Raw genomic sequence first — 49,336 nt, 5'->3', positions numbered from 1 at the left:
GTTGTTCTTGCCCTTGCGGAAGGTGGTGCCGATGGGGTGGATCGGGGGCAGGTAGACCACGTCGAAGCCCATCGCCGCGATCGCCGGGAGCCGGCGGGCGGCGGTGCGGAAGGTGCCGTGGGGCTGTTGCCGGGTGCCCTCGGAGCGGGGGAAGAACTCGTACCAGGAGCCGTACAGGGCCCGCTCGCGCTCGACGAGGAGGGGCAGCGGCTCGGAGGTGGTGACCAGGTCCCGCAGCGGATGCCGGGCCAGCACCTCGTCCACCTGAGGCGTCAGCGCCGCCGCCAGCCGCGCCGCCGGGGGCAGCGAGTCGTCGCGCAGCGCCTGGGCGGCGTCGAGCAGCACGCCGCGGCCGGCTTCCCTGGGAACGCCGGCCGCGGCCCGCTCGTAGAGATCGGCGCCCTCCTCGAGGACCAGGCCGGGGTCGATGCCGGCCGGAATCTTTATGCCCGCCGTGTGGCGCCAGGTGGCCACCGGATCGCTCCAGGCCTCCACCCGGTACGTCCAGCGGCCGACGGCGTCCGCGGTGACCTCCGCACCCCAGCGGTCGCTGCCCGGGGCCAGCTCCCGCATCGGCGTCCACGGACCGGGGCGGCCCTCGGGATCCTTCAGGACGACATTGGCGGCGACCGCGTCGTGCCCCTCCCGGAACACGGTGGCGGTGACCTCGAACGTCTCTCCCACGACCGCCTTGGCCGGCCGGTTGCCGCACTCCACGGCCGGGCGGACGTCCCGTACCGGGATACGGCCGATGGCCCGGGTCCTACTCATGGTCCTCACCTCCACCGTGCTCGGAAGCCGGGCCACGGGCCCGGTTCGGGGGACAAGATGTGCGGGGCGGCTACCGTCCCGCGGGGGAGCGCCGCTCCGCCGCCGGTGGTCTTCGCCGGACCGCGGCGGCCGGACGGGGCCGTTCGTGCTGTTCCTGGAGACAGGTGACCTGCTGTTCCTGCAGATAGGTGACCTGGTTCGTGCGCAGATACCGCTCGGCCGCGTCCGCCGCCTCCCGCGCGCAGCGCTTGCCCATCAGCACGCAGAGCGTGTAGCCCGAGTCCTCGAACGTGGCCCGCACCGTGCGGTCGTTCGGTGCCGCGAGCATCACGCGTTCCCAGGCCCGGTAACGCCGCAACTGCCGGGCGACTTCGGCTTTGGCGGGTAGCAGCATGGCGCCGATCACCTTTCGGGCTCGAGGGACACGGTCTCCCGACGGTCGGACGGCGGCCGTGCCCAAGCGGCACGGACCCGTGACGGCGATCGAGTTCTTCACACATGGTGCACGCGTGACGACGCAGCGTCTTGTTGGAGGCTCAACCAATGGCGGCTCGGTTGAGCCGTTGAGACCATCCGGCGCGCTCACTTGGGTGTTCAAGCGCCTCAACTGTGCGCTCCTGTTGCACGAACGGACTAGCACCCTCAGGCTGAGGGTGACTCAGAAGCGATACGCGCTCACGTTCCGCGTTCGGGGCTCGTCCCGCAGGACCGCGGGAGCGAGGAGGAGCTGAGCTTCGCGGTGAGGAGCCGACCGATGAAGACCGCAGTGCCCTGCTACTACCACCTCGACGTGGAAGTCAGCCCGGAACGGGTGGGACAGGTCAGCCGCATTCTGGCCGCTCACCTGAGGTTCTGGGACCTGGACAACCTGGTCCAGCCCGTCTGCGGCGGCGCCGAGATGCTGCTCAAGGCCATCGACGAACACGCCACGGACAAGAACACGTCGATCGAGATGTGGTGGAACGGCCAGCATCTGATCACCGCCATCGGGGACAACGACCGCGCCCTGCGCCCGGACCAGGAGCTGCGTGGCTGCCTGGAGCACATCGCGGCGATGAGCGACGGCTGGGGCTGCTGCGCCACCGAGACCGGCAGCAAGGTCATCTGGTTCTCGCAGCGCGCCCGCGCCGGCGAACGCGTCCCGCTGGTGCCGACCGCGCCCGCCCCGCAGGAGCGTGAGGGCCTCGAGGTGCCCCGCGAGGTGCGGATCGCCCAGCTGGCCGGCCCGGCCAGTACCCCGGACGAGGTCCTGGAGGAGGCCCGGTGACCCGCCGGCAGACACGGACAGGGGTGTCCGCGTGGAGCGGACGCCCCTACCCGCTGGGCGCCGAGTACGACGGGGAGGGCACCAACTTCGCACTCTTCAGCGAAGTGGCCGAACGCGTCGAACTGGTCCTCGTCGACGACGACGGCACCCACACCCAGGTGCCGCTGACCGAGGTCGACGGCTTCGTCTGGCACGGCTACCTCCCCGGCGTCGGCCCCGGCCAGCGCTACGGCTACCGCGTGCACGGGCCGTGGGCGCCCACCCTCGGTCACCGCTGCAACCCGGCGAAGCTGCTCCTCGACCCCTACGCACGCGCGGTCGACGGGCAGATCGACAACCACCCCTCGCTCTACGAACGGAACCCGGACGGCCCCGACCCGGCCGACAGCGCCGGGCACACCATGCTCGGCGTGGTGACCGACCCGGCCTTCGACTGGGGCGACGACGCCCGGCCCGGCCGGCCCTACGCCGACACGGTGATCTACGAGGCACACGTCAAAGGCCTGACCCGCACCCACCCCGACATCCCCGCCGAACTCCGCGGCACCTACGCCGGACTCGCACACCCCGCGGCCGTCGAGCACCTCACCTCGCTGGGCGTCACCGCGGTGGAGCTGATGCCGGTGCACCAGTTCGTCCACGACGGAGTGCTGCACGACCGCGGCCTGGCCAACTACTGGGGCTACAACACGATCGGCTTCTTCGCGCCGCACAACGGCTACGCCGCCCACGGCACCCGCGGCCAGCAGGTCGCCGAGTTCAAGTCGATGGTGAAGACCCTGCACGCGGCCGGGCTCGAGGTGATCCTCGACGTGGTCTACAACCACACCGCCGAGGGCAACGAGAAGGGCCCCACCCTGTCCTTCCGCGGCATCGACAACTCCTCGTACTACCGCCTGGTCGACGGCGACTGGGAGCACTACTACGACACCACCGGCACCGGCAACAGCCTGCTGATGCGCCATCCCTACGTGCTCCAGCTGATCATGGACTCGCTGCGGTACTGGGTCACCGAGATGCACGTCGACGGCTTCCGCTTCGACCTCGCGGCCACCCTGGCCCGGCAGTTCCACGAGGTGGACCGGCTGTCGGCGTTCTTCGACCTGATCCAGCAGGACCCGGTGATCAGCCGCGTGAAGCTGATCGCGGAGCCGTGGGACGTCGGCGAGGGCGGCTACCAGGTGGGCAACTTCCCGCCGCTGTGGTCGGAGTGGAACGGCATGTACCGCGACGCGGTGCGCGACTTCTGGCGTGGTGAGGACCACACCCTCGGCGAGTTCGCCTCCCGGCTGACCGGGTCCTCCGACCTGTACCAGCACAGCCGGCGCCGCCCCCGCGCCAGCGTCAACTTCGTCACCGCGCACGACGGATTCACGCTGCGCGACCTCGTCTCCTACAACGACAAGCACAACGACGCCAACGGCGAGGACAACCAGGACGGCGAGAGCACCAACCGGTCCTGGAACTGCGGCGCCGAGGGCGCCACCCGCGACCCGGCCGTGCTGGAACTGCGCGCCCGCCAGCAGCGCAACCTCCTCGCCACGCTGCTGCTCTCCCAGGGCATCCCGATGCTCTGCCACGGCGACGAACTCGGGCGCACCCAGCGCGGCAACAACAACGCCTACTGCCAGGACAACGAGATCTCCTGGGTCGACTGGCGGCTCACCGAGGAACAGCGCGACCTGCTGGAGTTCACCCGGTACGTCATCCGGCTGCGCACCGGTCACCCCGTGCTGCGCCGGCGCCGCTTCTTCCTCGGCGAGACCCTGACCCGCGCGGACCAGCCGCTGCCCGACCTGGTGTGGCTGGCGCCGGACGCCCAGGAGATGACCGACGACGACTGGCAGCGGGGCGACGCGCACTGCGTCGGCGTCTTCCTCAACGGCGACGCCATCGCCGAGCCCGACCCGCGCGGCCGCCCCGTGGTCGACGACTCGTTCCTCCTGCTGTTCAACAGCCACTGGGAGCCGGTCGCCTTCCGCCTCCCGGACGCCACCTACGGCGAACGCTGGACGGCCCTGATCGACACCGCCGACCCGGAGGGCACCCCCGACGAATCGGAACACAAGGCGGGCACGGCCCTGACGGTCGGGCCCCGCAGCATGGTCCTGCTGTCCCGGCCGTCCCGGCGTGCCCGCGACGAGGCGGAGTGACCGGGGATGGCGGACCCGGTCATGGACGCCGGCGCGCGAGTCACCGCTCCCGGCGGGCCGTCACCGTGAACTGTGCGCCGTCGTGGTCGCGCAGCACGGCCTCGTCGCTGCCCTTGGACAGCACGCTGCCGCCGTGCAGTTCCGCGGCCCGGGTACAGGCCTCGACGTCGTCGACGGTGAAGTGGACCTGCCAGTGCGGCCGGATCGTCGGGTCGGGGGCCGCCCCCAGCGCCCCTGACTCGATCCGCGCCACCACGTCGCCGCGGCTGCGCAGCACGACCTCCCCGCCCTCGTAGTGGACCTCGCAGCAACCGGGACTCCCCGACGCCCAGTCGAGGACCTCGCCGTAGAAGATGGCGGCGTCGAAGGCGTCACGGGTGTGCAGCGTGATGAAGGCCGGCTGCGCGTTGCGCCAGGTCTCCCAGTCGGTGAACAGGTCGCCCTCCCAGATCCCGAAGGTCGCCCCGTCCCGGTCGGCCAGCAGGGCCGCCCGCCCCGGCGGCAGCGAGATCGGCCCGACCGCGACCGTGCCCATGCGCTCCTGCACCCGCGCCACCGCGTCGTCCGCGCTGCGCACGGCGAAGTACGGCGTCCACGCCACCGCCATCTGCCACATGGTGGCCACTCCCGCGATCCCGGCCACCGGCGAGCCGTCCGCCAGCGCGATCCGGAACCGGTCGCCGAGCTTGGCCGGCCGCCATTGCCAGCCCAGCACGGCCCCGTAGAACTCCTCGGTCGCCTTGACGTCCCGGCTGGTCAGACTCACCCAGCAGGGCGCGCCGAATACGGAGTGTGATGAGACGACGTCCTTGGTGCCGGAGGGGGTGGGCATGTCGTGGTTCATGGCAGTCGCGTCCTGATCTCGTCGGCCTGGCAGCCACCGGAGGAATGACACCAGTGTCCAACCGGAACCGCTGTGGGCGCCTGCCGAGTACCCCGGCGACGGCACCAAAACGGTGTGGTGGACCGGCCTGGACCGCCCCGGTGGCAGCGGGCGGACCAAGTGGCGACGATGGAGGCGTCGGACACTGCGTCAAGGCACTCAAGCACCACACGAGGCCATGGGGACAGCGGCGCACCGGACCCGGAGGTGACCATGCCCACGGACGGGGGCTCGGAGCGGATCTTCGAGTTGCAGGAAGAGGTCCGGCAGCTGAAGGAGGCGGTCGTCTCCCACGCGGTCGTGGACCAGGCGATCGGGATGGTCGTCGTGCTCGGCCGGATCTCGCCCGACCAGGGCTGGGCCGTGCTGAAGGAGGTCTCCCAGCACACCAACATCAAGCTGCGCAACGTCGCGGAACTGATCCTCGTCTGGGGACGCACCGGTGTGATGCCCCGGGAGATACGGGCCGAACTGGAGGACGCCCTCGACCGTGCCGGACCGACCCAGATCCCCGAAGCGCCGCCGGAGCAGTGATCCGCCCGGCGGCGCCGACGTGGGGTTCCGCGTTCACCTGGCCTCGGTCAGCAGCTCCTCACGCAGATGCGCGAAGCAGCTGCTGAGCAGCCGGGAGACGTGCATCTGCGAGATCCCGAGCTGTTCCGCGATGCGGCTCTGCGTCATGCCCTTGAAGAACCGCAGGTAGAGGATGATCCGCTCGCGTTCCGGCAGCGCCTCCAGGCAGGGCCTGACGGCCACGCGGTTGACGACGGTGTCGAAGGCCGGGTCCGGCCCGCCGATCGCGTCCCCGAGGGCGTAGCCGTCCGTGCCGGGCATCTCCGCTTCCAGCGACAGGGCGGAGAAGCACTCCAGGGCCTCCATGCCGGTGCGCACCTCGCCCTCGGAGAGGTGGGCGTACTCGGCGATCTCGGCGACCGTGGGGGAGCGGCCGGGGGTGGTCTGCGACAGCTCCTTGGCAGCGTGCCGCACCCGGTTGCGCAGGTCCTGGACCCGACGGGGGACGTGCAGCGTCCACATGTGGTCACGGAAGTGGCGCTTGATCTCGCCGGTGACCGTCGGCACGGCGTAGGCCTCGAAGGCGTTGCCGCGCGCCGGGTCGTAGTGGTCGACGGCCTTGACGAGACCGAGGGCCGCCACCTGGTAGAGGTCCTCCAGGGCCTCGCCACGGCCCCGGAAGCGGACGGCGATCCGCTCGGCCATGGGCAGCCAGGCCTCGACCAGCTCGTCGCGCAGGGCCTTGCGCTCGGGCCCCTCGGGCAGCCGCACGAGACGTTCGAACGCCTCGGCGGTGTCGGGGGCGTCGTCATGGGGGTGCGGTCTGGTGCTGCCGGCGATACGCATGGTGCGCACCTCCCTGAGCAGGTGCCGAAAGGACAGACACCGTGGGAAGCACGGACTCGGACCCCACGGAGGGCACCGCGGGCCCGGGCGGCTCCCACGGACGTGCCTCCTGTCCGAAGCACTTCATCGCCCATTCCCGGGCGGGGAGACTACGAAACAATTCCGACAATACGCTCATGTGTGACCCCAGGCGTCCCTGAGGGCGGCTGCCGTTTCGAGGACATCCCTTGACCCCGCCTTGGGCCGATTACCTCTGTTGCAGAGCTAATCTCGCCCCATGGAGCCGGAGACCTTCCCCGAAGAGCTGGCCGACGCGCTCGTCGGGGTCCAGCGGCTGATCCGGCGGCGCCTGCGCCGCGAGATGCCCGACCCCCGGCTGCGCGGCGCCGAGGTGGAGCTGCTGCGCCTGGTCGTGACGCGGCCCGGCACCGGCATCTCGGACGCGGCCAAGGACCTCGGGCTGGCGGCCAACTCGGTGTCGACCCTAGTCAACCAGCTGGTGAAGGCGGGCTATCTGGTCCGCGAGACCGACCCGGCCGACCGGCGGGCCGCCCGGCTGCTGCCCACGCCCGCCGCCGGGACCCGGCTGCGCGAGTGGCGCCGCCGCCGCGCCGACCTCGTACGACGCCATGTGTCACGGCTCGACGAGACGGACCGCCAGGCACTGCACGCGGCGATCCCGGCCCTGCGCAAGCTGGCCGGCACCCTGCACGAGGAGGCCGAGGAATCATGACCCCGGACACCGACCGACCACAGGCCGACGCCGTCGCCTGCACCGGGCTCGTCCACGCCTTCGGCGAGACCCGGGCCGTGGACGGGCTCGATCTCACCGTCCGGCAGGGCGAGGTCTTCGGGCTGCTCGGCCCCAACGGCGCCGGCAAGACCACGGCCATCCGCTGCCTCACCACCCTGCTGCCGGTGCCGCCCGGGACGGTCCGCGTCTTCGGCCACGACGCCGCCGGCGACCGCATGGCCGTACGCCGCCTGCTCGGATACGTGCCGCAGCAACTGTCCGCGGACGCCGGTCTCACCGGGCGGGAGAACGTCGCCCTGTTCGCCCGCGTCTTCGACGTGCCCCGCCGGGAACGCGCCGAGCGCGTCGCCCAGGCCCTGGCCGCGGTCGRCCTCGCCGACGCCGCCGACCGGCTCGCCGCCACCTGCTCCGGCGGCATGGTCCGCCGGCTCGAACTCGCCCAGGCCCTGGTCAGCGCCCCGCGGCTGCTGATCCTCGACGAGCCCACGATCGGTCTGGACCCGATCGCCCGCACCGGCGTCTGGGAGCACATCGGCGCGGTCCGCGCGGCCACCGGCATGACCGTGCTCGTGACCACCCATTACATGGACGAGGCCGACCAGTACTGCGACCGGGTCGCCCTGATGCACCGCGGCCGGATCCGGGCCCTCGGCACCCCGGCCGAGCTCAGGGAAGGACTCGGCGCCCGCCGCCGCGCCGCGGGCGCGGCCACGGACACGCTGCCCACGCTGGAGGACGTCTTCCGCGACGTGGCAGGCAGCGGTCTCGACGACGAGGCAGGAGATTTCCGCGATGTCCGAAGCACCCGCCGCACCGCGCGCCGTGTCGGCTGACCCCGCCCGCGCCCACGGCATCGATCTGCTGCTCAAACCCCCGCGGCCCCGCGCCGGCTGGCGGCTCCTGCCCGCCCGCGTCGGCGCGATGTGCGCGGTCGAACTCCAGAAGCTGCGCCACGACCGCACCGAGCTCTACACCCGGGCGGTCCAGCCGGCCCTCTGGCTGCTGATCTTCGGTCAGACCTTCACCCGCATCCGGGCGATCCCCACCGGCGGCATCCCCTACGTCGACTACCTGGCGCCCGGGATCATCGCCCAGTCGGCGATGTTCATCGCCATCTTCTACGGCATCCGGATCATCTGGGAGCGCGACGCGGGCATCCTCAACAAGCTCCTCGTCACCCCGACCCCGCGCTCGGCGCTGATCACCGGCAAGGCGTTCGCGGCGGGTGTGAAGTCGCTCGTCCAGGCGGTCGTGGTCCTCCTCATCGCCGCCCTGCTCGGCGTGGCACTGACCTGGAACCCGCTCAAGCTGCTCGCCGTCGCCGCGATCGTCGTCCTCGGCTCGGCCTTCTTCTCCTGCCTGTCGATGACCATCGCCGGCATCGTCCTCAGCCGCGACCGCCTCATGGGCTTCGGACAGGCGATCACCATGCCGCTGTTCTTCGGCTCCAACGCCCTGTACCCGGTGTCCGTGATGCCGGGCTGGCTCCAGGCGGTCAGCAAGGCCAACCCGCTCAGCTACGAGGTGGACGCCCTGCGCGGGCTCCTGCTCGGCACGCCCCACCACCTGGCCTCCGACTTCGCGGTGCTGCTCGTGGCCGCCGCCCTCGGCGTCGCCGCCGCCTCGGCCCTGCTCGGCCGTCTGGCCCGTTGATCTTCACTCCTGGAAGTGATGTGCGGCACGCCGGGGCAAGCGCTTTCACGAACTGTTTCCGGATAACCGCTGGGCACGGCTTGATCACCGATCAAATGGGATGAACTGCCTGGCCACAGCGCATTCTGCTCATTTGACAGTGCGCTGAGACCACAGATAGGAAGCAGCTTCCAGAGGTCGAGAGGTGCAGCGTGTACGAGCCGAACGTGGTCGGGGACTGGCAGGAGTACGACGAGCATGCCGGTCTGCGCGTCCGCGTCCACCGTCTGGAACTGGCCGAGCCGCCCCGCGGCCGCGACGACGCCGCAGAGGGGCTGACGTACTTCAGCCTCCGCGTGACCGTCGAGAACCGCGGCAGCCGGCACCTCGGCATCCACCTCGAGGACGGCCAGATCGACGTGCGGATCGGCCCGGAAGGGGAGAGCGCCTTCCTCGACTGGCGCAACTCGCAGTTCATCGAGGGCTTCGACGTCTACCCGCTGCGCCGGGCCACCGCCGTACTCTACGCGGCCGGCGCCGAGGCCTCCCTGAGCCTCGTGGACGTCCAGGTCCAGCTGCGCGTCGAGGAGGAGTGGGCCGACCGCCGGTTGTGGTCGGGCGGCATCGGCGCGCACGAGGGACCCGCCGGGGGCCAGCAGGGCGCGGTGCGCGACAGCCTCGCCCACCAGGTGAGCGTCTTCCTCCAGGACCAGGCGGGGGAAGGCACCGCCTGATCCCGCGTCAGGGCGTCCCGTCGGTCAGTGCGGGATGCCGTCGATGATCTCGCGGGCGCCCTGACGCAGCAGCGCCACGGCCACCGACGTGCCGAGCGTGGCCGGGTCGAGCCGGCCCGCCCACTCGTGGGCGTTCAGCCGGGTCTTGCCGTCCGGGGTGAACACACAGGCCCGCAGGGACAGTTCACCACCGCGGTCCACGCGCGCGAACCCGGCGATCGGGCTGTTGCAGTGCCCCTGGAGCACATGCAGGAACATGCGCTCGGCGGTGGTCTCCCGGTGAGTGTCCGGGTCGCCGAGGCCGCTCACCGCGTCGATCAGGTCGGCGTCGTCCTGGCGGCACTGGAGCGCCAGCACGCCCGCGCCGATGGGCGGCATCATCGTCTCGGTGGAGAGGATCTCGCTGATCACGTCCTGGCGGCCGATGCGCTCCAGGCCGGAGACCGCGAGCAGCAGGGCGTCGGCCTCACCGGCGGCCAGCTTCGCCAGGCGCCGGTTGGCGTTGCCCCGGAACGGCACGCACTCCAGATGCGGGTGTGTGGCGGCCAGTTGGGCGACCCGGCGCACCGAGGAGGTGCCGATCCGCGTCCCGGCCGGCAGCTCGTCCAGGGTGAGCCCGCCCGGGTGGATCAGGGCGTCCCGGATGTCGTCCCGCTTGAGGAACGCGGCGAACACCGTCCCCGCCGGGAGCGGCCGGTCGGCGGGCACGTCCTTCACGCAGTGCACGGCGAGATCGGCCTCACCGGCCAGCAGCGCCGCGTCGACCTCCTTGGTGAACGCGCCCTTGCCCTCGACCTGGGACAGATCGCCCATCCACTTGTCGCCGGTGGTCTTCACCGGTACGACCTCGGTGCGCACTGCGGGATGGGCGGCGGCCAGCTCGGCCCGGACTCGCTCCACCTGGGCGAGCGCCATGGGCGAATCGCGGGAGACGATACGGATCAGTTCGGGGACGGACATGCCGACACGATAGACCCTCCCGGGGGCCCGTCGGTCCCGTACCTCCCCCCGACCGCCTCTCGGCGTACGTCAGTTCGGGACGAGAGGCTCGCTGAGTTCGACCGCGCGCAGGGCCGCGGCCAGGGCCCGCTCGTCGCTGACGTCGAGGGCGGTGTCGGTGAGCTTGATGACGTGTTCGTCGCCGTGGGCGAGGGCTCGTTCCAGCACTTCCTGCGCCGTGCGGCCGGGCGCGGGGACGTGGGCGACGGGCTCGGCGGGGGCGTACATGGCGGTGACCGCCGCGGACGCGGTCCACGCCGCGCGCAGGCTCGGCACCCACAACTCGCGCGGCAGACAACCGAGGGTGCGCAGCACGGCGTTGGGGGCCGTCGCCGCGTGCACCAGCATGGTCGCCTCCCCGTGACCGTGGGTGGCGTACCGGTGGGTCGCGGCCCGGACCAGCTCGGTCAGGCGTGCCCGTGCCGTGTCCGGGTCGGTAACGTCGCCCGGCCACAGCGGCAACCGCCGTACGGCCGCCAGCCGGTCGGGAAAACCCCCTCGGGGCTCGGTGATCGGCGGCACGGCGTCCAGGGAGCGCGCCGCGCTCGGCGCGGCGGGCAGTACGGCGATGCCGGACACGGGGCGGTGCCGGGCGGCCCAGTAGCCCAGCCCGTGCGCGAGTTCGGCGAGCCGCGGCGCGCTCTCGCCGGCTTCCAGAGCCCGTACGGCGTGGCCGACGCGGATGACGGGGTGAGTGGAGCCGCCGTACATCCCGGGCAGCAGCCGGGGCCACCAGGCCGCGAGGACGTCGCGCCACGGTTGTCCGGCGAGTTCCCGGCCGAAGTACCCGATCCAGTCGGCGGCCCGGCGCGGATCTCCCAGCGCCTCACGCCAGTTGGCGTCGGTCACGGGTGCCACGGGCGTGGGGAAGTCCTCCAGCTTGGGCCGGTACAGATCGAGCCAGCGGTGCACGGCGCCCGCCTGCCCGTGCGCCGCGAGCGCCTCCACGACCATGGGGGCGTGGTTGGTGAGCCGGCCGAGCCGCTCCGGCCCCGAGGCGTGGAGCCGTTCGAGGGCTTCTTCGAGTGTCCCTGTCGTGTCGTGCGCGTCCATGAGGGGACGCTATGCGGCCGCCCCGCGCCGACGGATCGGACGTGGGGCGGAAACCGGACCCGGCCGGGGACCTAAGCCCCCGGCAGGAGTGAGCCAGGATCAGGCATAGGGATCGAACGCGATGCCGGAAGGCTTGGCCGACGCGAGGTGGTTGGCGAAATTGCCGTCCTTCAGGCCGAAGTTGGCGCTGCCGAAGTTGTAGGACGTGAGCTTGTCGCGCACCCCGGCGGGGTAGCCGTTCCAGCCGACCAGCGGCGGGTACTGCCAGGTGCGCTCGTGGTTCTCCGGCGGCTCGTCGTTCGAGTTCGCGAGACGGAAGCAGTGGGTGCTGGCACCGTCCTTGTGGTAGACGATCTTCGGATGCGTGCCGTCGAAGCGGACCTGCGACGCCGCATGGACGCTGAACGAGCCGTGGGCGGACGTCGACACGTACTTGACCTGGTTGTCCTGTACGAACACCGCGACGTGCTCGAAGTCGTGCCGGTGGCCGCCGATGCCGCTGCCGGCCACCGCCTGGTCCTTCTCGAAGTAGAGGGCGTACAGGATGGCGCACCAGCCGTTGTTGCACTTGTAGCGCGCGTAGCCGTTGGTGTTGTCCAGGTCCGAGGCGTCGCGGCAGTCGCCGTTGAGCGCGCCGGTCGGGTTGAGCCCGCCGTTGACGGTGCCGTCCGCGCCGATGGCGGGCGTGGAGTAACAGCCGTCGGTGTCGTAGTCGTAGGCGGGCTGGAAGGTCTTCTCCAGCGACTCCGCGTTGGCGGGCAGTGCCCGCGGCGGGGCGGCGAAGGCCGTGGCGGGGAAGGCGAGGACGAGGGCGGCGGCACCGGCCAGTCCGGTGAGCCATCTTCTGCGGGGTGCGAACGTGCGTGACGACACTGCGTCCTCCTCTTGGGCGCAGCCCAACGGCTGTGGGGGGAAAGGGAGGTTCAGCTTCCAGGCTGAACGCGTCCATGCCAAGAGGAAGGTGTGATCTCAGAGGTGAATCGCACCCCAACAACCGGAGTCCGGGCGCCGTTTCAGACCATGTCGTCCGGGATGTCGGCCGCCGCCTCCTCGGGCGCGAGATCCGGCCGGAGCCGCAGCCACGACGGCTGCCGCAGCAGGCCCTCCCGGGTGCGGGTGCTGTAGCGGACCTCGCCGACCAGCCGGGGGACGACCCAGTGTGCGCCCGGCGCGCGCGGGGCGGGGTCGAAGGGGCAGACGTCGGTCGCGGCGGCGCGCAGCAGCCCGGCGAGTTCCGTCCGTTCGGCCTCGCTCCAGCCGGTGCCCACACTTCCGACGTAGCGCAGCCGTCCCGCGGCGCGCTGCCCGACCAGCACCGCGCCGGGCAGGCCGGTGAGCCGTCCCTTGCCGGGCTGCCAGCCGCCGACCAGGACGTCCTCGGTGCGCATGTTGCGGATCTTGATCCAGGCCCGGGAGCGCACCCCCGGTTCGTACACCGAGTCCAGCCGTTTGCAGACCAGGCCCTCCAGTCCGTGCTCGCGCGTGGCGGCCAGGGCCTCGGCGCCGTGGCCGACGATCGCGGCCGGTGTCGACCAGGAGGGCCCGGCGGGGCCGAGGTCCTCCAGTGTCGCGCGACGTCGTGCGTAGGAGAGCCGGATCAGCGACCGACCCTCCAGATGCATCAGGTCGAACAGCACGAGGTGGACCGGTACCTCCGCCGCCCGCCGCGCCGCCCTCGCGGGCGCGTGTGCCAGACCCATGCGGGACTGGAGCAACTGGAAGCTCGCCCGGCCCTGTTCGTCCAGGGCCAGGATCTCCCCGTCCAGCACCGCGGGCGTGGGGCCGAGTGCGGCGCCCAGCGGCCGCAGTTCGGGGTACGCGGCCGTGATGTCCTCCCCGGACCGGGCGCGCAGCAGCACGCTGCCGTCCCCGGGGAGGTAGACCACCACGCGCTGGCCGTCCTGCTTGGTCTCGTAGGCCCAGCGCGCGTCCTGCGCGGCAGGCGGCAGCGTGCCGGGGGTGGCGAGCATGGGCGGGATCAGGGGCAGGTCCACGGGTGAGTTGTGGACGTCCCCGTGCCCGGCCACGCGCGTTTTCCGGGTCTTTCCCCTGAACGGCGTCGGCTGAACGGCGTCGGCGCTTTATTACTTGAGTTAGGCAACGAGATGGTAAAGTGGCTCGTATGTCCACACCGCCGCTCCCCGGCGTCCCCTCCCCGGAAGTCATCGAGATCGAGCGTGCGCTCACCCGCATCACCTACCTGAGCACACGCGCCCGCCGGCACGAACGGCTGATGGCCCTGGCGGGCGTGCCGCTCGACCGTGCCGCCGTCGCGCTGCTGCGGCAGATCGCCGACTCCGAGCCGTTGCGGCCGGGGGAGCTCGCCGCCCGGCTGGGAGTGGAGGCCTCGCACGTCACGCGCACGGTGCAGCAGTTGCAGAAGGCCGGTTACGTCACCCGCGTCCCCGACCCCGACGACCGGCGCGCCCAGCGCATCGAGCTCACCGACGCCGGCCGGCAGGCCACCACCAAGATCCGCGAGGCCGGAGTCCGCGGCATGCAGGTGGCTCTGTCCGACTGGTCCCCCGAGGAGCTGCGGCAGCTCGCCACGCTCTTCCACCGCATGGTCGACGACTTCCTCGCCCACTCCGTCGACGAGGTGCCCGAGCCCCAGTCCGCGCCGGCCGGCAGCGCCTGATCCCCGGGCCCGGGCCGGCCGSCGGGGGCGGTCCCACGGGCCGGATCCCTCACCGTGCGGCCGGGTCACGCGGCCCCGCCCGCCCGGCGACCGCCGCTCCCGGCGGTGCGGGCTCGCGCAGCCCGCACAGCAGCAGCCGGCCCATCGCGGGCAGGGCGACGAGCGGCAGCAGGGCCGTCCGCAGGGACGTGGCGTCGGCCAGCGCCCCGAGCAGGGGAGCGGCGAGGCCGCCGACGCTCACCGCCAGCCCCAGCGTGACCCCGCTCGCGGTGCCCACCCGCCGGGGCAGACAGTCCTGGCCCAGCGTGATGTGCAGCGAGAACGGCACATACAGGCCCGCCGACGTCAACGCGACGAACACGTACACCGGCGGCCCGGGCACCAGGACCAGACCGGCCACCGCGAGCACCGTCAGGGCGTACGACCGGCGCACCACCGCCAGCCGCCCGTACCGCTCGGCCAGCCGCCCCCCGGCCAGCGTGCCCACCGCACCACCGGCGTAGAGCACGAACAGCGCCGCCGTACCGGCCACCTCGCCGCCGCCGGTCCGCTCCCGCACGTACAGCGAGACGAACACGCTCAGGCCGACGAACACGACCGAGCGGCAGACCACGGCCCCGGACAGCCGCAGAAAGGACGCCCAGTCGTCCCGGCCCGCGGTGACGGGCGCACCGGCCCCCGCCGCGCCGGACGCGGCCGCGCGTACCGCCGCCGCACACAGCGCCGCTCCCGCGACCGCCGGGACGGCCAGCAGGGGAGAGGCGCGCAGCCCGCCCGTCGCCACCACGGCGAAGACCAGCAGCGGTGCCAGGGCGAAACCGGCGTTGCCGCCGAAGGAGAACCAGCCCATCGCCGCGTGCCGGCCGTGCGCGACGGCCCGCGCCACCCGGGCGGCCTCCGGATGGTAGGCGGCCACCCCGACCCCCGACACGGCGACCACCGCCAGTGTCGACGCGTAGGAGCCGGTCACCCCGCTCAGGGCGACGCCCGCCCCGGCCGTCAGCGCGCTGAGCGGCAGCAGCCACGGCATCCCCCACCGGTCGGTGAGCACCCCGAACAGCGGCTGCACCTAGCGACGACAGCAGGGAGGCGGCCAGCACGACACCGGAGGCGGCGGCGTAGGAGTAGGCGCGCTCGGCGACGAAGTACGGCACCAGAGCGGCCACGGCACCCTGATACACGTCCACGCAGGCGTGTCCCAGGGACATCAGAGCGACGGGCCGGTTGCGGCGGGAAGCGGTCACCCGGCGATCGTCGCCGCCGGGATGCCTGGCCCGCTTCCGATAATCTGCCGCGCTGTGCCGAACATCCGCCACACCCCGACAGCCCCGACCCGCGCCCAGCGGCTGACCGCCGGCGACCGCATCGACGCGCACCGGCACGACGACCACCAGATCGTCTACGCCGGCTCCGGCGTCGTCGCCGTCACCACCGACGCCGGCACCTGGTTCGCGCCCGGCACCCGCGCCATCTGGGTCCCCGCCGGCACCGTGCACGCCCACCGCGCCCACGGCCGGCTCGACCTGCACCTGGTCGGTCTGCCCAAGGGCGACAACCCGCTGGGCCTGGACCACCCGGCCGTCCTCGCCGTCAGCCCGCTGCTGCGCGAGCTGATCCTCGCCTACACCCGCGATCCCGGCGACGACAGCCATGAGCGCCGCCGGCTGCGCGCCGTCCTGTGCGACCAGCTGCGCCTCTCGCCGCAGCAGCCGCTGCGCCTGCCCACGCCCGCCGACCCGCGCCTGGCCGCCGTCTGCGCGCTCGTGCACGCCGACCCCGCCGACGCGCGCACCCTCGCCGCCCTCGGTGCCGCGACCGGGGTGGGGGAGCGCACCCTCAGCCGGCTCTTCCGTAGCGAGTTCGGCATGACGTTCCCGCAGTGGCGCACCCAGTCGCGGCTCTACCACGCCCTGCGGATGTTGGCCGACGGCCTGCCCGTCACGACCGTCGCCCACCGCTGCGGCTGGTCCTCCGCCAGCGCCTTCATCGACGTCTTYCGCCGCTCGTTCGGCTACACCCCGGGCACGCACAACCGCCGCGCCTGACCCGTCGAAACCCCCGCCGCACCCACCCCTTTACCGTCCAGTAATATCGCGCGGCAGGCCATCAGAGGAGAAAACCGTGTCCCGGTCCGAACGCTCGCCCCTGCTGCTCGCCGGCCTGCTGGCCGCCGCGGGGGTCGCCCACTTCGCCGCCCCACGCCCGTTCGAAGCGACCATCCCGCGCGGCCTGCCGGGCACGCCCAGGACCTGGACCTACGCCAGCGGCGCCGCCGAGCTCGCGCTGGCCGCGGGCCTGGCGCTGCCGCGTACCCGCAAGGCGGCCGCGCTGGCCACGGCGGCCTTCTTCGTCGGGGTGTTCCCGGCCAACGTCAAGATGGCGGCCGACTGGCGCCATCGCCCCGCGCCGCAGAAGGCGGCGGCCTTCGGGCGCCTGCCGCTCCAGCTGCCCCTCGTGCTCTGGGCCCGCGGCGTCGCACGGAACGCCGAGGGCCGGTCGTGACCGCGCGCGTGGAGGCCGGGGACAAGGTCGAGGACTTCGCCCTGCCCGACGAGACCGGCACCGTCCGCAGCCTGTCCGGACTGCTCGCCGAGGGACCGGTCGTGCTCTTCTTCTACCCGGCCGCCCTGACCCCCGGCTGCACCGCACAGGCCTGCCACTTCCGCGATCTCGCCGCCGAGTTCGCCGCCGTCGGCGTACATCCCGTCGGCATCAGCGGGGACACCGTCGAGCGGCAGCAGGAGTTCGCCGGACAGCACTCCCTCGGCATGCCCCTGCTGTCCGACGCCGACGGCACGGTCCGCGAGCGGTTCGGCGTGAAGCGCGGCTTCTCCCTGGCACCGACCAAGCGCACCACGTTCGTCATAGCGCAGGACCACACCGTCCTCGACGTCGTCCGCAGCGAACTGCGCATGAACGCACACGCCGACCGGGCGCTCGCCGCCCTGCGCGCTCACCGGGCCTGACACCGTCACGAATGCTCCGTCGCGGTTGATACAGGGCGGCAAAGGGATAATCCTGGACGATATGGAGGACGCCTCCGCTGCTGCGATCATCGACGCCCGCGGCACCGTGACGGGGTGGAGCGAGGGTGCCCGGCGACTGACCGGCTACCCGGCCGAGGAGGCCGTGGGCCGGTCCGTACGGGAGCTGCTGGCCGAGGACGTGCCGCCCGAGGCGGTGTCCGCCCGGTCGGGCACCGTCATGGTGCGGCACCACGAGGGCTATCTGGTCGGGCTCCGCGTCAGAGCCTGCGTCGTGACCGGCCGGGACGGGGAACCCGACGGCTACGTGATCACCGCCGAGTCGCCCGGCAGTGCCGAGACCTCCCTCGCCGGACAGGCCTTCCAGCAGGCGTCCATGTCGATGTCCGTGTTCGACACCGGCCAGCGCTACCTGCGGCTCAACGACGCCGCCTGCCATGTGATGGGCGTGCCCGAGGCGACTCTGCTGGGGCGGCACTTCCCGGAGACCGTCGAGGAGGCCGAACACAGCCGCGGCTTCAACTGGCACCTGCGTCACGTCGTCGAGACCGGCCGCCCGCTCCGCTACGAGAGCTACACGGGCGCCCCGGCCCTGAACCGGGAGCACGCCTGGGTCACCGAGATGTGGCCGGTCCGCGACCCCTCCGGCGAGCTCCTGGGCACCGCCCTAGCCGCGTTCGACAGCACCGAGCAGTACTGGGCCCGGCAGCGGCTGGCCCTGCTCAACGAGGCCGCGGCGGCCATCGGCACCACCCTGGACGTGGTGCGCACGGCCGAGGAGCTGATGGAGGTCGTGGTACCCCGGTTCGCCGACTTCGCGAGCGTGGACCTGTTCGACTGGGTCCTCGGCGCGGAGGAGTCGCCGACCGTGCCCACCGAGGAGATCGTGTTGCGCCGCGTCGCCCACGGCTCCATCACCGAGGGCACCCCCGAAGCGGCCGTCCACCTCGGAGACGTGGACGTCTACCCCGCGTTCTCCCCCATCGCGCGGGCGATGCGGGAGGGCCGGGCGATCATCAGCCAGGCGGGGGAGCCGTCCTTCATGCGCTGGGTCGCGGAGCGCAACACGCGCGCCCCACAGGGCCGCCCCTACCGCCAGGGCGTGCACTCGATGATGGCGGTGCCGCTGCGGGCCCGCGGCACCACCCTCGGCGTCGCCGTGGCCGTGCGCATCCGGCAGGTGGACGACTACGCCGCCGACGACGCCGTGTTCGCCGAGGAACTCGCCAGCCGCGCCGCGGTCTGCGTCGACAACGCCCGCCGCTTCGCCCGCGAACGCACCACCGCACTGGCCCTCCAGCACAGCCTGCTGCCGAGAGGACTGCCCGGCCAGGCCGCCGTCCAGGTCGCCCACCGCTATCTGCCCTCCGGCTCGGCGGCCGGCATCGGCGGCGACTGGTTCGACGTGATCCCGCTGTCCGGCAGCCGGGTCGCGCTCGTCGTCGGTGACGTCGTGGGCCACGGCATCCCCTCCACGGCGACCATGGGCCGGCTGGTCACGGCCGTACGCACCCTCGCCGACGTGGACCTGCCACCGGATGAACTCCTCACCCACCTCGACGACCTGGTCACCCATCTCGCGTCGGACGACGACGGTGACGAGGTCGCCGAACTCGGCGCGACCTGTCTGTACGCCGTCTACGACCCCGTCACGCGCCGGCTGAACCTGGCCGCCGCCGGGCACCCCGCCCCCGCCCTGGTGCTGCCCGACGGGTCCGCGCGGCTGATCCCCATGAGCGCGGGGCCCCCGCTGGGCGTCGGGGGACTGCCGTTCGAGGCGACGGAGCTCCAGCTGCCCGAGGGCTCCGTCGTCGCCCTCTACACCGACGGACTCGTCGAGGACCGCGACCGCGACGTCGACCACGCCACCGACGAGCTGTGCCGCGCGCTGACCGTGCCCGCCGAATCGCTCGACGCCCAGTGCGACATCGTGCTGAAGGCCGTACTGCCGGAGGAACCGAGCGACGACGTGGCCCTGCTGCTGGCCCGGACCCGGGCGCTGGGCGCGGACCAGGTCGCCACCTGGGACGTCACCCCTGACCCCGCGCAGGTGGCCGCCACCCGCCAGGCCGCGACCGAACAGCTCACCGCGTGGGGGCTGGACGAGACGGCCTTCGTCACCGAACTCGTCGTCAGCGAACTGGTCACCAACGCCATCCGGTACGGTGCCGCGCCCATCCAGCTCCGGCTGATCCGCGACCAGACCCTCATCTGCGAGGTGTCCGACGGCAGTTCGACCTCCCCGCACCTGCGGCGGGCCCACCAGGACGACGAGGGTGGCCGCGGACTGCTGCTGGTCGCCCAGCTCACGCAGCGCTGGGGCAGCCGGCAGACCACCCGGGGCAAGACCATCTGGTGCGAACAGCCGCTCACGCCGCTGTTCTGACCGCACCGCTCATACCTGGCCTTTTATCCGTCGCCGTCGGTCAGGTCAGCCTCCTCATGGTAATTGACAGGGTACCCGCGTACCTCCTAACGTACCCGCATCATCCGCGGCAACGCCGTCAGCTCAATGAGGAGCGCCGATGCAGCACGTATACGACATAGATGTCCGGGTTCCGATGCGTGACGGCGTGGCCCTGGCCGCCAACGTGTGGCATCCGGCCGAAGGGTCCGCTCCGACGCTGCTCGTGCGCCTGCCGTACGGCAAGGACGCGATGGTCATCACCTCGGGTGGGGTCATACCCGACCTCCCTGCCTTGCTGGAGGCGGGCTACGCGGTGGTGGTGGAGGACTGCCGGGGCACCCACCGCTCGGAAGGCGAGTTCGTTCCGCACATGGCCGACCGGGCCGACGGCGAGGACACCGTCGCCTGGATCGCCGAACAGCCGTGGTCGGACGGCACGGTGGGCATGTACGGGCCGTCGTACCTGGGGATGGTCCAGTGGGAGTCCGCCGTGAGCGGTGCCCCTGCCCTCAAGGCGATCGCGCCGGCCTTCACGTCGATCGACAACTACGAGGCGCCTTGGTACGGCGCGGGCGGTGCGCTGTCACTGAGCCTGGTCACGTGGTGGAACGCCATGATGTACACGGCGGACGCGCAGCGGTCCCTGGCGGCCGGCGAGGGCACCGTGTCCCAGGTGCAGCAGCTCGGTCAGGCGTTCCTGTTTCCCGAGTCTCTCAATGATGTGCTGCCGACGGCGGAGGTTCCGGTCCTGGCGGCGTACGGGAAGTGGTGGGACGACTGGATGGCCCACCCCTCCCACGACGGGTACTGGGACGCCATGGAGCTCACGCCCGAGCTCAAGAACGTCACCGTTCCGGCGCTCAACATCGGCGGCTGGTACGACCTCTACATCGGGCAGACCGTGCGCGCCTACACCACTGCCCGCCGGGAGGCAGGCGGTGCGCAGGCGCGTGAGGGGCAGCGGCTGATCATCGGTCCGTGGGATCACATGTCATCGACCGGCGTCTATCCCGACCGCTCCTTCGGTCCGTTGGCCAGTGCGCAGATGCTGGGCCTGACCGGCCTGCATGTGAAGTTCTTCGACCGCTGGCTCCGGGGCGACACCCGTGCTCTGGACGACGTGGCGCCCGTGAAAATCTTCGTCATGGGCATCGACCAGTGGCGCGACGAGCAGGAATGGCCGCTGCCCGACACCAGGTGGACCGACTTCCACCTCACCAGCGCCGGCCACGCCAACACAGCGGACGGCGACGGCGTGCTGACGACCGAGCCGCCGACCAGCGCGGAGCGCGACACCTACCTCTACGACCCGCGCCGCCCGGTTCCCTCGGCCGGCGGGGCGTCCATGCCGGTGACATTCGGGTTCGGCGGCCCGGTCGACCAGCGGACCGTCGCCGGCCGCGAGGACGTCCTGTGCTTCACCGGCCCCGTGCTGGAGGAGCCTGTCGAGGTCACCGGTCCGGTCAGCCTCACCCTGTTCGTCTCCTCGTCAGCGGTGGACACCGACTTCACCGCCAAGCTCGTCGACGTCTTCCCCGACGGCAAAGCCATCAACCTGTGCGACGGGATCCTGCGCACCCGCTACCGGGGCGGCCTCGCCACGGAAGAACTGATGGAGCCCGGCACGATCTATGAGATCACCGTCGACATGACCGCCACCTCCAACGTGTTCCTTCCCGGCCACCGCATTCGCGTGGACGTCTCCAGCAGCAACTTCCCCCGCTACGACCGCAACACCAACACCGGCGGCGTCATCGCCCGCGAGAGCGAGGAGCAGATGATCCCCGCGGTCAACCACATCCACCACGGCCCGAACCACCCCAGCCGTCTGATCCTGCCGGTCATCGACCGCAAGGACCAGCGATGAGCGCCGCCGACCGGGTCACCGAACTGACCGCGACATTCACGGCTCCCTCCCTCAACGCGGCCTGGCTGCTGTGCGACCAACACCCCTCCGACAGCCTCGCGTTCACTGTCGTCGACGGCACCGGTGAGCCTTCCACGCTGTCCTACGGAGAGCTCGCCGCGCGCTCCCACCGCTGTGCGCGGGCGCTGCAGGGGCTGGGCGTCGGTCCGGGGGACAGGGTGGCGACCCTGATGGGCAAGAGCACCGATCTGGTCACCGTCATCCTGGCGATCTGGCGGCTCGGTGCGGTCTACGTCCCGCTGTTCACCGCGTTCGCGCCCCAGGCCATCGCCCTGCGCCTGGAAGGCGCAGGTGCGCACGTCGTGGTCGTCGACCCGGACCAGCGCCACAAACTCGCCCCGGGCCCCGACTTGCCGGACGACCCTCAACGCCGCGTCGTCGTCACCGGAACCCGCGCACAGCAAGGTGACGTGTCGCTCGCCGACCTCGTCGCGGCCGCGTCGCCGGAGCCGGTGCCGGCCGTCACCACGAGCGGGGACGGCCCCCTGGTGCACATGTTCACCTCCGGCACCACCGGCAAGCCCAAGGGAGTCATCCACCCCGTCTCCTACATCGTCGGATGGCAGGTCTACCTGGAGTACGGCCTGGGAGTCACTCGGGACAGCAGTTACTGGTGCGCCGCCGACCCCGGCTGGGCCTACGGTCTGTACGCGGCCATCGTCGCTCCGATGGCCGCCGGCATCCCCAGCCTGCTGCTGTCCGGCGGGTTCTCCGCCGAGACGACCTGGCGCACCCTCGTCGACCACCAGGTCACCGACTTCACTGCCGCCCCGACGGTGTACCGGGGACTGCGCTCCTCGTCGGTGCCGGTGCCGCAGGGGCTGCGCCTGCAACGGGCGTCCAGCGCGGGCGAACCACTGACCCCCGAGGTCAACGAGTGGACCGGCTCCGCACTCGGCCTGGCCGTGCACGATCACTTCGGCCAGACCGAGGTCGGCATGCCCTTGGCCAACCACCACCATCCCGACCTCGCACGTCCCCTCAAAGCCGGATCGATGGGCCGGCCGCTGCCCGGCTGGAGCCTCACCGTCCTGGCAGACGACAAGGACGAGCCCGCCGGACCAGGCGTGCTCGGCCGGGTCGCGATCGATGTCGCGGCGAGCCCGCTGATGACGTTCCGCGGCTACCAGATACCAGGGCACAGCGATGCCAAATTCACCGCCGACGGCCGCTTTTACCTCACGGGCGACGCCGGGCGGGTCGACGCCGACGGGGACTTCTTCTTCTCCTCCCGTGACGACGACGTCATCATCATGGCCGGCTACCGGATCGGGCCGTTCGAGATCGAGAGCGTCCTCGTCCAGCACCCCGCTGTCGCCGAGTGCAGCGTCATCGGCGCACCCGACGACGTCCGCGGCGAGGTCATCGAGGCGTACGTCGTCCTCCGCGACGGAGGCGAGGGCTCGCCGGAACTGGCCACCGAACTCCAGCAGTTGGTCAAGACCCGCTACGCCGCCCACGCCTACCCGCGCACGATCCACTTCATCGACGCCCTGCCCAAGACACCCAGCGGCAAGACCCAGCGCTACCTGCTGCGCAGCCGCCGACGCGCCGAACTCGGAACTCCGGAGCCACGTTGACCGACACCGAACCTCTGCTCGTCGAGCAACGCGGCACCGTCCGGTGGTTGCTGCTCAACCGCCCGGAGAGGCGCAACGCCCTGGACGTCACCCTGATAGAGGCCCTGGACAAGCAGATCACCAGCGCCGAGGCCGACCCCGGCACAGCGGTCATCGCCGTGGCAGGCAGGGGACCGAGCTTCTGCGCAGGGGGTGACTTCCACCAGTTCCTCGAACTGCACGAGCGGGGCGACAACCCGGTCGACTTCCTGACCGACGTATCGGCCTGCTTCAGCCGCATTGCGGCCAGCCCGAAACCCTGGGTCGCCGTCCTGCACGGTCACGCCGTCGCCGGGGGCCTCGAACTCGCCCTGGCCTGCGATGTCGTCGTCGCCGCCGAGACCACGCTCATCGGCGACGGCCACCTCAACCGGCGGCTGGTACCGGCCGCCGGGTCGAGCGTGCGGCTTCCCGGTGCGGTCGGCCGCGGACTGTCGCGCTGGCTCCTGCTCACCGGCGAACTGCTGCCCGCGACCGCTTTCGCGGACACCGGCTGGATCCGGGCGATCGTGCCCGAGGCCGACCTCGACGCCGCCGCCACCCGCATCTGCCGGCAACTGGCCGACCGCGGCAGCCCCGCCCAGCAACGGCTCAAGACGCTCCTGCACCGCATCGACGGCGTCGCCCCCGAGCAGGCCCTGCGCGAGGAACTGGCCACCTTCGCCGACAACTGGTCGGCGAGCTCGGTGCCCGACGCCCTGCGGGCCTTCCTCGCTCCCCGGACCACGAAAGCAGACACCAAGTGAACCGCTACCACGGACGCGTCGTCGCCATCACCGGCGCCGCACAAGGTCTCGGCCTCGCCATGGCGACCCGGTTCGCCGCGGAGGGCGCCGCCGTCGCGCTGGCCGACGTCAACGAACAGGCCCTCACCGACGCCGCCGGAACGATCGCCACCGCCCACGACGCGACACTCCGCACCGACGTGGTGGACGTGACCGACTCCGCCCGGGTCAATGACTGGATCACCGGCGTCACCGCCGATCTCGGCCGCCTCGACGTGCTGGTCAACAACGCCGGCATCATCCGCGACAACCGCGTCGAGGACATCACCGACGACGACTGGCACGCGGTCGTCGACGTCAGCCTCACCGGCGGCTTCCACTGCGCCCGTGCCGCGTTCGGCCCCATGAAACGCCAGGGCTACGGACGCATCGTCAGCTTCTCCTCCATGTCATGGCGCGGGAACTTCGGCCAGACCAACTACGTGGCCGCCAAGGCGGGCATCGTCGGCATGACCCGCACCCTCGCACTCGAAGGCGCCCGCCACGGCATCACCGCCAACGCCATCGCCCCCGGCCTCATCGACACCCCCATGCTCGCCTCCATGAACGGCCCCGCTCGCGACAAGCTCACCGACAAGATCCCGATGCGCCACACCGGCAGGCCCGAGGACATCGCCGAAGCCGCAGCCTTCCTCGCCGGCGAAGCCGCCGGCTACATCACCGGCATCGTCCTCGACGTGGACGGCGGCATCTCCATCGGATCCTCGATCCGGTAACCGCGAACCCCGCGGGCGAGCAGGTGCCGCCGACCCGGTTCGCAGCTGTGCAAGCACGTCGTCCTTACAGGACTCCCGTGGGTACGTTATGCGGTACGGTCGTACCCAGGTGCAAGGGTCGGTCTTCCGGCCCGTACGACCACCCGCCGCTTCCGGCGGGGAGCTCATGGGAGAGTGCTGCGGTGACGGCCGAAACCGACTCGCGTGACCGACGCCCGCGCCGAACGGCGCGCAGGCGGGTCGTCGACACTCGTCGGCGGGACGAACTGCTGCGCCAGGCCGAGGCGATCATCCTGGCCGAAGGCTTCACCGCGGTCACCATGGACGAGCTCGCCCAGCGATTGGGATGCTCCAAGGCGACGCTGTACAGCCTCGCCTCCACGAAGGAACAGCTGGTGCTGGCGGTCACCCGCGCCTTCTTCCGGGATGCGACAGCCGAGATCGAGCAGGCAGTCCAGGCCGAGCCCGACCCCAGGCAGCGCATCCGGGTCTACCTCACCGGCGTCGGCACGGCCATGCGCCGGCATTCCCACGCCTTCTACGACGACATGGTGGGCTACGAACCGACCGCACAGATCTACCGCCAGAACTCCGCCGCCGCGGCGCGCCGGGTCCACGAACTGATCGAGGAGGGCGTGCGGTCCGGCGTTTTCCGCGCGCTCAACGGGCATTTCGCGGCCCAGGTCGTGGCGGTCACCATCGACGCGGTCCAGTCGGGGGTCCTCCTGGAAAGTACCGGCCTGACGGCCGGCGACGCCTTCTCCGAGCTCGGGGACCTCCTGCTGGACGGGCTCAGTTCGGGGCAGGGCGCATCCGAGCCTCCTTCCACAGCTGTCCGCTCGCCGGGGGATCAGGTCTCGGCGCCCAGGTAGAGCCCGGCGGGGCGCCCCGGGGCGTCAGGCGCAGTCGGCGTTCGTGTAGGGCGTTACGCGGCCGACGCTCTCTTTGAGGACGAGGTCGAGCAGTCCGGGGAACCGCTGGTCCAGTTCTTCCTTGCGCAGGGTGTTGATACGGCGTGTGCCTTCGTCGTGCTGCCGGATGACACCGGCCTCGCGCAGGACGCGGAAGTGGCGGGTGAGTACGGACGGGGTCACGTCCCTGGTGAAGCCGTTGCACGCCAGACCAGGAGAGGCGGCGAGAGTGACGACGATGGTGAGCCGCGTCTCGTCGGTCAGCGCGCCCATGATCTTGAAGAGATCGAGGTCATCCATGTCGGGGTGGATGAGCGGGGACGCGGTGCGGCTGGCCATGAGGGAAGGATAACGCCAAGCTTATGTTCGCGTTGGCGCGTACATGGGCTACAGTGCAGGAACGGGCTCGGCCGGAAGAAGGCAGCCGGGCGCGCAACCCCCGCTAGGAGAACCACGGCATGACCACTGTTGCTGCGTACGCCGCACCCGCCGCCAACGCTCCGCTGGAGCGCACCACCATCGAACGTCGTGCGGTGCGCGAGTTCGACGTGCTGATCGACATCAAGTTCGCCGGTATCTGTCACACCGACATCCACCTGGTCCGCGAGGGCTGGGGCGAGGCGATCTTCCCGATGGTCCCGGGCCACGAGATCGCGGGCGTCGTCTCCGAGGTCGGCCCCGGCGTCACCAAGTACAAGGTCGGCGACCGTGTCGGCGTCGGCTGCCTGGTCGACTCCTGCCGCGAGTGCGACAACTGCAAGGCCGGCCAGGAACACCACTGTGTACGGGGGGCCGTCCAGACGTACAACGCCATCGGCCGTGACGGCGAGATCACCTACGGCGGCTACGCCACGCACGTCGTCGTCGACGAGAACTTCGTCGTCCGTATCCCCGACGGGCTGTCCCTGGACGTCGCCGCGCCGCTGCTGTGCGCGGGCATCACCACGTACGCGCCGCTCAAGCAGTGGGGTGCGGGACCCGGCAAGAAGGTCGCCGTGGTCGGGCTGGGCGGTCTCGGCCACGTGGGCGTCAAGATCGCGCACGCGCTGGGCGCGGAGGTCACGGTCCTCTCCCAGTCGCTGCGCAAGAAGGACGACGGCCTGAAGCTGGGCGCCGACCACTATTACGCGACCAGCGACCCGAAGACGTTCGAGGAACTCGCCGGTTCCTTCGACCTCATCGTCTCCACGGTGTCCGCGCCCCTGGACCTCAGCGCCTACCTCGGCCTGCTGAAGACGGGCGGCGCCCTGGTGAACGTGGGCGTCCCGGAGGAGCCCATCGCCTTCCACCCGTTCTCCCTCATCGGTGGCAACAAGATCCTCGCCGGTTCGATGATCGGCGGCATCCCCGAGACCCAGGAGATGCTGGACTTCTGCGCCGAGCACGGGATCGGCGCGGAGATCGAGCGGATCGCCGCCTCCGAGATCAACCAGGCGTACGAGCGGGTGCTGGCGAGCGATGTGCGGTACCGGTTCGTGATCGACAACGCGACCATCTGAGACCCGTCGCACGAGCGGGGGCCCGGCGGATGATCCGCCGGGCCCCCGCAACTGTCGCAGGTGGTCGCGCTTGAACGATCGACACCGAGCCCGACGGAGACTACGGTGCGATCCCCTCCGTCGCCCCGCGCCGGCCGGAGAGCGAGTTCGAGGGCCGGCAGATGGGATGCGGTTGCGCCGGAGCTGACGCAAGCGGGGTCGGGGTCCCCTGGTTGAAGGGGCCCCGACCCCGTTTCCGCCGTGGACAACAGACAAGCCCAAACCCCGCCCATGACTTCCGCCCGGACACCCGCTCCTCGTCCGCGTCCGAGGAGTCCCGCCGGTCGCTCAGCGTGGCGCGCATCGGGCGCGCGGCCGGTTCCGCCCCCGACGTGCCAGGCCCAGTCGCCGCCGCTGTCCGTCGGGCAGCGCATCGGGGAGACCGGCCATCGCGGTTCACTCCCCGGCCGCGTCCGAGGCGACCTGGGCGAGGGTGCGGCCGGACATGGCCGAGCGCGCCCGGCGCGGATCGGGAGCTCCGTGCGTCCGGGCCCGGTCCCCGGCCCGCTTCACCAGCAGCCAGGCCTCCTCGCCGTCACCGTCCTGACCGCTGCGGAACCGGGTCAGGGCGTACTCGCCGCGCAGTTTCGCCCCGCTCAGCCGGAACGTGGCGTGCCCGCGCTCCAGTGACTCCGCGAAGTCGACGGGCCGTCCCTTGCGGTCGTGGCTCAGCGGCTCGTACGTGCCGTGGTCCCAGACGATCACCGTGCCGCCGCCGTACTCGCCGCGGGGGATCACGCCCTCGAACTCCTCGTACTCCAGCGGATGGTCCTCCGTGGGCACGGCCAGCCGCTTGTCCTTCGGGTCGGCCGAAGGACCCTTGGGGATCGACCAGGACTTCAGGACGTCGTCCACCTGCAACCGGAAGTCGAAGTGCATGGTGCTCGCGTCATGGATCTGCACCACGAACCGGGGCCGGTCCCCGGCCGGCTCCCCGCTGCCCCGGGGCTCGCCGGTTCGGTCGAAGTCGCGCTTGCCGCGGTAGTCCCGCAGCCGGTCCCGCTCAGCCACCTGCGGCTCCTTCCTGCCTCGCGGACCCCGGGTACCCGTCAGAACTCCTCGTGCACCTCGGGGTCCCCGCCGACGCGCCGGTGCGTCCGGTCCGCGACGGCGGTCATCTCGGCCTCGCTCAGCTCGAAGCCGAAGACGTCGAGGTTCGCGCGCTGCCGCTCGGGATTCGCCGACTTCGGGATGGGCACCGCGCCGAGCTGCGTGTGCCAGCGCAGCACGACCTGCCCGGCCGTCACCCCGTGCGCCTCGGCGATCCGCGCCACGGCGGGGTCCTGAAGCAGCGATGTGCCCCGGCCCAGCGGGCTCCAGCTCTCGGTCAGGACGCCCTTGCCCGCGTGGAAGGCGCGCAGGTCCTCCTGGGTCAGGAAGGGGTGCAGCTCGATCTGGTTGACGGAGGGCAGCACCCCGGTCTCCTTCTCCAGCCGCTCGATGTGCCCGGCCGTGAAGTTGGAGACGCCGATCGACCGGACGAGCCCGTCCTCGCACAGCTTGATCATGGCCTTCCACGAGTCGACGTACCGGTCCACCCGCGGCAGCGGCCAGTGGATCAGGTACAGGTCCACGTACTCCAGGCCCAGACGGGCCCGGGACTCCTCGAAGGAGGCGAGGGTCTCCTCGTAGCCGTGGTGCCGACCCGGGAGCTTCGTCGTCACGACGATCTCCTCGCGCGGCACCACGCCGGAGGCCACGGCCCGGCCGACCCCCGTCTCGTTGCGGTAGTTCACCGCCGTGTCGATCAGGCGGTAGCCCGCCTCCAGGGCCGAGAGCACCGCCTGCTGTGCCTCGTCGTCGCCGAGCGGCCAGGTGCCCAGGCCCAGGGCGGGGAGCGTCGTACCGTCGTTGAGCGTGTGCGTCGGGATGCTGATCACCGTCGGACCTTCCCGTTGGCTGTGTCGTCTGTCTGTGTCGTCCCTCCAGCGTCACGGATAGGGTGAGCAATGATCAACCGGACGGACGGGTGGGGGATGAAGGCGGCGGACGGCATGGGCAGCGCCGAGGGAAAGCGGGCCACCGGATCGGGGCGTCCCACCTCGCGGGACGTCGCCCGGCTCGCCGGCGTGTCGCACACCGCGGTGTCCTTCGTGTTCAACGGCCGCGCCGAGGGCAACCTCTCGCCAGCCACCCAGGAGCGCATCCGGCAGGCCGCGGTCCAGCTCGGCTACCGGCCCGACCCCGTCGCCCGCGGCCTGCGCCGCAGCCGTACGGCCGTGATCGGCCTGGTCACCGACGAGATCGCCTCCTCGCCGTTCGCCGGGCGGCTGCTGCGCGGCGCCATGGACACCGCCTGGGCCGGCGAGCACCTGGTCCTCACCGTCGACTCCGGCGGCGACCCGGCCAAGGAGGACGCGGCGGTTGCCGAACTCCTCGACCGGCGCGTCGACGGCATCATCTACGCGGCCATGTCCCTGCGCCGCGTCCGCATCCCCGAGGGACTGCACCGCACCCACTCCGTGCTGGCCAACTGCCTGCCCGAGGACGACTCGCTGCCCGCCGTCATCCCCGCCGAGCGCGCCGGCGGCCGTACGGCGGCCCGGCTGCTGCTGGAGCAGGGGCACCGGCGGGTCGCGCTCGTCGGCGGGCAGGACGACATCGCCTCGGCGGAGCGGCTGCGCGGCTTCCGCGACGCACTGCGCGCCGAGGGCATCACCGTGCCCAGGGACCGGGTCGTACGGACCGGAGGCGAGATCTCCGGCGGCTACCAGGGCGCCGTCCGCCTCCTCGACGGCACCCCGGCCGACCTCCGGCCCACCGGGATCTTCGCCTACAACGACCGGGTCGCGGCGGGCGTCCTGCACGCCGCGACCCGGCTTGGGATCGCCGTACCCGGCGACCTGTCGGTGGTGGGCTACGACGACCAGGAGCACATGGCCGCGTACCTCACGCCGCCCCTCACCACCGTCGCGCTGCCCCACCGGGAGATGGGCGAGGCCGCCGCCCGGCTCCTCCTCGACTCCATCGCCACCGGCCGGACCCCGCCCGCCACCGTGCGGCGCCTGGCCTGCCCGGTGATCAGCCGTGCGTCGGTGGGACCAGCTCCCATCCGGTGACGGACGCGCCGGACGACACCCTCAACTCCCGTACGTCATCGGGCCGGTGGTAGACGCGCTCGGTGATCGAGGCGCGGTCGTCGACGAACAGTTCGTACAGCGAGCCGTCGACGAGGGCGCGTACGGTGAGCTCCTCGTCAGGCGGCACATGGACGACGATCGGCGCACCGGCCTCTTCACGGGGCCAGTCGCCCCGATCCAGGGTCACGGTGCCCTCCGCCGGGTCCAGCCGGACCGTCAGCTCGGCGCCCGAGGAGGACCGCAGAAGACTCACGGTGGTGCGACCGCGGGCGCCGACCGTCAGGTCGTAGGCCGCCGGCAGCGCGGCCCGGCCCGGGGCGGTGACGAACGGTTCGGCGGCGTGGAGGCGGTGCAGCTCCGGGGCCGGGACCACCCGCAGCGCCCCGTCCGGGTGGACGTCGACGACCCGGGGAGCGGTCAGGACGCCGGCCCAGTCGGCCTCGCCCTGCTCGCGGGCCTCCCACGACCAGCCCCACATCAGGGCCCGGTCCGGCTCCTGGAGCACGGCGGGCGCGTAGAAGTCGCGGCCGTGGTCGAGCAGGCCGCCCGCCCGGGCCGAGAAGCGCAGCTCCCTGTCCAGCCGTCCCGTCAGATAGCCGGTGGTCCACGGGTCGCCGTCCCACAGGGACACGACCAGCACCCACTCGCCGCTCCGCGTCGCGTACAGCTGCGGGCACTCCCAGCCGGTCGCCCGGTCGCCGAACGCCGCCGCGGCGGCCGGGTCCCGGCCGTCCAGGAGCACACCCGCGAAGCGCCAGTCGGTCAGGTCGTCGCAGTCGTACAGCAGGACCGACGGCGTACCGTCGGCGTGCCCCGCGCCGACCAGCGCCCACCGCCGGCCGTCGTGCCGGAAAACGAACGGGTCGCGGAACATCACCACGTCCAGACCCTCGGGCGGGCCCGGCACCACCGGCGTGGGCAGGGGAGTCCAGTCGGTCAGCGCGGGGTCGTCCGGATCCGCCGCCCGGGCCAGACAGATCGTGCCGAGCCCGCTGTGGTCACGGTCGACCCCGGTGTAGGCGGCCGTCGGCACGCCCCCGTCGTCGACCACGCACCCGGACCAGCAGCCCGCCTCGTCCGGGCCGCCCGGGGTCGGGGTGAGGGCGATCGGGTGGTGCTCCCAGTGGGCGAGGTCGGGGCTGGAGGCGTGGCCCCAGTGGACGTTGGCGTGCACCGGGGCGTCGGGGTTGTGCTGGTAGAAGAGGTGGTAGCGGCCGCGCCAGCGGAACGGGCCGTTGGGGTCGTTCATCCAGTTGGCGGGCGGGCGCACCCGGAAGCGCGGGGCGTGCGGATCCTGCGGGGGAGCGGCGAGGTTCAACGGTTGACTCCTGCGGACGTGATGCCCTCCCGCAGAGGGCGCTGGCCGACGACGAACACGGCGACTGCGGGGATCATGGAGAGGACGACACCGGCGAGCACCACGGAGACGGAGCCGGTGCCGAGGTTGCCCTGCAGGGAGACCAGACCCAGCGGCAACGTGTAGTTCTGGCCGGACGTTTCGAGGATCAGCGGCCGGAAGAACTCGTTCCAGTGGTAGTTGAAGGCCAGGACGCCGACGATCGCGAGGCCCGGCGCGGCCAGCGGGGCGTACACCGACCGGAACGTCCGCCACGGCCCGGCACCGTCCAGCATCGCCGCCTCCCCCAGATCCTTCGGCATGCCCAGGAAGTACTGCCGCATCAGGAACGTGCCGAACGCCGTCGGGAAGGCCGGGATGATCAGCCCGAGCAGGGTGTCGGTCAGGCTCATCGACTTCAGGACCAGGAACACCGGCACGATCGTGACCTGCAAGGGCACCATCATCGTCGCCAGGACCAGGGCGAACAGCGGCTTCTTGAAACGGAACTCCAGGCGGGCGAAGGCGTATCCCGCCAGCCCCGCCGTGATCATCTGGCCGACCGCGATCAGACCCGTGACCAGCGTGGAGTTGAGGGCGAGCAGCCACACGTCGATCTGGCCGAACACCCCCCGGTACGCCTCGGTCGACGGATCGGACGGGATGAGCTGCGGCGGCAGGTCGAACGCCTCGGCGGGTGTGCGCAGCGAGGTGGACACCGTCCACACCACCGGGCCGAGCGTGAGCAGGGCGCACACGGTCAGCCCGGCGATCCGCGCCCACGGCGCCAGCCCGTGGCGCGCACGGCTGAAGGGCAGGGTTGCTTGGCTCAAGGGACTCACCCGGCTCACTGGTAGTGGACGAAACGCCGGCTGAGCCGGAACTGGAGGGCCGTGACCGCCATGATCAGCACGAACAGCAGCACACCCACCGCGGACGCCTCACCGAAGCGGAGCTGCTCGAACGCGGTCTCGTAGATCACCATCACGACCGTGCGGGTCGAGTCGCCGGGACCGCCGTTGGTCAGGACGTACGGCTGCTCGAAGACCTGGAGCGCGTTGATGATGCCGACCACCGAGGCGACCAGCAGCGTCGGCGACAGCAGCGGCAGGGTGACGGAGAGGTGCTTGCGCAGGCCGGTCGCGCCGTCCAGGGCGGCGGCCTCGTGGATCTCCTTGGGGATGTTGTTCAGACCGCCGACGAACAGCAGGAACGAGAAGCCGAACTGCTGCCAGACGTAGACCAGCACCACGGTCGCCATCGCCGCGTTCTCCGACGTCAGCCATGGCACCGGCGCGATCCCGACGAAGCCGAGCAGCCAGTTGATCACCCCGAAGTCCTGGTTGAACAGGTACTTCATCACCACCGAGATCGACGCGGCGGACAGCACCAGCGGGAAGAAGAACGCCGAGCGGAACACCGACCGCAGCCACACGGGCATCCGCCCGGTCAGCGTCAGGGCGAGCGCCAGCGCGACGAGCAGTTGCAGCGCCACCGCCAGCACCATGAAGACGAGGGTGTTGCGGAAGGACACCAGCACGGTCTCGTCGCCGAACACCGCGCCGTAGTTGGAGCCGCCGGCGAAGCGCGGCGAGTCGATCACGTTCCAGTGGAAGAGGCTCAGCACCACCGAGCCGACGATGGGGACGACCGTGAAGACGACGATGCCGACGATCGTCGGGGCCAGGAACAGTGTGGCCAGCAGCCGGGTGCCGCGGTCGCGCGCCGAGGGACGCGGTGCGGCCTTGGCGGGCGGGGCCTCGGGCCGTTCGGCTCGCGTCGGCGGTATCTGGGTGTTCGTCATACGTCACGCTCCATGGCCTTCTCCAGGTCGCCCTGCAACCGGCGCAGCGCGGGACGCACCGAGCGCGAGGAGGCCAGGGCCGTGCCGGTGTGCTTGAGCAGCAGCTGCTCGACCTCGGCGACCTGCGGCGGCGCCGGGATCGGTCCCGTGTCGGGGAACCGGTCGAGGGTGTCGTAGAAGACCTGCCAGTGCGCCGGGCCGGTCTCCTTGTAGCGTCCGGCGGTCAGCATCGAGCGGCGGGCCGGGGTGGTCTGGTTCGTCGTGAACAGCCGCGTCAGGGTGTCCTTGCGGGCCGCGTACTTGATGAACTCCCAGGCTTCTTCCTGCCTCTTGGAGGTCCGCAGCAGTGCGTAGCCCGCCGCGCCGTACTGCATGCGCTGGGTGCGCCAGCGCGGGAAGTACTGCACGTCGAACCCGTCCCGCTCCATCCCCGCCAGGTGCAGGCCGCCCGCCCAGAAGCCGCCCGCCGGGGTGACACCGACCCGGCCGGTGGAGAACACGCCGATGAGGTTCTGGCCGTTGCCGCCCTCGGGGCGGGTGCACAGGCCGTCCCGCACGAGGGAGGCGAGATAGTCGTAGACCTCCTCCACCCGGTCGTGCGTGGCCTGCGGTGTCGTCCACCGGAAGCCGCCCCCGCGGCCTCTGCTCTGGTCGGCCGGGTAGAAGGAGTCCCACAGCCACTCGCCGCCGGGCGCCTTGGACTCCGCGAGCAGATTGGTGCCGTTCGCGAACAGCCAGGGCACCACGCCGCCCCACAGCCGGTTGGTCCAGAAGTAGGGCGTGAAACGGGAGCCGCTCGCCTTCTTCATGTCCCGCAGCAGCGTCGTGAAGTCGTCGCGGGTCCAGTCGGCCGGCGGGTACTGTGCCCCGGCCCGGCGCAGCACCTGGCGGTTGAGGTACATGTCGGCCGCGTTGAACTCCACCGGCAGCTGGAAGAGGCTGCCCTCATACATCATCGACTCCACCAGCGACGGGTGGACGTCGGCGAAGTACTCCTTCAGCTCGGCCGCGTCCCGCTTCACCCACTTGTCCAGGGCCACGCCGAGCCGCTGCGCGAACAGCTGCACGCCCTCGGTGGCCACGTACACCAGGTCCGGGGCGGTGCCCGCGGCCACCTGCGTGAGGATCTTCGCGAAGAAGTCCGACCAGTCCACGGCCTGCACCGCGTTGATCTGGAGCTTGATGTCGGGGTGCAGCTCGCGGAAGCCCTCGCGGAGCGTGCGGATGGCCTCCGGCCCGTAGGCGGGGCCCAGTGTGGCGACGACGAGGGAACCGTCGTCACGTCCGGGGATGTCGGCTCCGGTGAGCCGGTCCCAGCTCGCGGCGGTGCCGCCCAGGGCGGCGGCACCCGCGCCGTAGGCGCCGTACCGCAGCAGCGTGCGGCGGGTGGGGTGCGAGTCGGTCATCGTGGGGCCTAACTCGTGTTAGTTGAGGACTGATGCCCCAGATGATGTGAGCGCCGCCCAGACGTGTCAAGACCGCGTGACCGCTTGACCTTTAACGAGTTAGGTCCCACAGTCCTGAGGCACATGAGCCACCGTTTCCGACGAGAGGAACGAGGTGTGATGGGCGGGATCACGAGGAGGGCCCTGTTCGCCGGGTCGGCCGTGGGCACGGCCGGCGCGTTGCTGCCCGCGGCGGCGGGCACGGCGGAGGCCAGGCCACGGAACGGCTGCGTGAGCTACCGCGCGGCCTACCACTTCACCGTCCCCGAGCAGTGGAAGAACGACCCGCAGCGCCCGGTCTGGATCGACGGCGCGTATCACTACTACTACCTGCACAACGCCGACTACCTGTCCGGCGCGATCGGCACCGCCTGGCGGCTGGCCACCAGCACCGACCTGGTCTCCTTCACGGACCGGGGGATCGCCGTGCCCAAGGACACCACCCCCAACGGCGATGTCTGGTCGGGCTCCGCGGTGGTCGACACGGAGAACACGGCGGGCTTCGGGGCGGGGGCGGTCGTCGTCCTGGCCACGATGTCGCCGCACGACGGTCCGAGCGACCAGGCGCAGTACCTGTACTACTCCACCGACGGCGGCCGGACGTTCACCCCGCACGGCACCGACCCGGTGCTGCCCAACCCGGGCGTGCGCGACTTCCGCGACCCGAAGGTGATCCGCGACGAGGAACGCGGCCGGTGGGTGATGACCCTCGCCGAGAACGACAAGGTGGGCTTCTACCACTCGGCCGACCTCACGTCATGGACGTACGTGGGCGGCTTCGTCAAGAGCGGGATCGGCGTGCTGGAGTGCCCGGACCTGTTCCGGATCCGCGCCGGGGACGGCACGGCCAAGTGGGTGCTCGGGGTGAGCGCCAACGGCAAGGGAGCCGGGCTGCCCAACACGTACGCGTACTGGACTGGCTCCTTCGACGGCAGCGCCTTCACGGCCGACGCCGAAGAGCCGCAATGGCTCGACCACGGCTGGGACTGGTACGGGGCCGTCACCTTCGAGAAGCGGACGGCGAACGGCGCCCTCGACGAGCGAACGCGCTACGCGATCGGCTGGCTGAACAACTGGGACTACGCCCACATCACACCCACCATCGACAGCGACGGCTTCAACGGCACCGACTCGATCGTCCGCGAGATCACGCTGAAGCGCGCGGCCGACGGCACGTACCACCTGGCGTCCCGGCCGGTCGCCGCGCTCGACCGGTACGTCTCCCGCACGGTGCGGCTCGGCGATCTGGAGGTCGAGGGCACCCGCGTCCTCGACTACCGGGGCACGGCCTACGAACTGACCTGTGAGATCACCTGGGACCAGCTCACGGGCGCGGGAGTGCAGCTGCGGCGCTCCCCGGACGGCGTCCGGCACATCGACGCAGGCGTCCACCGCGACTACGCCTACCTCAACCGCCGCCCCACCGTGTCACCCGACCTGTCGGGCAGATGGCAGGAGAGCCGGAGCCCCTTCGACCCGGCCCGGCGCACGGTGAGTCTCCGCCTCCTGGTCGACCGCACATCCGTGGAGCTGTTCCTCGACGACGGCCGGTACGCGCACGCGTCGGCGGTCTTCCCGTACCTGGTCGACACCGGGCTCGCGCTGTTCACGGTCGATGGGAGGGCGGTGTTCCGGAACACGGTGATCCGGGAATTCGAGGTGTGAGGGGCGCTGGTGCGGTGTCGCCTCGGGCGGGGATCGCTGTCACGATCTTCCGGAAGGCACGACCACGCCCACGACCTGCGGAGTGCGCATGACGACGGACAGCCCGATGACGGACGAGGCGGTGCGGGACGCCGGGATGGAGGTCAAGCCGGTCGCCGGGCACATCGGCGCCGAGATCGGCGGGGTCGACCTGGCCGCGGACCTCGACGACGCGGTGGTCGCCGCGCTCAGGGCGGCGGTGCTCCGGTGGAAGGTGGTGTTCTTCCGGGGACAGCGGCTGGACCACGCCGGGCACGTGGCGTTCGCGCGGCGGTTCGGGGAACCGGTCGTGCTGCCGCGGCGCGGCAAGGCCTCGCCCCCGGACTTCCCCGAGATCGAGACGACCGCCGACCGGCTGGAGCTCGGCGGGCGGTTCGGCATGGAGCACGACGAGTGGCTGCGGCGCCGCCGCCACACCCTGCTGCGCGGCTGGCACTGCGACCACGGCGCCCGCGTCGACCCGCCCGCCGCGACGATCCTGCGCGCCGAGACCGTGCCGCCCTACGGCGGCGACACCACCTGGTCGAACCTCGCGGCGGCCTACGCCGGACTCTCCGCGCCCCTGCGGGAGTTCGTCGACGGCCTGCGGGCCGAGCACCGGCTCGGCGTCGGCTACCAGCCCCGGCCCGGCGACGACGCGTACGTCCGCCACCTGCTGGACCGCCAGGTCGCCTCGCTGCACCCCCTGGTGCGCGTTCACCCGGAGACGGGCGAGCGGATCCTCTACGTCAACGGCTACTACGTCGAGCAGATCGCCGGCCTCTCCCGGCCCGAGAGCGGCGCGATCCTGGACATGCTGCTGGAGCAGGCGGTCCGGCCCGAGTACACGGTCCGGTTCCGCTGGGAGCCGGGCAGCGTGGCGTTCTGGGACAACCGCGCCACGATGCATCTGGCCCCCGGCGACACCGCACACCTCGACCACCCGCGGATCATGCACCGGGTGATGCTCGCCGGGGACGTGCCCGTGGGGGTGGACGGCAGGGCGTCGGAGCCGGTCACGGGGACGGCACCCGGCCGCTGGTGACACGAACCCATCCGTGAGTCGCGATGAGTTTTGCGGTGTCCCGTGGTCGTACTGTCGAACCCCTTACTCAGGAGGACACCGATGCGCAGCGTGACCTATTCGATGAACGTCTCACTTGACGGCTACATCGTCGGGCCGGACGGCGGCTTCGACTGGACGGCGCCCGACCCGGATGTCTTCCGCTTCTGGATCGACGAGATCCGGGAGGTCGGCGTCCACCTGCTGGGACGACGGCTGTACGAGACGATGCTGTACTGGGAGACCGCCGACCAGGAGTCATCGCTCGACGACTCCGAGCTCGAATGGGCCGCGCTCTGGAATCCGCTCCCGAAGGTGGTGTTCTCCACCACGCTGTCGGAGGTGCAGGGCAACGCCCGCCTGGCCTCCGGCGGCCTGGCGGAGGAGATCCAGCGGTTGCGGGCCGAGCCGGGGGAGGGCGACATCGCGATCGGCGGTGCGACTCTCGCCGCCGAGGCGGCCGGGTCGGGTCTGATCGACGAGTACCGGGCCATGGTCTACCCGGTGCTGGTCGGCGGAGGCATTCCGTTCTTTCCCCGGAGCGAGCGCCGGGTGGATCTCGAACTCGTCGAGACCCGCACCTTCAACTCGGGAGTCGTCTACCTCCGCCACCGCGTGGCACGCTAGACGCCCGGTCGCCAGCCCAGTGCCGGGCCGAGTTTCGTCGCCATGTCGGTGAGGATCTGGACGTAGTCCTCGTGCTCGAAGGTGAACGGGAGCGCGAACGCGACCTCGTCCACCTCCCGGAACGCGGCGTGCGCGTGCAGTCGTCCGGCGATCTCCTCCGAGGTCCCCACCAGGTCCGGCGCGAACAGCAGCCGCGCCGGGCCCTGCGGTGCGGCCGTACGGGGAGCGCGTTCGGCGGCGTACTTCTCGTAGCGGGCGCGCTGCTCGGGCGAGGCGGAGTCCGTGGGGATGACGACGAGGCCCTGCGAGACGCGGGCGGCCTCGCCGTCGGGGTGGGCGGCCCGGAACGCCTGGATGTGGGAGAGCTGGATCTGCGCGAAGTCGGGGGGCCCGTCGGGGTCTTCGGCCTTCACGACGCTGCTGGTGAGGAGGTTCATGCCGTGCTCGCCGGCCCACCGGGCCGACCGCAGGCTGCCGCCGCCGTACCACATGCGGCGGCCCAGGCCGGGGGAGTGGGGCTGTACCCGGTCGGAGAACGTCTCGAAGCCTTCCGTCCCGCTGAAGTCCGTCACCGGCTCGCCCCGCACGAAGTCCAGCAGCCGCTCCACCCGCCCATAGCCGAAGTCCTCGGCGTCGGCCGTGCCCGGGTAGAGCGCGCCCTTGACCTGGTCGAAGTGCATCGGCGGGCCCACGCTGACGCCCGGGTTGAGCCGGCCGCCGGACAGCAGGTCGACGGTGGCCAGGTCCTCGGCGAGGCGCAGCGGGTTCTCCCAGCCGAGCGGAATGACAGCCGTGCCGAGTTCGATGCGGCGAGTGCGCTGGGAGGCCGCGGACAGGACGGCGACGGGGGAGGAGATGCCGTACTGGAGATGGCGGTGGCGTACCCACGCGCTGTCGAAGCCGAGCCGCTCGCCCAGCTCGATGATCTCCAGCGTCGACTCGTGGCCGCGCCCCGGATCCGCCTCGTCGAACAGTCCGATGGTCAGGAAGCCCAGCTTGCGCAGCGGTCGTGGGGTCGGTGGCACGGGCCCTCCATCATTGAACATTCAATGGTGTACGGCTGTGCCAACCCGGCAGCGGCCCGCGCTGTTCCCGCCGCACCGGATCCAGCGTCTGCCGGATCAGCGTCACCGGGTCAGCGCAGCGGGATCGTCACCTCGTCCTCGACCGGCGGGTCGAGTTCCTGCGCGCGGTTGCCGGTGGCCGCGAAGCAGCGCAGCCGGATCGCCTCCGGGGAGACGTCCAGGCGCAGGAAGCACTTGAAGAACGGCGGGCTGTACGTCGCCGAACTCGGGGAGAAAAGCGACGTGTAGATCTTCCGCACGGGCAGCCGGAACCGCTTGGCCCGGTCGGGTCGGCGGCCGGTGCCGAGCAGCCCGGCGACCAGCCGGACGCGCCGGGTGACGCGGGTGGCCGCGCCCGGGACACGGGTCGGCGGGATGCCCAGGCGCTCGGCGGTCACGGCCGTCGCCTCCGCCTCGGTGAGCGTGAAGAAGCGGGGCATGCGCAGCCGGCGGCCGTAGAGCCGGCTGTAGAAGGCCAGGGAGTCGCCGCGCAGCGGATAGCAACGGAAGTCCCGCTCCGTCACGTTCGCGACGTCGACGCGGGGGATGGTGTGGGTGGCGTGCATGAACGCTCCGCCGCCGCCCGCGACCACGTACTGGAGGGTGCGTCCGTCGTCCAGCCGGACGGGGTAGCGCTGGTAGTTGTGGATGTCGCCGCCGATCGCCGCCACGTAGTGGTGCGCCGGGTCGCGGACGATGTCGTCGACGGTGCCGCCCCCTTCGATGGCGCACGGCTCGTGTCGGCCGTCCACGTACAGGGGAGATCCGGTGACCAGGATCTTCGGGCGGGGTCCCCGGGAGACCTCGCGCAGCCAGGCGCCCTGCTCGGCGTCGAGGGTGCCCAGCAGGCCCGTGTCGATGCCTATGATCCGTACCGGTCCGGCGTCGATCGCCCAGTACGGGCCCGGCTGGAAGGCCTGTTGGGCGGGAGCGGACCGCAGTGCGCGGGCCTCGGCGAGGTGGTGACCGTCGTCGGGACGCGGCCGGTGCCAGAGCAGGGACCGCAGCCAGGCCCGGGTCAGGGGGCGTGGCCGGGGTTCGGGCGGCAGTGGCGGGGCGTCGCCGCAGAAGACGCGCATGAAGCCGCCGAGGTCCTCGTACCAGTCGTGGTTGCCGGGTATCGCGTAGATCGGCGCCTGGTAGTCCCGGTACGGGCGGAAGAACTTGGTGCCGTAGTCGTCCGCGCTGCCCACCGGGTAGATCACGTCACTGGCCAGCACGGCGAAGCTGGTGTCCTGACCGGTTTTCAGCAAACCTGGCACGACGGCGTACTGGGGGTCGTCGCCCTCGCCGGTGTCGCCGATGACCAGGAAGGAGAACCGGTCCGGGTCGTGGCGCCGGATCACCTTGTCGGCCGGTGCCCCGGCGGCCGCGCGCTGTGCCACCCACCGGCCGCGGGTGCGGCCGGTCGGGTCCCCGAACCAGGAGGCCAGCACGCCGTTGCGGGCGGCCCACAGCATCTTCGGGTCCAGCCAGGAGATCTTCTCGGCCTTCGGAGGCATCAGCTGCTGGTACGCGCCGCGTTCGCCGGTACCCCAGCCGGCGCCCTCGGCGGTATCGCGTGAGGAGTCGGACACCGCTGCACCGTAACAATGATCTACGAGCCGTCCGCGGGCGGGTCGTTCACCGGCCGCGGGTGGGCGAGTCCGTGTCGTGCCACGAAGTGCGCGGCGAGGGGATGGAGTTGGCGGCCCGGCCGCTGGCGGAGGCGCCCGGGTGCGGGGCGGGGTTCCGGTTCCCGGCCCGCTCGCCGTGTACCAGCAGTGGGTCGAACATGACCACGACCCCGGCCAGCAGCAGGAAGACGACCGGCCCCAGCAGCATCGGCAGCAGCAGGGACAGGGGCGAGTCGCCCTCCCACGTCCCGCCGGTCGTGTCGTGCACATGGACGTTGACGGCGGCCATGCCCGTGTAGTGCATTCCGGACACCGCCACGCCCATCACCAGGCTCGCCCCGACGCTCGTCAGGAAGCCGCGGATCGTGACGGCCGCCCACAGTGCGGCGGTCGCGGCGGCGATGGCGATCAGCACGGACAGTACGACGCGGACCGGGTCGTAGCCGATGTCGCCGTGCAGCCGCATCGCGGCCATGCCCAGGTAGTGCATGGCCGCCACCCCCAGTCCGGTGACGACACCCGCGACCGTCAGGGTGACACCGCCCGTGCCGCGGTAGCCGACGATGAACACGCCGATGCCCACAACGGCGACGGCCACGACGAGACTGAGCACCGTCGTGGCCGCGTCATAACGGACCCGGGTCTCCTCCACGTGGAAGCCGATCATGGCGATGAAGTGCATCGTCCAGATGCCGCACCCGATGGAGGCGGCGCCTAACGCCAGCCAGCCGGGCTTCCCCGACCGCGCGTCGGGCAGCGAGCGCACGATGCACCGCAGGCCCAGCGCCCCTCCCAGACAGGCCATCAGATACGCCGCCACCGGGGTCACCGCACCGTAGCGGAACCCGTCGACCGTGCCGTCCATGAGCCAACTCCCCCCGAGTCATGGCTGATTTCCAGCAAGGTCTACGCGCAGGGGTCGAGGGAAAGCAAGCCCTTACCGTCGGTAGGGCGGCAACTTCTGTTCGGCAGGAGTCGATTGAGGTCAGAATGTGCGCTTCAGCAGGTCGAGCAGAGCCGACCAGTGCCGCTCGTCGGCCTCCTTGTGGTACGACGCGGTGTCGGCCTGCGTGAAACCGTGGGGCGCCCCGGCGTACACCTCGCACCGGTGGCGGACGCCTGCGGCGGTCAGAGCCTCCTCAAGGCGCTCGATCTGCTCCTGGGGCAGCGAGGGGTCCTGGTCGGCGTGGCCGAAGTACAGCTCGGCGGTGACCTTGCCGGCCACCAGGTGCGGGCTGTCCGGCGTGTCCGTCGCCAGCCGCCCGCCGTGGAAGCCGGCCGCGGCCGCGACCCGCTCGGGGTAGGTCCCGGCCGTGAGCAGCGACAGGCGCGCCCCCATGCAGTAGCCGGTCAGCGCGACCGGACCGTCGGCCACCGCGGGCGATTCGGCCAGCAGGCGCAGATAGGCACCGGCGTCCCGCATCGCCCGCTCGGGCGTCAGGGCCTGCATGACCGGCATGATGCGCTCGAATATCTCCGGCCGCGCCCCCGGGTCGATGAACTCGGGCAGATCGAACAGCGGGGCGCGGCCGTGCCGGTAGAACACGTTGGGCACCAGCACCGTGTAGCCCTCGCCGGCCAGCCGGTCGGCCATCGACCGCAGTCGGGGACGCAGTCCGAAGGCGTCCATGTAGAGCAGGACCGCCGGGTGGGCGGCCCCGTCGGCGGGGTGGGTCAGATACGCGTCGGCGGTGCCGTCCTCGGTGGGGATGTCGACAGCGGTTCCCTGTACGGCGGTCATGGCTGTGCTGCCTCTCTGCGGGGTCTCGGCCAGGACCCGTCCGCGTGACCGGGCGGATCACGGGCATCGTGACACGCCGCTTCCCGGGGCATTTCGCCCACCCCCCGTAGGCGGTGCAACCGTGAACGCCCCTTGGCGCGCCCTTTACTCGAACCGTGATGTGTCGCCCGCGCCGTGCCGCACGATCTCGGCCTCACCGCCGGAGAAGTCGATCACCGTCGTCGGCTCGGTGCCGCAGTCACCGGAGTCGACCACCCCGTCCAGCGCGTGGTCGAGCAGGTCCTTGATCTCCCAGCCCTGCGTCATCGGCTCCTCCTCGCCGGGCAGCAGCAGGGTGCTGGACAGCAGCGGCTCGCCGAGCTCGGCGAGCAGGGCCTGGGTGACGACGTGGTCGGGGATCCGCACGCCGACCGTCTTCTTCTTGGGGTGCTGGAGCATGCGCGGCACCTCCTTCGTCGCGGGCAGGATGAACGTGTAGCTGCCGGGCGTCGACGCCTTGATCGCGCGGAACACGTCGTTGTCGATCCGCACGAACTGGCCGAGCTGCGCGAAGTCCTGGCACACCAGCGTGAAGTGGTGCCGGTCGTCCAGCTTGCGGATCGTCCGGATCCGCTCGATGCCGTCACGGCTGCCCAGGCGGCAGCCCAGTGCGTAACAGGAGTCCGTGGGGTAGGCGACAAGAGCGTCCGCACGGATGCTGTCGGCGATCTGGCCGATGGTGCGGGGCTGGGGGTTGTCGGGGTGCACATCGTAGTACTTCGCCATCCGTCGAGCTTATGCCGCCCGCGGGGTGCGGCGGCGCAGGGTGGGGTGTCGGCCTCCGGGCGGGTGCCGGGGCGCGTTCGCCCGGGATGAGAGCGCGGGACGTGTGAGGTAACGTCCCCGACCGGTGCGCCGGAGGCGGCGCGAGGAGCGAGGGGAAGGCCGAGGTGGCTGGCCGAGAGGACGGGAACCGGCAGCGGGAGACGCCGGCCGGGCCGGGTCCGGCGTGGGCGCAGGAACTGCTCGAGCACCTGCGCCCGGCGGGGCGGGACCTGCGCAGGGTCGTGGACTGGCTCTCCGGCGCCGTGCGCGGGTCCGTGGCCCTTCAGGACGCCGCCGGGAACCTCATGGCCGGAACCCGGCTCCCGCTGGACGAGGACCTCGTCACGGACATCACGGCCGGCCGGATCGCCTCCGCCGCCTGGGAGAGCCGGGAGCGTCATCTGCGGCTGGTCAGGGTGGAGCACCCGTCCCGCACCTGTGTCCTGGCCGTCTCCCGCGAGACCCCCTTCGACCGCCGGGCCTCCGACGTCGTCACCCACACCGCCCAGGTGATCGAGCTCCTGCTGGCCGCGCGCGAGTCGACCGCGGCCGGACACCGCCTCCGGCGGGCCACCTCCGACCTGCGCCTGGCGATCCTGCAACTGCTGATGGTCGAGGACACCATCGCCGCCCGCCGCGTCGCCGCCGGACTCTGGCCGGGACTGCTCGACGCCGAGACGGCGTGTGTGTACGTCGTCGAGTCCGACCCCGCCCTCCGTGACCGCATCGCCGAGGAGTGCCTGGACAGCACCAGGGAGGACGCCCTGGTCGTGCGCTGCCCGGCCATGGACGGCCACGTGATCGTCGTCGGCCCCCGCGACACCACCGGCGAGGCCCTGCGGTCACTGGTCGGCCGGCACCCGGACATCTTCCTCGGCGGCAGCGTCCGGCAGAGCCTCGCCCGGACCGCCACCGCCTACGGGCAGGCCGTCAGCGCCCTCGCCGTCGCCCACTTCCGGCCCGACAAGACCGCGGTCTACGCCGAGCGCACCCACCCCGAACGCCTCATGGACCCGGAAGGGCTGCGCGGCTGGACGGCCCGGGTGCTGCGCCCGCTCGACACCCTGCCGCACCACACCCGCGCCGAACTCCTCGCCACCACCCGCCTCGGCCTGGAATTCACCGCCGTCAACGCCGCGAAGGTCCTCGGCGTCAGCCGCAACACCGTCCGCGCCCGCATGGAACGCGTGGAAGCCCTGCTCGGCACCGACTTCGCCGACCTCACCGTCCGGGCCGTCGTCCACCTGGCGCTCAACACCCAGATCGGCCTGCCCGACGCCGAGTTCACCGGCGGCACCGCGGACTCCACGCTGCGTCTCTGCGACCTGCTGTCCGGGCCCGCCGTACGCACCTGGGCACAGCACCTGCTGGGCCGGCTGGACGCGGACGCCAGGAACCCGCGCCGGACGCTGCGCACCTGGATCGCCGTCGGCGGCAACGCCGAACGGGCCGCGCAGGCCCTGGGCATGCACGCGCAGACCGTGCGCGAGCACGTCCGCAGCGCCGAACCCGTCCTGGAACGCCAGCTGCTCGCCGCGGGCACCGACCTGTACGAGGTCGTGCTGGCCCATCTGGCCGTCGGCGACCTCGATCTGCCGGTTCTTCACCGCCACGACTGACCGGCTTGCCTCTGAGGCAACCGGTTGGCCCGGTCGGGGCGGGACGAATCCGGGCCATCCGGACTCAGCTGTGCACGGGTGAGCCCTGTTGAGTACGTAACGGGCATCGACGCGATTCCCAAGGCCTCCGCCATGGACGTAGGTTCGACGAGCCGCGGGGGCTCGACCGGAACGGGGGACCGGTCGCGCTCCCGCGAGCCGCCCCGTGAGGCGGCGTCCCTCCGGTGGCCTCAGCCCCGCAGCCGCACCGGGATCTCCTGCCAGCCGAAGGCGATGAAGGACGGCACCTGCCGCAGGCCCTCGTCGCCGGTGGCCAGGCTCAGGCCGGGGAAGCGGTCGAACAGCGCCGGCAGCGCGGTCAGCGCCTCCAGACGGGCCAGGGGCGCCCCGATGCAGCGGTGGACCCCGATCCCGAACGCCAGATGGTCGTCGGCGGCACGCGTGGCGTCGAAGACATCGGCGTCCCGCCCGTAGTGCTCGGGGTCGAGCCCCGCGGCGGCGTACGTCGTGATGATGGCGTCACCGGCCGGGATCGTGACGCCGCCGACGGCGAGGTCGGTGACGGCGAACCGGAGCGGCAGCGCGGCGATCGACGGGTGCGCGCGCAGCGTCTCGTCGACGACGGCGTCCCAGCCGATCTCCCCGGACCGTACGGCGGCGAGCTGCTCGGGGCGGCGCAGCAGGGCGACGGCCGCGTTGCCTATCAAGTTGACGGTGGTCTCGAACCCCGCCCCGATGACCAGCAGCAGCGTGTACAGCAGCTCCTCCTCGCTGAGCCGGTCGCCGTCCTCGTCCCGGACCCGGATCAGCTCGGTGGTCATGTCGTCAGCGGGGTGCGCGGCCTTGTACGCGATCAGCGCGGGCAGCACCGTGCCGATCTGCCGCTGCACGGACGCCGCGTGCTCCGGGCTCGGGTCGGAGGTGTCCATGATGGCCGCGACGAGCCGGCCGGTGTCCTCCCGCAACTCGTCGGGCACGCCGAACAGTTCGCAGATGATGCGCATCGGCAGCGGATGCGCGAACCCCTCCTTGAGGTCCACGACCTCGCCGTCGGCCACGTCGAGCGCGTCCAGCAACTCCGCGGTGATCGCCTCCACCCGGGGCCGCATCGCCTCGGTGCGGCGGTGCGTGAAGCTGGGCGCCACCAGCTTGCGCAGCCGCGCGTGGTCCGCGCCGTAGGCGGAGAGCATGTTGACCACGCCCACCCAGCCCAGGATCCAGCCCCAGGACGGATGTTCGCCGATCTCGGGCCACAGCCGCCAGTGCAGCCGCGGGTCCTTGCTGACCCGCGGGTCGAGGATGAGTTCCTTCAGCGTGTCGTAGCGCGTGGGCGCCCAGGCGGGGATCCCGCCGGGCAGCTCCACGGGCACGATCGGGCCGAGGGCGCGCAGCCGGGCGCTCTCGGCGGCGATGTCGGCGCCTGAAGGGTCGAGAGCGATGCGGTCGGTGACGGTCACGGTTGTCCTCCTGGCCGGTCGGGGGAGCGGGGGCTGAAACGGACGGGCAGCGCCGTCAGCGAGCGGTGGAACGGGCCGGGCCGCCAGGTGAGGCGCTCGCGGGGCAGTACGGGTTCGAGGTCGGGCAGCCACTGGGTGAGCCGCTCGATCGCCTCGGTGGCGATGAGCAGCGTGTGCTGCTTGACCGGGCAGGCGTGCGGGCCCGCAGACCAGGACAGGTGGGAAGCGTCGCCCGGGTGCCGGTCCGCGCCGCGCTCCTGCTCGGTGGCCTGCGCCAGCGCCCCGTACGAGATCACCACCGGCACCGCCGCCCTGATCCACACGCCGTGGAAGGTCAAGGGTGTGCGGGCGTAGTGGATGCCGTAGTTGGCGAGCGGCGTCTCGTGGTGCAGCACCTCCAGCACCGCGTCCGTCACCGGCCGGGCGCCGCTGGTGAGCGTCGAGTAGTAGGCCGGGTTGCCGAGGACCCGGGACAGCGCGTTGGACACCAGGTTGGCCGTCGGCTCGTGGCCCGCGCCGAGCGTGAGGAACACCTGCCAGGTGACCTCCTCGGGCGTCAGCCCCGCCGGATGGTCCAGCAGCCAGCTCGGCAGGTCGTCGCCGCGCCGCTCCGTCTTGGCCGCGATCAGCTCCAGCACGTACCCGCCGAACTCCGCCTCGCCCTGTGCCGCCTGCGCGCCGCCCTCGATCAGCTTGCCGAGCGCGGCGTCGAGCCGGTCGCTCGCGCTGTCCGGCAACCCGAACAGGCTGTTGAACACCAGCGCCATCAGCGGCCGGGTGAACTCGCCGACCAGGTCGGCCTCGCCCCGCGGCCCGATCCGGCTCACCAGCAGGTGCACCGCCCGGTGCACCCGGGCCCGCAGGTCGTGCGGCTCCACCAGGTCGAAGGCGTCGATGAGGGTGGTGCGGTAGCGGATGTGGGCGGCGCCGTCGGCGAACAGGGTGTTGGGCCGCCAGCGCATCATCCCGAGGACGGGGGAGTCGTCGGGGACGGTCGCCTCCCATGGCCGGGGATCGTGCGAGAACGTCTTCGTGTCGTGCAGCAGATCCAGCGCCGCGCGCCGGTCCGTGACGACGTACGCCGGCACACCGGGCGCGAGTTCCGCCCAGCCGACCGGGCCCTGGGCGCGCAGGGCGGCGTAGTACGGACGGGGGTCGCGGGCGAAGCCGTCCTCCCACAGGCGGACGGGCGCCGCGAGGGAGAAGGCCTGTTCGGCGGGGGACGGGTGGATCACCGGTGCTCCGCGGGTCGGTGGTCGATCAGGTGCTGGACGAGGGTGAGCAGGGAGTCGATCGAGGAGTCCGCCTCGCGCGCGTCGCAGGTCACCATCGGGGTCGTCGGTTCCAGGTCCAGGGCGGCGCGCAACTGCTCGGGCGTGTGGTGCCGGGGCGCGTCCGGGAAGGTGTTGAAGGCGACCGCGTACGGCAGCCCGCTCTCCTCCACCAGCCCGAGCACGTCGAACGAGGCGTCGATCCGGCGGGCGTCGACCAGCACGAGCGCGCCGAGCGCCCCGTGGGCGATGTCGTCCCACAGCGACCGGAACCGCTCCTGGCCGGGCGTGCCGAACAGATACAGCACGACCCCGCCCGGCAGGCTGATCCGGCCGAAGTCGATGGCGACCGTGGTGGTCGACTTGTCCCGGACCCCGGCGAGATCGTCGACCTGCGCGGACGCCTCGGTGAGCTGCTCCTCCGTGTGCAGCGGGCGGATCTCCGAGACGGAGCCGATCAGGGTGGTCTTGCCCACCCCGAAAGGCCCCGTGACCAGGATCTTCACCAGGTCGCGGGCGGTGTCCGGGAGATGGACACCACCGCCGCCGGCGGTGGTGTCAACGGTGCTTGAGGTCGCGGAGGCCATCGGCCACTCTCTTCAGCAGGTCGGGGTCGAAGCGCCGGGCGGGCGGGATCGGCGCGCGGGCCAGCACCAGGTCGCGGTCGATGAGGTCGGCGGCCAGCACCAGCACGGCGGAGACGGGCAGCCGCAGCAGGGCAGCGGCCTCCACCACCGTCAGCGACCCGTGCTCCAGTTCCTCCAGCAGGGCCGCCTGCGCGGCGGGCAGATCGGCGGGAGCCGGCTCGCCGCTGCCGGTGAGGACCGAGAGCCGCTCCAGATGGGCGCGGCTGGGCCGGGCCACCCCGCCGGTCGACAGATACGCGGGAACCAGGGGACGGCCGCCTCGGCGGCCGGTCATGCCGGCGTGTCGCCGTCGGCCCCTCGGGGCCCGGCGGCCATCGCCTTCTCACCGAGGCGCGCGACCTGCGAGTGCACCCGGTGCGCGAGCAGGTCCAGCCGCACCTCGGGATCGCCGTACGCGGCCACGCAGGTGCCGTGGTCCGTCGGCACGATGAGCACATAGCCGTGGTCCGACTCGATGACGACCTGCCGGATGTCGGCCCGGTCGGTGTCGGCGAACGCCGCCGCCGCGGTACGGCACGCGCCCTGCACGGTGCTGGTGATGGCGGCGACCCGCTCGGCCGACGGCTGCGACAGCGCGTCGGTGTAGCCCGTCACGAGCCCGTCCCGGGTGAGCAGGACGGCGGCCACGACGTGCGGCACCTCCAGGACCGGTTCGAGCACCCAGGCCGTGTCCCCCGTCGCGCGGCTGGTCATCGAGCCGTTCCCCCCTCGTGGTCGTCGTTCCGGTCTCGGCCGGTGTCGTCGGTCGCCCCGTCGGCCGTGGTCGCGGCCGGGGCATCATCAGGTACGGCTGGAACGGCGCCGGTGTTCGGCCGGGCGGCGAAACGTGCGGCAGCCGTGCCGGACTGGAGGGCGCCGAGGGCGGCGGCGGACTCCTCGGGGCGCCGGGGCCGGCGCTGTGGTGCGGGTGCGGGTGCGGGTGCGGAGGCCGGGGCGTCCGGCGGGGGCG

General features: G+C 71.9%; 48 protein-coding genes and 2 pseudogenes. 23 read left to right on the top strand and 27 right to left on the bottom strand.

Annotated elements, in window-relative coordinates; genetic code table 11:
• Window positions 1-771, bottom strand: a 771-nt coding sequence (locus CA983_RS04990) for a maltotransferase domain-containing protein (protein ID WP_143645447.1), incomplete at its 3' end; no start/stop codon positions are given.
• A gap of 70 nt (window positions 772-841) precedes the next feature.
• Window positions 842-1,165 (bottom strand): DUF5133 domain-containing protein, encoded by a 324-nt coding sequence (locus tag CA983_RS04985; protein WP_086599666.1) that lies wholly within the window; start codon window positions 1,163-1,165, stop codon window positions 842-844.
• Between the two features lie 360 nt (window positions 1,166-1,525).
• On the opposite strand from CA983_RS04985, the gene CA983_RS04980 reads away from it, so the two are divergent.
• Complete coding sequence (locus CA983_RS04980) at window positions 1,526-2,038, top strand: pep a2 (protein ID WP_086599662.1); 513 nt, start codon at window positions 1,526-1,528, stop codon at window positions 2,036-2,038.
• Window positions 2,035-4,191: a glycogen debranching protein GlgX gene (glgX, locus tag CA983_RS04975; protein ID WP_086599661.1), complete on the top strand. Its 2,157-nt coding sequence runs from the start codon at window positions 2,035-2,037 to the stop codon at window positions 4,189-4,191. The genes CA983_RS04980 and glgX overlap by 4 nt, the downstream gene beginning before the upstream one ends.
• A 40-nt stretch (window positions 4,192-4,231) precedes the next feature.
• On the opposite strand, the gene CA983_RS04970 is transcribed toward glgX, so the two are convergent.
• Window positions 4,232-5,035: a VOC family protein gene (locus tag CA983_RS04970; protein WP_086599660.1), complete on the bottom strand. Its 804-nt coding sequence runs from the start codon at window positions 5,033-5,035 to the stop codon at window positions 4,232-4,234.
• 252 nt (window positions 5,036-5,287) lie between these two features.
• Here CA983_RS04970 and CA983_RS04965 point away from each other — a divergent pair, with 252 nt between their 5' ends.
• Entirely contained in the window at window positions 5,288-5,608 is a 321-nt protein-coding gene (locus CA983_RS04965; RefSeq protein ID WP_174523400.1) for an ANTAR domain-containing protein, read from the top strand.
• A gap of 33 nt (window positions 5,609-5,641) precedes the next feature.
• Here the strand turns inward: CA983_RS04965 and CA983_RS04960 are convergent, their stop codons facing one another.
• Window positions 5,642-6,433, bottom strand: coding sequence for an RNA polymerase sigma factor SigF (locus CA983_RS04960; RefSeq protein WP_086599659.1), 792 nt, complete (start codon window positions 6,431-6,433; stop codon window positions 5,642-5,644).
• Window positions 6,434-6,710: 277 nt separating this feature from the next.
• Between CA983_RS04960 and CA983_RS04955 the strand changes: the two genes are divergently transcribed.
• The 4 genes from CA983_RS04955 (at window position 6,711) to CA983_RS04940 (ending at window position 9,553) form a co-directional block, all read left to right on the top strand.
• Complete coding sequence (locus tag CA983_RS04955) at window positions 6,711-7,166, top strand: MarR family winged helix-turn-helix transcriptional regulator (protein ID WP_086599658.1); 456 nt, start codon at window positions 6,711-6,713, stop codon at window positions 7,164-7,166.
• Window positions 7,163-8,020 carry an ATP-binding cassette domain-containing protein gene (locus CA983_RS04950; protein ID WP_086599657.1) on the top strand — a complete coding sequence of 286 codons (858 nt, stop codon included), beginning with the start codon at window positions 7,163-7,165 and terminating at the stop codon, window positions 8,018-8,020. Before CA983_RS04955 ends, CA983_RS04950 begins: the two co-directional genes overlap by 4 nt.
• The gene (locus CA983_RS04945) at window positions 7,980-8,840 is read left to right on the top strand and encodes an ABC transporter permease (protein WP_086599656.1); all 861 of its coding nucleotides are present in this window, start codon (window positions 7,980-7,982) and stop codon (window positions 8,838-8,840) included. Before CA983_RS04950 ends, CA983_RS04945 begins: the two co-directional genes overlap by 41 nt.
• A gap of 191 nt (window positions 8,841-9,031) precedes the next feature.
• Window positions 9,032-9,553 (top strand): hypothetical protein, encoded by a 522-nt coding sequence (locus CA983_RS04940; protein WP_086599655.1) that lies wholly within the window; start codon window positions 9,032-9,034, stop codon window positions 9,551-9,553.
• A gap of 24 nt (window positions 9,554-9,577) precedes the next feature.
• Here the strand turns inward: CA983_RS04940 and hemC are convergent, their stop codons facing one another.
• The 4 genes from hemC to ligD all read right to left on the bottom strand — a co-directional run bounded on the left by hemC (window position 9,578) and on the right by ligD (window position 13,599).
• Complete coding sequence (hemC, locus tag CA983_RS04935; protein ID WP_086599654.1) at window positions 9,578-10,513, bottom strand: hydroxymethylbilane synthase; 936 nt, start codon at window positions 10,511-10,513, stop codon at window positions 9,578-9,580.
• A gap of 69 nt (window positions 10,514-10,582) precedes the next feature.
• Window positions 10,583-11,605 (bottom strand): questin oxidase family protein, encoded by a 1,023-nt coding sequence (locus CA983_RS04930; RefSeq protein ID WP_086599653.1) that lies wholly within the window; start codon window positions 11,603-11,605, stop codon window positions 10,583-10,585.
• A gap of 99 nt (window positions 11,606-11,704) precedes the next feature.
• Window positions 11,705-12,478, bottom strand: a complete 774-nt coding sequence (locus CA983_RS04925) for an NPP1 family protein (protein ID WP_086599652.1) — start codon at window positions 12,476-12,478, stop codon at window positions 11,705-11,707.
• 140 nt (window positions 12,479-12,618) lie between these two features.
• Entirely contained in the window at window positions 12,619-13,599 is a 981-nt protein-coding gene (gene ligD / locus CA983_RS04920) for a non-homologous end-joining DNA ligase (protein ID WP_086599665.1), read from the bottom strand.
• Window positions 13,600-13,727: 128 nt separating this feature from the next.
• Between ligD and CA983_RS04915 the strand changes: the two genes are divergently transcribed.
• Window positions 13,728-14,243 carry a MarR family winged helix-turn-helix transcriptional regulator gene (locus CA983_RS04915; RefSeq protein ID WP_086599651.1) on the top strand — a complete coding sequence of 172 codons (516 nt, stop codon included), beginning with the start codon at window positions 13,728-13,730 and terminating at the stop codon, window positions 14,241-14,243.
• 49 nt (window positions 14,244-14,292) lie between these two features.
• On the opposite strand, the pseudogene CA983_RS04910 reads toward CA983_RS04915, so the two are convergent.
• A pseudogene (locus CA983_RS04910) lies at window positions 14,293-15,451 on the bottom strand (MFS transporter).
• 90 nt (window positions 15,452-15,541) lie between these two features.
• Between CA983_RS04910 and CA983_RS04905 the strand changes: the two are divergent.
• The 9 genes from CA983_RS04905 (at window position 15,542) to CA983_RS04865 (ending at window position 25,553) form a co-directional block, all read left to right on the top strand.
• A complete protein-coding gene (locus CA983_RS04905; protein ID WP_107500199.1) occupies window positions 15,542-16,288 on the top strand; it encodes an AraC family transcriptional regulator in 747 nt (248 codons plus the stop codon).
• A gap of 76 nt (window positions 16,289-16,364) precedes the next feature.
• The gene (locus tag CA983_RS04900; protein WP_086599649.1) at window positions 16,365-16,745 is read left to right on the top strand and encodes a DoxX family protein; all 381 of its coding nucleotides are present in this window, start codon (window positions 16,365-16,367) and stop codon (window positions 16,743-16,745) included.
• Window positions 16,742-17,209: a peroxiredoxin gene (locus CA983_RS04895; protein WP_086599648.1), complete on the top strand. Its 468-nt coding sequence runs from the start codon at window positions 16,742-16,744 to the stop codon at window positions 17,207-17,209. The genes CA983_RS04900 and CA983_RS04895 overlap by 4 nt, the downstream gene beginning before the upstream one ends.
• Window positions 17,210-17,270: 61 nt before the next feature.
• Window positions 17,271-19,613 (top strand): ATP-binding SpoIIE family protein phosphatase, encoded by a 2,343-nt coding sequence (locus CA983_RS04890; protein WP_086599647.1) that lies wholly within the window; start codon window positions 17,271-17,273, stop codon window positions 19,611-19,613.
• A 139-nt stretch (window positions 19,614-19,752) separates the two neighbouring features.
• Window positions 19,753-21,501 (top strand): CocE/NonD family hydrolase, encoded by a 1,749-nt coding sequence (locus tag CA983_RS04885; protein ID WP_208636887.1) that lies wholly within the window; start codon window positions 19,753-19,755, stop codon window positions 21,499-21,501.
• On the top strand, window positions 21,498-23,141 hold the full coding sequence (locus CA983_RS04880) for an AMP-binding protein (RefSeq protein ID WP_086599646.1): 1,644 nt from the start codon (window positions 21,498-21,500) through the stop codon (window positions 23,139-23,141). The genes CA983_RS04885 and CA983_RS04880 overlap by 4 nt, the downstream gene beginning before the upstream one ends.
• Window positions 23,138-23,926, top strand: a complete 789-nt coding sequence (locus CA983_RS04875) for an enoyl-CoA hydratase/isomerase family protein (protein ID WP_086599645.1) — start codon at window positions 23,138-23,140, stop codon at window positions 23,924-23,926. Before CA983_RS04880 ends, CA983_RS04875 begins: the two co-directional genes overlap by 4 nt.
• A complete protein-coding gene (locus CA983_RS04870; protein WP_086599644.1) occupies window positions 23,923-24,681 on the top strand; it encodes an SDR family oxidoreductase in 759 nt (252 codons plus the stop codon). The genes CA983_RS04875 and CA983_RS04870 overlap by 4 nt, the downstream gene beginning before the upstream one ends.
• A gap of 182 nt (window positions 24,682-24,863) precedes the next feature.
• Window positions 24,864-25,553: a TetR/AcrR family transcriptional regulator gene (locus tag CA983_RS04865; protein WP_244206645.1), complete on the top strand. Its 690-nt coding sequence runs from the start codon at window positions 24,864-24,866 to the stop codon at window positions 25,551-25,553.
• 24 nt (window positions 25,554-25,577) lie between these two features.
• Here CA983_RS04865 and CA983_RS04860 read toward each other — a convergent pair whose 3' ends face one another.
• The gene (locus CA983_RS04860) at window positions 25,578-25,931 is read right to left on the bottom strand and encodes an ArsR/SmtB family transcription factor (protein ID WP_086599643.1); all 354 of its coding nucleotides are present in this window, start codon (window positions 25,929-25,931) and stop codon (window positions 25,578-25,580) included.
• 119 nt (window positions 25,932-26,050) lie between these two features.
• Here CA983_RS04860 and CA983_RS04855 point away from each other — a divergent pair, with 119 nt between their 5' ends.
• Window positions 26,051-27,091, top strand: a complete 1,041-nt coding sequence (locus tag CA983_RS04855; RefSeq protein ID WP_086599642.1) for an NAD(P)-dependent alcohol dehydrogenase — start codon at window positions 26,051-26,053, stop codon at window positions 27,089-27,091.
• A 435-nt stretch (window positions 27,092-27,526) separates the two neighbouring features.
• On the opposite strand, the gene CA983_RS04850 is transcribed toward CA983_RS04855, so the two are convergent.
• Both CA983_RS04850 and CA983_RS04845 read right to left on the bottom strand, forming a co-directional pair.
• Entirely contained in the window at window positions 27,527-28,141 is a 615-nt protein-coding gene (locus tag CA983_RS04850) for a DNA polymerase ligase N-terminal domain-containing protein (protein ID WP_086599641.1), read from the bottom strand.
• Window positions 28,142-28,179: 38 nt separating this feature from the next.
• A complete protein-coding gene (locus tag CA983_RS04845; protein WP_086599640.1) occupies window positions 28,180-29,010 on the bottom strand; it encodes an aldo/keto reductase in 831 nt (276 codons plus the stop codon).
• 114 nt (window positions 29,011-29,124) lie between these two features.
• Here CA983_RS04845 and CA983_RS04840 point away from each other — a divergent pair, with 114 nt between their 5' ends.
• Window positions 29,125-30,189 carry a LacI family DNA-binding transcriptional regulator gene (locus tag CA983_RS04840; protein ID WP_208636888.1) on the top strand — a complete coding sequence of 355 codons (1,065 nt, stop codon included), beginning with the start codon at window positions 29,125-29,127 and terminating at the stop codon, window positions 30,187-30,189.
• Here CA983_RS04840 and CA983_RS04835 read toward each other — a convergent pair.
• Genes CA983_RS04835 through CA983_RS04820 form a run of 4 tightly spaced genes read right to left on the bottom strand, consistent with a single transcriptional unit; the run spans window position 30,152 to window position 34,756 of the window.
• The gene (locus CA983_RS04835; RefSeq protein WP_086599638.1) at window positions 30,152-31,528 is read right to left on the bottom strand and encodes a glycoside hydrolase family 32 protein; all 1,377 of its coding nucleotides are present in this window, start codon (window positions 31,526-31,528) and stop codon (window positions 30,152-30,154) included. The genes CA983_RS04840 and CA983_RS04835 overlap by 38 nt on opposite strands.
• On the bottom strand, window positions 31,525-32,379 hold the full coding sequence (locus tag CA983_RS04830; protein ID WP_086599637.1) for a carbohydrate ABC transporter permease: 855 nt from the start codon (window positions 32,377-32,379) through the stop codon (window positions 31,525-31,527). The genes CA983_RS04835 and CA983_RS04830 overlap by 4 nt, the downstream gene beginning before the upstream one ends.
• Window positions 32,380-32,393: 14 nt before the next feature.
• Window positions 32,394-33,350, bottom strand: a complete 957-nt coding sequence (locus CA983_RS04825) for a carbohydrate ABC transporter permease (RefSeq protein WP_086599636.1) — start codon at window positions 33,348-33,350, stop codon at window positions 32,394-32,396.
• The gene (locus CA983_RS04820) at window positions 33,347-34,756 is read right to left on the bottom strand and encodes an extracellular solute-binding protein (protein ID WP_086599635.1); all 1,410 of its coding nucleotides are present in this window, start codon (window positions 34,754-34,756) and stop codon (window positions 33,347-33,349) included. Before CA983_RS04820 ends, CA983_RS04825 begins: the two co-directional genes overlap by 4 nt.
• A gap of 159 nt (window positions 34,757-34,915) precedes the next feature.
• Between CA983_RS04820 and CA983_RS04815 the strand changes: the two genes are divergently transcribed.
• The 3 genes from CA983_RS04815 (at window position 34,916) to CA983_RS04805 (ending at window position 38,168) form a co-directional block, all read left to right on the top strand.
• Window positions 34,916-36,460 carry a glycoside hydrolase family 32 protein gene (locus CA983_RS04815; RefSeq protein WP_086599634.1) on the top strand — a complete coding sequence of 515 codons (1,545 nt, stop codon included), beginning with the start codon at window positions 34,916-34,918 and terminating at the stop codon, window positions 36,458-36,460.
• Between the two features lie 88 nt (window positions 36,461-36,548).
• Window positions 36,549-37,523 (top strand): TauD/TfdA dioxygenase family protein, encoded by a 975-nt coding sequence (locus tag CA983_RS04810; RefSeq protein ID WP_086599633.1) that lies wholly within the window; start codon window positions 36,549-36,551, stop codon window positions 37,521-37,523.
• 81 nt (window positions 37,524-37,604) lie between these two features.
• Entirely contained in the window at window positions 37,605-38,168 is a 564-nt protein-coding gene (locus CA983_RS04805; RefSeq protein WP_086599632.1) for a dihydrofolate reductase family protein, read from the top strand.
• Here CA983_RS04805 and CA983_RS04800 read toward each other — a convergent pair.
• The 5 genes from CA983_RS04800 to CA983_RS04780 form a co-directional block, all read right to left on the bottom strand.
• Entirely contained in the window at window positions 38,165-39,193 is a 1,029-nt protein-coding gene (locus tag CA983_RS04800; protein ID WP_086599631.1) for an LLM class flavin-dependent oxidoreductase, read from the bottom strand. The genes CA983_RS04805 and CA983_RS04800 overlap by 4 nt on opposite strands.
• Window positions 39,194-39,303: 110 nt before the next feature.
• Entirely contained in the window at window positions 39,304-40,809 is a 1,506-nt protein-coding gene (locus tag CA983_RS04795) for a metallophosphoesterase family protein (RefSeq protein ID WP_086599630.1), read from the bottom strand.
• Between the two features lie 46 nt (window positions 40,810-40,855).
• Window positions 40,856-41,713 carry an MHYT domain-containing protein gene (locus tag CA983_RS04790; RefSeq protein ID WP_086599629.1) on the bottom strand — a complete coding sequence of 286 codons (858 nt, stop codon included), beginning with the start codon at window positions 41,711-41,713 and terminating at the stop codon, window positions 40,856-40,858.
• Between the two features lie 120 nt (window positions 41,714-41,833).
• Window positions 41,834-42,589 (bottom strand): dienelactone hydrolase family protein, encoded by a 756-nt coding sequence (locus CA983_RS04785; RefSeq protein ID WP_086599628.1) that lies wholly within the window; start codon window positions 42,587-42,589, stop codon window positions 41,834-41,836.
• Window positions 42,590-42,733: 144 nt separating this feature from the next.
• A complete protein-coding gene (locus tag CA983_RS04780) occupies window positions 42,734-43,354 on the bottom strand; it encodes an L-threonylcarbamoyladenylate synthase (protein ID WP_167407331.1) in 621 nt (206 codons plus the stop codon).
• A gap of 164 nt (window positions 43,355-43,518) precedes the next feature.
• On the opposite strand from CA983_RS04780, the gene CA983_RS04775 reads away from it, so the two are divergent.
• A complete protein-coding gene (locus CA983_RS04775) occupies window positions 43,519-45,012 on the top strand; it encodes a helix-turn-helix domain-containing protein (RefSeq protein ID WP_086599627.1) in 1,494 nt (497 codons plus the stop codon).
• Between the two features lie 230 nt (window positions 45,013-45,242).
• Here the strand turns inward: CA983_RS04775 and CA983_RS04770 are convergent, their stop codons facing one another.
• The 6 genes and pseudogenes from CA983_RS04770 to CA983_RS04745 form a co-directional block, all read right to left on the bottom strand.
• Window positions 45,243-46,469 carry a cytochrome P450 family protein gene (locus tag CA983_RS04770; RefSeq protein ID WP_086599626.1) on the bottom strand — a complete coding sequence of 409 codons (1,227 nt, stop codon included), beginning with the start codon at window positions 46,467-46,469 and terminating at the stop codon, window positions 45,243-45,245.
• A complete protein-coding gene (locus CA983_RS04765; protein WP_086599625.1) occupies window positions 46,466-47,704 on the bottom strand; it encodes a cytochrome P450 family protein in 1,239 nt (412 codons plus the stop codon). Before CA983_RS04765 ends, CA983_RS04770 begins: the two co-directional genes overlap by 4 nt.
• On the bottom strand, window positions 47,701-48,327 hold the full coding sequence (locus CA983_RS04760) for a GTP-binding protein (protein ID WP_086599624.1): 627 nt from the start codon (window positions 48,325-48,327) through the stop codon (window positions 47,701-47,703). The genes CA983_RS04765 and CA983_RS04760 overlap by 4 nt, the downstream gene beginning before the upstream one ends.
• A complete protein-coding gene (locus tag CA983_RS04755; RefSeq protein WP_086599623.1) occupies window positions 48,299-48,661 on the bottom strand; it encodes a DUF742 domain-containing protein in 363 nt (120 codons plus the stop codon). The genes CA983_RS04760 and CA983_RS04755 overlap by 29 nt, the downstream gene beginning before the upstream one ends.
• The gene (locus tag CA983_RS04750; protein WP_037673550.1) at window positions 48,658-49,080 is read right to left on the bottom strand and encodes a roadblock/LC7 domain-containing protein; all 423 of its coding nucleotides are present in this window, start codon (window positions 49,078-49,080) and stop codon (window positions 48,658-48,660) included. The genes CA983_RS04755 and CA983_RS04750 overlap by 4 nt, the downstream gene beginning before the upstream one ends.
• Window positions 49,077-49,336: pseudogene (locus CA983_RS04745) on the bottom strand (ATP-binding protein); the annotation flags it as partial. The gene CA983_RS04750 and the pseudogene CA983_RS04745, both read right to left, overlap by 4 nt.

The sequence above is a fragment of the Streptomyces swartbergensis genome, from assembly GCF_002148965.1.
Taxonomy (GTDB): Bacteria; Actinomycetota; Actinomycetes; order Streptomycetales; family Streptomycetaceae; genus Streptomyces; species Streptomyces swartbergensis.
Note: the sequence above shows the minus strand (reverse complement) of the source record. Positions and strands in the feature narration are given on the sequence as shown.

Coding starts and splice junctions, on each gene's coding strand:
- CA983_RS04985 (WP_086599666.1), bottom strand. CDS start 1,165: ATGCTGCTACCCGCCAAAGCCGAAGTCGCCCGGCAGTTGCGGCGTTAC.
- CA983_RS04980 (WP_086599662.1), top strand. CDS start 1,526: ATGAAGACCGCAGTGCCCTGCTACTACCACCTCGACGTGGAAGTCAGC.
- CA983_RS04970 (WP_086599660.1), bottom strand. CDS start 5,035: ATGAACCACGACATGCCCACCCCCTCCGGCACCAAGGACGTCGTCTCA.
- CA983_RS04965 (WP_174523400.1), top strand. CDS start 5,288: ATGCCCACGGACGGGGGCTCGGAGCGGATCTTCGAGTTGCAGGAAGAG.
- CA983_RS04960 (WP_086599659.1), bottom strand. CDS start 6,433: ATGCGTATCGCCGGCAGCACCAGACCGCACCCCCATGACGACGCCCCC.
- CA983_RS04955 (WP_086599658.1), top strand. CDS start 6,711: ATGGAGCCGGAGACCTTCCCCGAAGAGCTGGCCGACGCGCTCGTCGGG.
- CA983_RS04945 (WP_086599656.1), top strand. CDS start 7,980: ATGTCCGAAGCACCCGCCGCACCGCGCGCCGTGTCGGCTGACCCCGCC.
- hemC (WP_086599654.1), bottom strand. CDS start 10,513: ATGTCCGTCCCCGAACTGATCCGTATCGTCTCCCGCGATTCGCCCATG.
- CA983_RS04930 (WP_086599653.1), bottom strand. CDS start 11,605: ATGGACGCGCACGACACGACAGGGACACTCGAAGAAGCCCTCGAACGG.
- CA983_RS04915 (WP_086599651.1), top strand. CDS start 13,728: ATGTCCACACCGCCGCTCCCCGGCGTCCCCTCCCCGGAAGTCATCGAG.
- CA983_RS04890 (WP_086599647.1), top strand. CDS start 17,271: ATGGAGGACGCCTCCGCTGCTGCGATCATCGACGCCCGCGGCACCGTG.
- CA983_RS04885 (WP_208636887.1), top strand. CDS start 19,753: ATGCAGCACGTATACGACATAGATGTCCGGGTTCCGATGCGTGACGGC.
- CA983_RS04880 (WP_086599646.1), top strand. CDS start 21,498: ATGAGCGCCGCCGACCGGGTCACCGAACTGACCGCGACATTCACGGCT.
- CA983_RS04860 (WP_086599643.1), bottom strand. CDS start 25,931: ATGGCCAGCCGCACCGCGTCCCCGCTCATCCACCCCGACATGGATGAC.
- CA983_RS04855 (WP_086599642.1), top strand. CDS start 26,051: ATGACCACTGTTGCTGCGTACGCCGCACCCGCCGCCAACGCTCCGCTG.
- CA983_RS04840 (WP_208636888.1), top strand. CDS start 29,125: ATGGGCAGCGCCGAGGGAAAGCGGGCCACCGGATCGGGGCGTCCCACC.
- CA983_RS04825 (WP_086599636.1), bottom strand. CDS start 33,350: ATGACGAACACCCAGATACCGCCGACGCGAGCCGAACGGCCCGAGGCC.
- CA983_RS04820 (WP_086599635.1), bottom strand. CDS start 34,756: ATGACCGACTCGCACCCCACCCGCCGCACGCTGCTGCGGTACGGCGCC.
- CA983_RS04815 (WP_086599634.1), top strand. CDS start 34,916: ATGGGCGGGATCACGAGGAGGGCCCTGTTCGCCGGGTCGGCCGTGGGC.
- CA983_RS04810 (WP_086599633.1), top strand. CDS start 36,549: ATGACGACGGACAGCCCGATGACGGACGAGGCGGTGCGGGACGCCGGG.
- CA983_RS04805 (WP_086599632.1), top strand. CDS start 37,605: ATGCGCAGCGTGACCTATTCGATGAACGTCTCACTTGACGGCTACATC.
- CA983_RS04790 (WP_086599629.1), bottom strand. CDS start 41,713: ATGGACGGCACGGTCGACGGGTTCCGCTACGGTGCGGTGACCCCGGTG.
- CA983_RS04785 (WP_086599628.1), bottom strand. CDS start 42,589: ATGACCGCCGTACAGGGAACCGCTGTCGACATCCCCACCGAGGACGGC.
- CA983_RS04780 (WP_167407331.1), bottom strand. CDS start 43,354: ATGGCGAAGTACTACGATGTGCACCCCGACAACCCCCAGCCCCGCACC.
- CA983_RS04760 (WP_086599624.1), bottom strand. CDS start 48,327: ATGGCCTCCGCGACCTCAAGCACCGTTGACACCACCGCCGGCGGCGGT.
- CA983_RS04755 (WP_086599623.1), bottom strand. CDS start 48,661: ATGACCGGCCGCCGAGGCGGCCGTCCCCTGGTTCCCGCGTATCTGTCG.
- CA983_RS04750 (WP_037673550.1), bottom strand. CDS start 49,080: ATGACCAGCCGCGCGACGGGGGACACGGCCTGGGTGCTCGAACCGGTC.